The organism is Pseudomonas sp. PS01270 (assembly GCF_029959775.1).
GTDB classification, from domain to species: Bacteria; Pseudomonadota; Gammaproteobacteria; order Pseudomonadales; family Pseudomonadaceae; genus Aquipseudomonas; species Aquipseudomonas atacamensis.
The window spans coordinates 1-57,193 of the sequence record NZ_JASCPT010000014.1 but is presented as its reverse complement, the minus strand read 5'-3'; the positions used below and the strand labels follow the sequence as shown (position 1 = coordinate 57,193).

Genomic DNA, 57,193 nt, shown 5'->3' with positions numbered 1-57,193 from the left:
CACTGCGAAAACGTCGACATCTTCATCCTGCACCCGCATCAGCGCGTATCGGAAGTGCAGCGTCGGCAGATGACAACGATCTTCGGCGAGAACATCCACAACATCGCCATCGAAGGCAACTTCGACGACTGCCAGGAAATGGTCAAGAACAGCTTCGCCGACCAGAGCTTCCTCAAAGGCACGCGTCTGGTGGCGGTGAACTCGATCAACTGGGCGCGGATCATGGCCCAGATCGTTTACTACTTCCATGCGTCCCTGCAGTTGGGCGGTCCGGCGCGTTCGGTGTCGTTCTCGGTACCGACCGGTAACTTCGGCGACATCTTCGCCGGTTACCTGGCGCGCAACATGGGCCTGCCGATCAACCAGTTGATCGTCGCGACCAACCGCAACGACATCCTGCACCGCTTCATGAGCGGCAACCAGTACGTCAAGGAAACCCTGCACGCAACGCTGTCGCCGTCGATGGACATCATGGTGTCGTCGAACTTCGAGCGCCTGCTGTTCGACCTGCACGGCCGTAACGGTGCGGCGATTGCCGGCCTGATGGACTCGTTCAAAAAGGACGGCAGTTTCAGCGTCGAGCAAGAGCGCTGGACCGAAGCACGCAAGCTGTTCGATTCGCTGGCGGTGGACGATGCGCAGACCTGCGAAACCATCGCCGACATCTACGAGCAAACCGGTGAGGTGCTCGACCCGCACACTGCCATCGGTGTGAAAGCCGCGCGCGAATGCCGTCGCAGCCTGGATATTCCGATGGTCATTCTGGGTACTGCCCATCCGGTCAAGTTTCCTGAGGCAGTGGAGAAAGCGGGTGTAGGAAAAGCGCTCGAACTACCTGCACATCTTTCTGATTTGTTTGAGCGAAACGAGCGCTGCACGGTTCTGCCAAACGACCTGAAAGCCGTGCAAGCCTTTGTCAGCCTGCATGGCAACCGCGGCAAGCCGCTCTAAGCCAGTAAAAGCTGTCACATTTTGAAGCCCGTCTCCTGACGGGCTTTTTTGTTTCTGCTGCCACACTGCTCGGGTTTTCACCCACGAAGGACGGGTGAGTCGATCACGAAGGAAATGGCAATGCTGTTTTACAGAGGTTTGAAACCGGCACTGGGCTGGTTGTTTTTGTTGGCGGTGCTGGGGTGGACACACAGCGGCATGGCAGCGCAAATGGCACTCGATCAGGCCAATGCGTCAGCCAGTGTCCAGGCTATCGAGCTGGATGCGCACGAGCAGCAATGGATACGTGACAACCCCAGAGTGACGGTGGCATCGGTGCAATATCCGTTGTACCTGTTTCAGGACGAACATGGCCAGTGGAGCGGTCTGAACAACGATGTGCTCAAGCGCGTCAGCGCAATGACCGGCCTGCAATTCGAGCACCAGGAATCGTTCTCTACCGACCATATGCTCGATCGCCTGCAAAGCGGGGTCGCGGACATCAGTACGACCTTGGCCATGAGTGATGATCGCAAGGCGTTTCTCGATTTCAGTCATGCTTTTGGAGGGGCAGGCTGGGTTTTTGTCGGACATGCCAATACCCCGCGGGTGGAGTCTTTCGAGCAACTGGCCAAGCGTGTTCTGGTGCTGCCCGCCCGTCATGCCCTGGAGGATGCGATTCGGCGCGATTATCCGTCGATTGAAATACGCTCGGTGAAAACCTACGCCGAAGCGCGGGCGCTGGTCGAGAGCGGTGAAGCCTACGCAACCATCGAAAACGAAATCGGCGCGCAGCTCTATCCGTTGGGCATGCTCAAGGTCGGTGCCCTGGTAGAGGGCAAGTGGGAAGCCGATCATCTGGCTGTACGAAAAGGCATGCCGCAACTACTGAGTATTCTCAACAAGGCGCTGGAAGCGTTCCCTGCGGCGGAGTTGCGGGCGATGCGTCTCAAGTGGCTGGCAGGCGTTTCGCCGCCGCCCGTGCCCTCCGTCTGGGAACGGCTGGTCGAGTGGGCATGTTGGGCGATGGGGGTAATCGGCGTTTTCGGAATGCTGTCGCTGGTGTGGAACAGGCGTCTGGCAGCCGTAATCAAGCTGCGCTGCGCAGCGGAAAAGGAGCTGGGTGATCAACTGGCCTTTCAGCACGCCCTGATCGATTCGATGCCGGATCCGGTGTTTGTCCGTGATCTGCACGGGCGCTTGATCATCTGCAATCGCAGTTACGAGGAAGCACTGTCGGTGCGCCTGGACCAGATGCAGGGGCGCCTGCTGATCGAAGTCGATGCGTTTCCGGAAACCACTGCGCGGATGCTGCACGATGAATTCATCGCCCAGTTGCAGACCCGCAAGTCGCGCTTCAGCAAACGACAGCTGCTGTTCAAGGGCGGGTCTCGCGAGGTGTATCAGTGGACCGTGCCGTTTTACAGCGGTGACGGTAAATTGCGCGGCCTGTTGGGTGGCTGGACCGATATCACTCAGCGCAGGACCGAGAGCGGGTGTCGCTGTCTGCAGTAAAGAAGGGAAATGTCCTGCAAGACGCGGCTACTTTTCTGATGGGAGGCTTAAGACGCCTGCCCTAGAGTGAACGACAACTGCGGTGAGAGTCCGCGATGATCGCTCCAGAGGTCGCCCATGCGCTCGCTTAAAGTCCTGATTCTTGAACCCAACCCGTTCCAGCTGATGGCATTGCATCAAATGCTCAATGCCATCGGCATCTACGATGTATTGACCGCGCCTTCGCTGGCGTCAGCCTTGAGTTCACTGGGGCATCGCGGCGCGGTCGATATCGCCATTTGCGATCCGCAGCTCAAAGGTGGCGATGGGCTGGCTTTGATTCATCACCTGGCGGCGCACCATGAGGCGCGTGCCCTGATTCTGCTGGGCTCGGTCGCGCAGAGTCTGATGAGTGATCTGGAGCCGCTGCTCCGCCAGCAACGCCTGCGCCTGCTGGGACGGCTGCAAACGCCGGTTTCGGCGGTGTTGATGAGAGGTCTGCTGGACAGTTATCTGATCGCCCCGCACGAGCTCATCGAGGCCTGAAACCGGCGAATATTTTTCTGTCATCTTCGCCGTGCATGCTCTGTCAGACGCGGAGCCGCAAGGTCGGGACGCGACAGGCAGAACTTTCTTCTCGGGCCGGTGGTCATTTAATGTGAACACGCCCCAGGCACTGTGTTTTCGGACTATTGAGTGGAGATCGAGATGGAAAGTATCAGTCTATTGCTCGGTGAGGCTCTGAGCCCGTATCAGGTGACGCTGACCCCTCGCGGCAGCCATGGTGAATGTCTGGTGACGCTGAAGAACAGCAGCGGCGCCATTGTGGTGGAACGCGAATTCAATCAGGCCCAGTTGAGCGACAAGCGCTTGCTGACCGACGTGGTGGACGGCCTGCACCGTGACGTGATGATCGCCGAAGGGCGGCTGGAACCCTGCGTCATTGCGGCGTTGCGCAATGCAGCTCTGGACAAGCGTCCGGCCCTGTAAAGATGAAATATTTTTTGTGGGAACCTTCCTGCATCCCTGTCAGTCAGAGCCCATAACAGCAGGATCAAGCATTGTGCTCCGGTGCTTGTCGCTTGCTGCTACGGGTCTCGAAGCAGACCCCGTTTAACCCCGAGTCGTCTCCCCACTTCTCGGGGTTTCTTTTGCCCGGCGTTTGCGCGGTGCGCGGCTTGTTGCTTGAAAAACCGAAGCACCCGGCGCTGCTCAGATGGCCCCGTCTTCACGCAGCCGAGCGATTTGCGCCGCGTCGTAGCCCAGATCGCCAAGCACCTGCGCATTGTGTTCGCCAAGCTGCGGTCCGACCCACTCGGAGGACCCCGGCGTTTCCGACAGCTTCGGCACGATGCCGGGCATCTTGAAGTCCTTGCCGTCCGGCAGCTTGGCATGCAGGAACATCTCCCGCGCCAGGTATTGCGGATCGTTGAACATGTCCTCGGCGCTGAAGATCCGGCTGACCGGTACGTCGGCCTGATTGAGCAAGTCGAGAACGGTCTGCAGCGGTAAGGAATTGACCCAGCGATCAATCACGCCATACAACTCGTCCCGGCGACTGTCACGCCCGTCGTTACTGGCCAGCAGTGGGTCGTTGGCAAGATCTTCGCGGCCAATCACGAGCATGAAGCGTTTGAAGATTGCATCACCATTGGCGCCGATCTGTACATGCTTGCCGTCGGCGCTGGTGTGGATCGAAGAGGGCGTGATGCCCGGCATGATGTTGCCGCTGCGCTCGCGGATGAAACCGAACACGTCGAACTCCGGCACCATGCTTTCCATCATCGCGAAGATAGCTTCATACAGCGCAACGTCGACCACTTGGCCCAGCCCGCCGTTGACCTCGCGATGACGCAGCGCCATCAGCGCACCGATCACGCCCCACAGCGCGGCAATCGAATCACCGATGGAAATCCCGGTACGCACCGGTGGCCGATCTTCGAAACCGGTGATGTACCGCAGGCCGCCCATGGATTCGCCGACCGCGCCGAAACCTGGCTGGTCCTTCATCGGCCCGGTCTGACCAAAACCGGAGAGGCGCACCATCACCAGTTTCGGGTTCAGGGCGTGCAGGGTTTCCCAGCTCAGACCGAGTTTTTCCAAGACGCCGGGGCGGAAATTCTCGATGAGGATGTCGGCTTCGCCCAGCAGTTGTTTCAGGATCGCCAAACCGTCGGGGTGTTTCAGATTGAGGGTCAGCGACTTCTTGTTGCGCGCCTGGACGAACCACCACAACGAGGTGCCTTCGTACAACTTGCGCCACTTGCGCAGGGGATCGCCGCCGTCCGGCGACTCGATCTTGATCACCTCGGCGCCGAATTCGCCGCAAATGCGCGAGGCAAACGGCCCGGCGATCAGCGTACCCAATTCAATGACTTTCAGACCCGAGAGCGGTTTGCTGGTGAACGGCATGCGAAATCCTGTAGGACAAGGCTGAACGGATACAGGGTTTTAACATAGCCGGCTGTCAGACGCCGCAGCTGGATTGCCATCAATTCGATGATTGCCTGCGGCATCGGTTAGACTTGCCGACTTTCCTCGTATCAAGAAGCCCGTTCATGGCACAGCCGTCCACTACCTACAAATTCGAACTGAACCTCACCGACCTCGACCGCAGCGTCTACGAAAGCGTCAAGCAGACCATTGCCCGTCATCCTTCGGAGACCGAAGAGCGCATGACCGTGCGGCTGCTGGCCTACGCGCTCTGGTACAACGAGCAGCTGTCGTTCGGCCGTGGTCTGTCAGACGTGGATGAACCGGCCTTGTGGGAAAAGAGCCTGGACGACCGTGTCCTGCACTGGATCGAAGTCGGTCAGCCGGATGCCGATCGCCTGACCTGGTGCTCGCGCCGCACTGAACGCACCAGCCTGCTGGCCTACGGCAGCCTGCGTGTCTGGGAAACCAAGGTGATCCCGGCGATCAAGAACCTGAAAAACGTCAACATCGCAGCTGTTCCGCAGGAAGTGCTGGAGACCCTCGCCAAGGACATGCCGCGCGTTATCAAATGGGACGTGATGATCAGCGAAGGCACGATCTTCGTCACCGACGACCGCGGTCAGCACGAAGTCCAGTTGCAATGGCTGCAAGGTGAGCGCGGCTGAGGTCGTGACACCGCTGATATTTCCCACGAATCAAAGAGAAGCCTCCGTCGCCCCATGCGTATCGAACCTCGTCAACTGCCTGCCACGCTGCCTTTCCTTGGTGATCTGCCGCCACTGCTGACCCGCCTGTACGCGGCGCGGGGCGTGCAATCGGAAGCGGAGCTGGACAAAAGTCTGGCGCGCTTGATCCCGTTCCAGCAGCTCAAAGGCATTGATGCGGCGGTTGACCTGCTGGTGACGGCATTGGAGCAACGCCAGCGCATTTTGATCGTCGGCGACTTCGATGCGGACGGCGCCACCGCCAGCACCGTCGGTGTACTCGGCCTGCGCCTGCTGGGCGCTGCGCATGTCGATTATCTGGTGCCGAACCGTTTCGAATACGGCTATGGCCTGACGCCGGAAATCGTCGAAGTCGCGCTGACCCGTGAACCGCAACTATTGATCACCGTCGATAACGGCATCTCCAGCGTCGAAGGCGTCGCGGCGGCCAAGCGCGCCGGACTGAAAGTGTTGATCACCGACCACCACTTGCCCGGCGATGAACTGCCGCAGGCCGATGCGCTGGTCAATCCGAACCAGCCGGGCTGCGAGTTTCCGAGCAAGGCGCTGGCCGGCGTCGGAGTGATCTTTTACGTACTCATGGCGTTGCGTGCGCGTCTGCGCAGCCTCGGCTGGTACGAGAGCAAACCGCAACCGAACATCGGCGAACTGCTCGATCTGGTGGCGCTGGGCAGCGTCGCTGACGTGGTGCCGCTGGATGCCAACAACCGCATTCTTGTGCATCAAGGGCTGGAGCGGATTCGTGCCGGCCGGGCGCGGCCGGGGATCAAGGCGATCCTCGAAGTCGCCAAGCGAGAGGCTGCGCGGATCACTTCCACCGACTTGGGTTTTATCGTCGGCCCGCGCCTGAACGCCGCCGGACGTCTGGACGACATGAGCCTGGGCATCGAATGCCTGCTCACCGCCGACGCCAATCTGGCGCGGGAAATGGCTGCGCAACTGGACGGCATGAACCAGGATCGCAAATCCATCGAGCAGGGCATGCAGCGCGAAGCGCTGGCGCAGCTCAAGGATCTGCCGGTCGAGTCGATGCCGTTTGGTCTGTGCCTGTTCGACCCGGAGTGGCACCAGGGTGTGATCGGCATTCTCGCTTCGCGCATGAAAGAGCGCTATTTCCGCCCGACCATTGCTTTTGCCGATGCCGGTGATGGTCTGCTCAAGGGCTCCGGTCGCTCGGTGCAGGGCTTCCATATTCGCGATGCGCTGAGCGTGGTCGCGGCGCAGCATCCGAACCTGATCGCCAAGTACGGTGGCCACGCGATGGCCGCTGGTCTGACCTTGCCGCAGGAGAATTTTCCGCTGTTCGCCGAGGCATTCGACGCTGAAGTACGTAGGCAACTTCGCGAAGAAGACCTCACCGGGCGCATGTTGTCCGATGGCACGCTGGCCGTCGAAGAGTTCCACCTCGAACTGGCCCGCGCCTTGCGCCACGCCGGGCCATGGGGTCAGCACTTTCCGGAGCCGCTGTTTCATGGCGTGTTCCAGTTGGTCGAGCAGCGCGTGGTTGGCGAACGGCATTTGAAAGTGGTGCTGAAAAGCGAATGCGGTTCGGTGAAGCTCGATGGCATCGCGTTTGGCATTGATCGCGATGTGTGGCCGAACCCGACGATTCAATGGGTTGAACTGGCTTACAAGCTCGACGTCAACGAGTTTCGTGGCAACGAGACTGTGCAGCTGATGATTGCTCATATCGAACCGCGTTAAGCCATTCGCGAGCAGGCTCGCTCCCACAGGTACGGTGCTGCCTTGTGGGAGCGAGCCTGCTCGCCAAAGCGTCCTTTCACACACTGAATTACTCTGAACCCTCCGTCATCTCCGGTTGTCGACTAGGCTCTAAGCACTGCTTGATTGGCCTTGTGACGTCTTGTCGAATTTTTGCCCGCGGGGGCGGGTGCTGCACCCTTTTTCTGTCACTCGTCGACTTTTCAAACAGAACCCTGGAGCCTGCCCACTGATTCGAGAGGTGCCCCATGAGTCTGCTGCTTGAACCCTTTACCCTGCGCCAACTGACCCTGCCCAACCGCATCGCCGTGTCGCCGATGTGCCAGTACTCCAGCGTCGACGGCCTGGCCAACGACTGGCACCTGGTGCACCTGGGCAGCCGCGCGGTGGGCGGTGCCGGTCTGGTTTTCACCGAAGCCACGGCGGTGACCGCCGACGGGCGCATCACCGCCGAAGACCTTGGACTGTGGAACGACGAACAGATCGAACCGCTGCAACGCATCACTCGCTTCATCACCGCCCAGGGTGCGGTCGCCGGTATTCAACTGGCCCACGCCGGGCGCAAGGCCAGCACCCACCGGCCGTGGATCGGCAAGCATGGCAGTGTCAAACCCGAGGATGGCGGCTGGACCCCGGTCGGGCCATCGCCGATTGCTTTCGATCCGCAGCACACCCAGCCGAAACAGCTCGATGAAGGGCAGATCGCCGAAGTGATCCAGGCCTTTGTCGACGCGGCCAAGCGCGCGCTGACGGCGGGGTTCAGCGTGGTCGAGGTGCATGCCGCGCACGGCTATCTGCTGCATCAGTTTCTTTCGCCGCTGAGCAACCAACGTCGCGATCAGTACGGTGGTTCGTTCGAGAATCGCATCCGTCTGGTGCTGCAAGTCACTGAAGCGGTGAGGGCGGTATGGCCGGAGGAATTGCCAGTGTTTGTCCGCGTCTCGGCGACCGACTGGGTCGAAGACGGCTGGAATCCGGACGAAACCGTGGAGCTGGCGCGTCGCCTTCACACGCTGGGCGCCGATCTCATCGACGTGTCTTCAGGAGGGACAGCTGCAAACGCGGAAATTCCGGTCGGACCCGGTTATCAGACGCGCTTTGCCGAGCGGGTACGCAAAGAGTCAGGCATTGCCACCGGTACTGTCGGAATGATTACCGAGCCTGCCCAGGCCGAGCACATTCTGCGCACCTGTCAGGCCGATATCATTTTCCTTGCGCGCGAACTGCTGCGCGATCCGTACTGGCCGCTGCACGCCGACGATGATCTGGGCGGACGCAAAGCAGTATGGCCGGCGCAGTATCAGCGCGCGACCCATCGGGATCAGCCGATTCATGAATCGGATTTGCGCGATTGATTGAAGGCTGGAAAGCAAAAGCCCCGAGCCGGTGAGGGTCGGGGCTTTGGTTTGTCTGGTCCGGCCTCGCTGTCTGCGCTGCCGTCATCGCGGGCAAGCCCGCTCCCACAGGTTCGAGTCGACTACAGGTCTTGTGATCAACTCACCACTGTGGGAGCTGGCTTGCCAGCGATGAGGCACTGGCAGGCGCTACAAAACCTCAAGGGTATTTACGCTTGTCCGGCGCCGGCGGGAAATACTGGTACAGCCAGGTCTCGCTCAACGTGCGGTCATTGGTGCGAATGAACAGGCGCAGTTCCACCGGCTCGACGCTGTCATTGGTCGGGTACCAATCGAACAGGATCCGATAACCCTTGATGTCATCCAGCACCAGCACGCTGAAGTCCTGCACCTTGCCGTTGGAACAGGTAATCACTGGCTCGATCCCGGTGCCCTGTGGCAGGCGCTCAAGGCCGCCACCGGTGAAGTCCACGGCAAAACGGCGCGCCCAGACTGGCGGGTAGTGCTCACCCGGCGCCCAACCCTCGGTGAAGCCGCCCATGCCCGAACGCGTAGCGTGCACCCGTGCCAGTGGCGTGCCGACCGGTGGCAGCGCGCTCCAGTACAGCTTGTACCCGTAGTTCAGCGAATCACCGGCAGCCACGGGTTTCTTCGGCGTCCAGAAGGCGACGATGTTATCCAGCGTCTCGCCGGTCGTGGGAATTTCCAGCAGATCGATCGAGCCTTCGCCCCATGCGGTTGTCGGTTCTACCCACAGGCTCGGGCGCTTGCTGTACCAGTCGACAGTGTCCTGATAGTTGGCGAATTCATGGTCGGTCTGCACCAGGCCGAAACCTTTCGGGTCCTTGTCGGCAAATGCGTTGAATTGCAGCTTTGCCGGGTTGTTCAACGGACGGCAGATCCACTCGCCATTGCCGCGCCACATGGCCAGACGGTCGGAGTCGTGGATCTGCGGGTGGATGGTGTCGCACATGCGCCGTTCGTGGGTGCCGCAACTGAACATGCTGGTCATCGGCGCCACGCCGAGTTGTTCGATAGTGGTGCGTGCGTTGATGTGCGCGTCGATTTCCATGACCACGCGCTCGGCCTGGCAATCGATGTCGAAGCGATAGGCGCCGGTCGCGCTCGGCGAGTCGAGAAGGGCGTAGACCACAAAACGCGTGGCGTTCTTGTCAGGCGTCTCGAACCAGAACTTGGTGAAGTCGGGAAACTCTTCGCGTTTCTTCGCGTAAGTGTCGATGGCCAGGCCGCGCGCGGAAAGGCCATATTGGCCAGTAGCATCGACCGCACGGAAATAGCTGGCGCCCAGAAACGACACCACGTCATGCCGATCCAGCTCCGGCGCCTTGAACAGTTTGAAGCCGGCAAAACCCAGGTCGCCCTTGAGCTGCTGGGTGTCGACCGAAGTGTTCTCGTAATTGAACAGCGCCGGGCGGAAGTGCACTTCGCGCGCCATGCGCGTCTTCGGATCAACGCTGTACATGCGCACCGGCTGACGGAAACCCATGCCGACGTGGAAGAACTGCACGTCCAGCTGACCTTTGTTTTCCTTCCACAAGGAATGCTCGCCGTCGTAGCGGATCGCGTTGAAATTTTGCGGAGTCATGGTCGCCAGGGTTGGCGGCAACACCTGTTTCGTATCCTGATAGGCATTGCCGGCGAGCTGCTTGGCCTGACGCTTCAACGCCTCGAAATCGAAGGCCTGAGCCTCGCCATCGGCGGCGCCGCCATTGGCTGCCCAAGCGCGAGCGGCCAACAGGCCCGACGCGGAAAGACCGGTATAGGCCGCAATGGCCATGGACGCTTTGAGCAAATTCCTGCGGTGCATAAATACAACCTGTCGTGTGCAATCCAGCGCCGTTCCTGGCACCTGTCGGATCGGAAATTACGGTTCGGTCATGCCTTCGGCCAAACGCAACGGACTATAAACAGATGCCCGCTAGCTTAATCGGTTCGATTGGCGGGCAAAAAGGCTTGTTTGCGTTGCTTCATCTGGCAATGAAACAAGACATGTCTGTAATTTTTCTGACAGGGCTCTCTGATTTAGAGGGCATATCTGCTTTTTTCGATTAATTACTCTAAAAACCACTTTTCAACGCCGATTTAATTCCTATTCTATGGGCAAGACCGGATACAAGCCTTCGTGCCGGCGGGGCACACGACGCTGCTCGAAGAGGCAGGGCGATGTGAGGTTCAGCAGTTTCTTGACTCAATAGAGAAGGACATCGTCCATGGCAAAAATACAGGGCATCACCGAAATGTTGGGCATCTTTCCTTGCTTGGGCGGCGGGCGCAGAAGACGCCGTCTCAATTCCGAGGAATTGAAGCTGGTGGAACGTTATCGAGAGCTATCGGAAAGCGACCGGATCGCCATGCGCTATCTGGTGGATGCGATGCGGAGTGTTTCGCGGTTTTAAGGAGGAGGGGATAAGGGGGCAGGTCGAAAGGCCCGCCCCTTTTCATTGGGTAACGCTCGGAACGGGCCCTTCTGAGTGGCGAGCAACATCTCGAAGCACACTCACGGGGCGGATTGGGGCACTTTCGAACTAGGCTGAGGGCCTTAGATCCGGATAACCCTTGTTTGGAGACGGAACATGAACACCCGTGGATTGCTCGATCAACTGCTCAAGTCCGGGCAGGAAATGCTGCTGAACAAGGCCGGCGGCGCTTCCAGCAAATCGGCTGCCAGCGGGCTTGGCGGCTTGCTCGGTGGCTCGTCTGGCTCCAGCGGCCTCGGCGGCCTGCTCTCCGGCGCGGGTGGCGGCGCATTGGCCGCAGGCGCGATGGGCCTGCTGCTCGGCAATAAAAAGGTCCGCAAGGTCGGCGGCAAAGTCGCGATCTACGGCGGCCTCGCCGCGCTGGGCGTACTGGCTTACAAGGCGTACGGCAACTACAACGCCCAAAAAGGCAGCGCACCCCAACGCGAACCGCAAACCCTCGACCGCCTGTCACCCGCTCAAGTCGAGCAGCACAGCCAGGCAATCCTCAAAGCCCTGGTCGCCGCCGCCAAAGCCGACGGCCACATCGACGAGCGCGAGCGCGAACTGATCGAAGGCGAATTCACCAAACTCGACAACGACCAGGAGCTGCAACACTGGCTCCACGCCGAACTCAACAAACCCCTCGACCCCAGCGACGTCGCCCGCGCGGCCAGCACGCCGGAGATGGCGGCGGAGATGTACATCGCCAGTGTGATGCTGGTGGATGAGGAGAATTTTATGGAGAAGAGCTATCTGGATGAACTGGCACGGCAGTTGAAATTGGAGCCGGGGTTGAAGGTGGAGTTGGAGAGGCAGGTGCGGTTGGCGGCAGATTGATTCTATGGGGTGAGAAATCGCAGTGTTGTGCTGCGATTTTTCCTGTGTCGCTTATTGAGGCGTCAATACAGATTTAGCTCGGAAAGCCGTTTTTAATCTTTTTGATTCGTGAACAATGATGTAATCAAGCCTCAATCATAAAATCTTCAATTCTTTCAATGAATTCGATTTTGCTTTTGGTTCTGAATTCACCTAGAAACTTTTCGGAGTTTTTGATTGGCTCACCTCTTCTATCGTATTCGATCGTTAGCATATCAATCACAAATTCTCCGTCGGGATCCCCTTCGGGCTCGACTCTCGTGTCAAAGCAATGGCCGGTACTCTGGCGGACTCCTCCGATCAGTACCGAACTAGAGAACCAGTTGCAAGTCTCCGGTGTCAGCTCCACCTCAAACAGATTGTTGATTGTTATTGTCCAGCCGCTTGGTACTCGGATGGGTTGGAGTTTGTATTCGAGTTTTGATCTCATTGGGTCTCTCCGAATCTTTGCATTCGTGAATACTTTGCTCTGATCATTCAAACGATAATCGTGCTTACTGCAGCGTTGAATAAATGCGCTGGCAAGTATCAATTTTTTTTACTTTAGTTTGTATTCGAATTTTTCATCTAAGCCCAGGGGTATGTCCTGATTTTTTGTTCGCTCGAATATAAATATTATTTTTTTAAAAGTTTCGCCCATGCTTTGTTCAGATTCTTTCGAATTTTTCCATACTATTTCAATCGGACGCTCCACGTCCGTACTGAGCAAATCCCACAGAGAATTTAGGTTGTTTCCATAGTACTGAGCCCAAGAAAATGCAGAAGCTATACGCTTGTGGAAATCCTGCTCGGAAGAAATGGATAGGCCGTCAAGTTCAATTATCATTCAGGTTATTTCCATTTTCCTATTGAACTGACAGTTTCATAATGATCACTGGTGATATATAGCGGGTCATTCGAATAGAGCAGCCTGGTTCCAGGTTGGTTGCTCCGTGACATAGTGTTGCTTAGTCCGACGTTGGCCTCATAAGAAGTTCGGCTAGAGGCGGATGGGAGAACATTTGTATCATTGTAGAAAATATCTCCACCTATTTGTCCAACGGAAACGCTGTTGTTAACTGCCTTACCCGGCGCCCATTCGCTCTGAGCAGCCTGAGCCTTAGGAAAAGGGGACAGATTTATATTCAGTTTGAAGAAAGAAATCTGTCCTCTTTTACTCAGTCCCTTTTGCTCAGGAGACAAAGCGACCACATGATCGCTCTGTCTTCAGAGATGAATTAGACCTCCTGCCGCCAAGCGGAGAACGTGATCACTGTGCCGGCTTCTTTTCTATTGGCGATTTCTATTTTATAGGTACCACCATCGATGCGGCCTTCAACGAGCGCTTTGCGCTCGTTGCCGCTGACTTCGGCGTCCTTCGCATGCTGCTGATAGAAGTCGATAACATCCGCGTATTCGGTAAAAGTCCTGAGAATGACCTCATATTCATGCTGAGGGCGTCCGGCTATTTTGTCCCAATCACCGTCAATTGGAGTGCCCTCCATACCCGGTGTCGTAAAAACACCGTGAGCGCCAGCGCCAATCAGGTGAGCTCGCTGCGGAAGCAATGCCAGCATCGCTTTTGGAAAATCGGAAGGTAATTGAGCCGCAGTCCACGCTCCCTGTTTCGGCTGAGTCACGATGTACTCAACGTGGGCAATCTTCTGCGCAGCGGCTCGGCGTTCTGGATCGTCACTCTCCGCCCACAGCGCCATCATAGGAGGCAGTTGCTTACTCCAAGTGATCAAAGCGTCGGCGTCACCCTCACTAGCGCCTTCTGGCTGGAAAATGGTCAGCACGGTTTCCGGAGCATCGTTACAAGTCAATGGCTCGTCACGAGACTTGACGGAGCAATGGCCATTGACCAGTCCTACGGCGAGCAACTGCCCCTTGTCGTCCAGCAGCAATGCGCCGCGCTCCAATCCGTTGTTACCGTCGTCCATGGCGGTGATCATTTTTCTGCCGGGAGGCACTCCATCAACAAACGTCGCCATTTTCGAATCGAGCGCTTCAAGAACCTGCTGCACGATCATCGTATTGTCATTGGTGTAACTTCCGGTTTGGTAGCCAAGAAAATCAACGAGTGCAGAGCGAACCGCCGGGTCTTGGTTGAGCTTGTGAGCCCGTTCTGGACTGGCTTCGTTTGTAAGCAACAAGACAGTTGTGCCGTCGGGATGTTGTTCGGATCGTAGTGACAGCGCGCTTGCGCTTAGGGAGAAGGTAAAGGCTAGAAGCAAGGAGAGAGTGCGGCTCAAGTGTTTCAAGATAACAGTCCTTTGATTATTTAATCCGTGAGAGTGGTCGCAGAGATTTGATCTGGTGATTATGCGTTGAGCATAAGTTTTCTGTTTTTCATTATTCTTGAATGGAGAGTTTAAGTTGACAGTCGCCTTGAAGGTTTCAGTGACGTGTTTTTCACGCATATCAGGCGGCCCAGCAGATTTCTTCGTACAGCTAATCATTCAAGGCTTCCAGAATTCAATTCCCTCCATATGACGCTCTATGTCATTCATGTGAATCCTCACCAGGAATTGGGGCAAATTTTTTGCTGATGATTTTTTGATCTTGGATTGGTCGCTGAGTGACGTATCATCGTTAATGAGCTCGGTTGTAGTTTTTGATATTCTTTAACCGGTTTGTCGCTATAGTAACTTCCCATTTTTTATAGAGAAATCAAGGTAAATTCAATGTTTGCGAGTGCTTTCAGAGTATCTTCGATGATGAGTGTGAATATCCTGTTTTTATATTTGTTTTCTCTGATTGAATGGCGCAAATGGGGGCGGATTTATTTCAATAGAAAATCGATTTTCCCTATTTTTCTGCTATGTGTCATGTTTAAGTGGTCGCACTAAAATTGATTTCGCCCTCGCTGCTTATGCAACCTATCAAACTAAACTGCTCGGAGAAAAAATAGGTGTGTTGCGGTATTTCAGAAAATGTCATTATTATTTTTTTAAGATCGGCGGTGTGGAATCTATAAGCATTCTCTGTGAGCGAGTCGCCGATAAAGGTAATCTCAGTTATTTTGAGATCTTTTGCTTTTTCTGAAATTTCTTCAATGGCTTTGTTTATAGTGTTTTTTGAATGCGATGTGCTGTTGGGAAGTGAGCTCCAAGCGATTTTTGATCCAATAAACGGAAAATTTCTATTGATATGTGAGACGGCGTTGTCATGTGCATCATTGTCAAGTTTCATGTAGTTAATGCTGGATTCTAACAATTCTTTCTCAAGTTCTTCGTCGAAGTAGCTCATTTTTTAAATGCCTTTAGTAATTTTAATACGGTTTTTTCGCTTGCATTGAAAAGGTAATGTGGTGCTGGCTTTTTTCCTGACCAAACGTTTATATGTGCGCCGCTTCTTTCATCATATTCGATTCGATAGCCAGTCTTGCCGTCAGCGGTTTGCATGCCTACAACCTTCCCGGCATTCGTACCAAACTTCCCAATGGTTGGCTTTTCTGCTTTGAATCCATTGCTTTCAAGCCATTCAAGTGCCTTATTGCGAGCTTGCTCGAAATGCTCAAAATTAAGTGTCTCGCCAACCTCGGGCGGGGTCGTTTTTTGCGGAGGCTTTTTCGGAGTGGCACCGTTTGTCTGTTTACACACCAGCCCCAACGGATCCACCCACCCCGTAGGGTTAGGCACGTATTGGTAGCTATTCAAACCACCCGCAAGCTTGATCGGATCCGGCGTCAAAAACCGTCCAGTCCCCGGATTGTAGTAGCGGTGGCGGTTGTAATGTAAGCCTGTCTCGGCGTCGAAATACTGACCCTGGAAGCGCAACGGGTTATCAATTTCGCTGACATCCAGCGCCGCGAGGTTGCCGTAGGCGCGGTATTTTGCCGACCACATGATTTCGCCGCTGTAGTCGGTGAGTTCCTGCGGTGTGCCGAGGTGGTCGAGTTGGTAATAGAACGGGGCCGCTTTTAGCGGGCCTTCGCCGTCGAGCATTGCCAACGGGCGGAAACTGCCCGGTTCGTAGATGTAGCTGCGATAACGATTTTCTGCGCTTTCGGCGATGAGGCGTTCGCCTTGCCAGAGGAATTCAGTGGTGTGGCCGTCGACGGTTTTCTCGATGCGGCGGCCGAAGGCGTCGTATTTATAGGATGCGGTGCTGCCACCCGGCAGGCTGACGCCGATCAGGCGGTGCTGGCAGTCGTAGCGGTACTCGGTGACGAGCTTCTGGCCGGTGCCGCGACGCTCTCGGATCAGGTTGCCGTAAGCGTCGTAGTCGTAGTGGCGGTCGCCCTGCATGAGCAGGCGATTGCCTTTGACGTTGGCGAGGTTGGCTGCGGGCAGGTCATTTTGTCCGAGGAGGTTGCCTGCCGGGTCGTGAGCGAAGCTCTCTGGCATGGCGCCGCGTACGCTGATCAGTCGGTCGAGTGGATCGTAGTGATAGCTGCGGTTGCCTTTGCGGCTGTCGTTAATACCGGCGAGGTTGCCGTTGGCATCGTAGTTGTAGCGACGCTGGAACAGGTGCTTGTCCCGTTGGCTGACGCTGTGGGCCTGTAGTCGGCCCTGTTCATCGTATTGGTATTGGCTAAGCAGCAAGCCTTGTTGGCGTTGTTGCTCGCGGCCTGCATTGAATTGGTGGCTGGTCAGGCGTGAACCGTTCAGGTCGATGCTGCTCAGGCGTCCACCGGACAAATGACGGTAATCGAGCGTGCAGCCATCCGGCAGACGGCAGTAGCTGAGCTGACCGACTTTGTCGTAAGCGTAACGCGTGGTACCCCAGCCCTGATGTTCGGTGATCAAGCGATCTTGCACATCGTATTCATAAGCGAGCGGCCAATGGCCGTCGTCGACGTTGACCAATCGACCGAGCGCGTCATAGCTGTAATGAATTTCTTCCCCATCGGGCAGCTTCTTGACCAGCAAACGGCCTGCGGCATCGCGCTGGTATTCGGTAACCAGTTCGCTACCGCCGTCGCCGAACTCGGTTTTCTTCAGCAGTTGGCCGTTCAGGTCGTACTCGTACGCGGTGCGGCGGCCGTCGAAGCCGGTTTCCTGCTGGATCAGGCCGTTCGGGTAATAATCGAGTTGATAGCGTTCGCCGCGCTCGTTTTCGATCTCGGTGAGGTTGAGTTGCGAGTTGTCGTAGCGATAGCGCAGTTGGCTGCCGTCGGGATTGATCCGGCGGCTGACGAGGTGCAGGTTGTCGGCGTATTCGTAGCGGGTGACCCGCCCGAGCTCGTCGCGTTCGGCGGTGACGCGGCCATACGGGTTGTAGGTAAACGCACGTGTGGCGCCGCCGGGCAGGGTGACCTGAGTGAGGCGGTCGACGGCATCCCATTGGTATTGGGTGATCGCTCCGAATTCATTCTGGCGAGTGATTTGCCGGCCGAGCGCATCGTAGCGATACTTGCGTTGACCTCCATCCGGCAGGCGTTCTTCCAGCAATTGGCCGAGATTGTTCCAGCCCAGTTGATGACGACTGCCGTCGGGGTGGCGGATCTCAAGCAAGCGTCCCTGACGGTCATAGCTGTAGAAGGTCTCGTTGCCGTCAGGATCGGTTTGTTGGGTAATATCGCCCTGGCGGTTGCGTTCGTATTTCCAGCGGGCCTTGCCGCGCTGGACATCAATAAGTTGACCGTTGAAGTAGTTGTAACGCGTCGGAACACCTTCCGGGGGGATCACCGCAATCAAGCGTCCGGCATCGCTGTACTGATACTCGGTGATCGCTCCCATCGGGTCTTTAACGGCGATCAATCGGCCGTTATCGTCATAAGCGTTCTGCGTCTCACCACCGTCGGGTGCGGTCTCACTGACCAGGCGTGCATTTTCGTCATGCACATAGACCAGCTCACTGCCGTCAGCGTTATGAACAATGACCGAGCCTTTATCATCCCACTCGTAACGTGCTTCCATCTGCGCGTAATTGGCCCAATGACGTACGCATCGGGACAGCTTGCCTTCACGCTCCCACTCCCAGAAGAAGCTAGCCCCTCCGGCCATTTGTCGCTCAAGGATGACGTGCTGATCGTTGTAGCGGTAATGCTCGGTTTCGCCCATCGCATTGGTGGAAGACACCAGTTGATTGAGTGCGTTGTATCGGTAGGTGACGAGGGTATGAATCGTCAGCCATGGGTCTTGGCGTTCGCCGCGTTCATTGTATTCGGGGCGTTGTTGCTGTTGGTCGACAGCAACGATGTGTCTGTCTTCGTAGCGCAGAAAAAGGGCGCGCCCTGCGCCGTTATCTATGCGCTGGATACGATCAACGAAGTCATAACTGATGTGCAGACGATTTTCGTACGCATCGCTGATCGCGGTCAGTCGACCGGCACGGAAATGGTAAAAGCGTGTTTTTGCCCCGGCCTGGGTCAAAATGAGTTCGCCGGGTTCATTGCCTAGATAAATTGCTGCCTGAGCCAGACTGTTAGTGATGGCCGGCCGCTGTTCCGTGGGCATCGGGAAACGGGTTTGCCGGTTCTCGTTGTCCGTCCACAGCACACCCTCATCGTCGATCTGCAAGCGATGAGACAGTGAATGACTCCAGCCATAGCCGAGGCGGCTATCAATTTCGACTGCACTGCTTCGGTATAGGCGTGTCCACTCAAAAGGCAGCAGGCCACCCAGTTCCCCATCGGTGAGCGTCAGTAACTCTTCACCGGTCACCATCGATACTGGTTCGCCGTCTGAGCATGTGTCGTCGACGCATTGTGCTGGTTTTTTCGCTGGGTTCTTCGGCTGTTCGGGGGCGTTGTCGACGGCCTCTACCTGCTCGATCCGTGAGGCTGGCTCATCTTTTTTACGGGTTTGAATCTGCGCATCGGATTCCGCTTTTCCGCCAGTGATCGGTGGCTTGCTCTTCGGAGCTGTCGCGGTTTCGGCAGGTTTGGGAGCGGCGATCTGAACATCCGCTTTGCGTGCCGGATTGAATTTCGAATCACCATTGAGTAGCAACGGCTTCGATGCTTCGGTATGGGGCGTCGCTTTGGACTTGCTGACTTTCATCAACATGCCGGTGAAGTCTTCAATCAGCTTTATGACTTTGCCGCTGCTTTGTACCCCTTTGACGGCTTTTGTACCCACGCGTACGGCCAAGCCAAGACCACCAGTCAAGACAACGCCGATCAAAATGTTGAGCAGGAACTCTGTCGACATTTGCGCCAGCACTTCGGTACAAGTCTGCGGCGGCAGCATTTTCACCCAGGCCACGATGGCCGCGACGTATATCCACATCAACGGCTCATCGCTCGCGATCAATAAAGCAGTGTGAATAGCGTCGGCAGAGGCGTCGTAAATTTTCTTGATCTGTTCTTCAGTGAAAAAGTTTTTCAGCTTCTCGTAGTTTTCGCGAGGATGGGCGATGAGGTCGTAGAGACTTTTGATATCGCCCCACAATCCCATAATCGCTTTCATGAACCCTTCCCAAGCCGCTTCCAGCTCCTGCAAGGCGCGACCTCCAAGGGAGGCATCGGTGTGAGCTTGCCAGAGCGGGAGGAAGCTGGTGCTCCATTCGGTTTGTAGCCAGCCGCCCAACTCGCCGATCACGCCTTGGTAGGAATTGAACAAACTGTCGATCTGGGCACGCGTAGGATTCGGGAAGAAGGTGATTTTGTACTGCTGATTGGGAGTAAGGCCTGAGACTTCAAGAATCCCTGATGCGTCAATGGTTTTATTGATGGTCGGGCCAACTTCGTTTTTGCCGATGAAGCGGGCATTGACGACCGGTGTCAGTTGAACTGGCGTATTGCCGATCGGCACAAAGCGCGCGGACTCGAAACTATGGATCAGCACCAGCTTGCCGTTCGCAGGACAGTTGGCATAAAGGGTATTTTCCTTCTTGCTGTCCTTGTCAGCCGTGCCAACTTCGTCACCGACTTTGAATTGCTGCTCCGCATCCAGAATGCCGCCGTACCAGGCTTCGGCATGCTCGCGGTAATCCTTCAGGCACTTCTTGAAGTCGTTGATGATGGCCTGAGCATCGGGTTGTTTTGCTGTGAGACCGCCAACGATCCCGCCCATTAAAACGCTCATACCACCACCTCTTTTTCCAGATAGGCCTTCAACAGCCCGGTAAAGTTTTCTTCCGTGAGTGGCGTGCGTTTAACAAAGCGCGCCACTTTTTGTTTCAGGTTCGATTCGGGAAAGGAGAAATACAGATCGGCGTGTTCCTCTTGCAACCACTGCATCATGTTGCCGATAACGGTCGATGGATTTTCTGCCATTAACCCCTCCAACAACCCCTTCGGCACCTCCCACCACGGCCAGTCCCGCACCTTCGGCACAACTCGCGTGCCCACTTCCAGCGCCTGCCCATTGATCAGATACCGCTCAAACACCGGCAGCATTTCTCCAGCCTTCTCCCCAAGCCCCCGCAGAATCGGATAAATATGCCGCCCATCCCAAAACCGGAAAAACACCTCGGTGCCATCCGGCATTTTCACCTGCGTCAGGCTGCGCAGATGTTCGAACACTTCGTTCGGCTCTGAACGCGACACCGCCAGCCAGCCCCAGTCGAGGGCGTCGGTGTCGGCGATCCAGGGCAGGAAAGCGGAGTTGGCTTTGAGTTCGGTGAGGTAGGGCATCACCGGTTGCCAGGTGGAGTAGGGCGTGCCGCCCCAGATCGGGATGAGTTGGGCGGTGGGTTCGGTGAGGTACAGGGTTTTCAGGGCGTCGGCATCGCTGGCCGCGCTGACGACCAGGTACAAGCGCTCTCCGCTTTGCAGCGGCTGTTGCGCCAGCCAGTCCTTGGGGGTGATTGGTTCAGATGGCACAGGCACCTGCCTTGCATTTTTCGCATTCTTCACAGAACGGCGCGTTACGTTTGAGGGTGTTGATTTGCGCCGGGGTCAGGACCTGGCCAGCCTTGTCGGCATCCGCCTGTTTCAGCACGCCGGGCATCAATGGCGCGGCGCCCGTACCAGCGCCGGGACTACCCCCGGAGTTCATGTTGATCACCGGCCCACTCATGGTCACGCCACCAGCATCAATCTTGATGAAGCTGCCGCCGCCGATCAGCGTGAGTTCCGCACCAGCCTCCATCACCACTTTCATGCCGCTGCTCAGGTGGATTTCCTGGCCGGCGTCGATGAACTGGCCGGTGCCGATCTTGATGTGCTGGTTGACGCCGACGGTGAGGTGGTCGTTGGCGCGGGTTTCGACTTTGCGGTCGGCGTAGACGGTGTGGTGTTCTTCGGCCTTGAATTCCGTGTAGCTGTTTTGCTCGACGGTGTCGTGGCGTTCGTTGCCGACGCGGATTTTCTGGTCGTGCTCGATGTTCTCGTCCCAGTCGCGCTGGGCGTGCAGATAGATCTGTTCCTGACCTTTCTTGTCTTCGATGCGCAGTTCGTTGTAGCCGCCACCACCCATGGAACTCAGGGTCTTGAAAGTGCTGCGGGTCTTGTTCGCCGGCAGTGGATAGGGGACGGTGTTTTCCTTGTGGTACAGGCAGCCGCTGATCAGCGGTTGATCGGGGTCGCCTTCAAGGAACGTGACGAGCACTTCCATGCCAATGCGCGGGATGGCGATGCCGCCGTACTGGGCGCCGGCCCAGGCGCTGGAGACGCGCAGCCAGCAACTGGTCTTGTCGTCGGCCTGACCCTCGCGATCCCAGTGGAACTGGACTTTGACTCGGCCGTATTCGTCGCAGTGGATTTCTTCACCTTTCGGGCCGGTGACCACGGCGCTCTGGCTGCCGAGGATGCGCGGTTTCGGGTGGCGTAGCGGCGGGCGATTGGGCACGTCCCACGGCGTGGCCTGGAAGCGGTTGCGATAACCCTGATGGAAATCGTCTTTCAGCGCGGTGGTGTCGCTGGTCACCGACTCTTCGAGCACTTGCGGCTGCTTGCCTTCGTGCAGGACTTCAGTGAGCAGCCACAGGTCGTTCCATTTGGCTTTCGGGTGTTCGGTCAGGGCGAGGAAGTGGCCGCTGACCAGCAGTGGCTGATCACTCTTGCCTTCGGCCAATTGGAAGTCGCTGCGATGGCGTTCGAGGGCGCGTTTGGCCAGGTGCTTGCCGCGCTCGCGGTCGATGAAGCGGCCCGGGTAATCGTAGTCTTCGAGGTCGGGTAGGGCGTCGCCACGGTTTTCGCTTTCCAGGGTCAGGCGCGGTTTTTCGAAGTCGTAGTCGCGACGGGTGGTGCGGCTGGTGCGGGTTTCCAAGCGCAGGTCGAAACGCTTGATCACCGGGTTGCTGGCGACCATGCCGGAGTCTTGCTGATAGGGCACGGGGGCGAGTTTTGGAAACGCCGTCTGGTCATCGCCGAAAACGAGCTTGTGCGCGTTGGCGCTGTGCTGGAAGTGGAAGTGAATGCCTTCTTCCTCGCACAGGCGCTGGATGAAATGCAGGTCCGACTCGTCGTATTGCACGCAGTAGATGCGCTCGGGATAGATCGAGCCGGTCTTGAATTCGTAGGCGTTGCCTTGAATACCGTGCTCTTCCAGCACCTGGCCGATAATCTTCGGCACGCTGAGGTTCTGGAAGATGCGCTGGTTGATGCGGTGCGCCAGATACGCCAGTTGCGGGCGCAGCGTCACCGCATAACGGGTCAGACGCTTGCCGGAATCGCCTTGCGCGGCGCGGTAGATCTGGCCATGAATGCCGCTGCCGTCAGGCGACAGCTGCAGAAAGGCCGGTTTATGCAGCAGGGTTTCGAGGTCCAGCGACGGCTGCTCACTGACCAGCTCCACCTCAAAGACAAAAGGCTGGCTGATGGCTTCCCGGCCGGTGAGGGTAAACACCTGAAAGTCGGCGGAAAGCCCTTCGATGGTCAGGGCAAAGTGGGTTTCATTGGCCGGCGCGAACATCCCTTGTTCCTCGTGCTGTACAGCGGCGCTCGTCGACGACCGCAAAAAAGCGGCTCAACGTACGCGAAATTCTGGAGGGGCGTAAACAACATCGACCAGCAGAGCTGGCCGATGCGTGTAACGGTCAGCCGTAATTAAACGACTGGAGCACGCCAGTCATCGGAACCCGAAGTACCGGATACTTCGTGGGTCCAGGTGATTTTGCGGTAGGTGAACTGCACTTCTTCCAGGTGGGTGAAGTGCGCGTTGCCTGGATCCTGGCAGTTGTGCATTTTGTTGTTGATGGCGACGATGATCGCGTCTTCCAGTTTGGTGGTGTAGTAGTGCTCTTGGGTGCCTTGAGCCGAAGTGCGGTACCACTGGATAACGATTTCGCTCATGCGCTCGCCGGAAGTCAGAGCTGCTTGCAGCAGTGGCGAAGCCTTGTCGTAGACCTTGGTGATCACAACTGGCTTGTGAACGCGCTGACCGGTTGGCTGACCGGATTGCGGGTCACGCGGGATGATCACGTCGTGGGTGAAAGCCTGAACCATGACCTGGTCTTCGTGGCCTTCCTGGTAGGTGTTGCCAACGGAGTCGGCGGTGAAAGCGCCGGCAGTGATCAGGCCTTGTTTTTCGCCGGTAACCGACATGTACGCTGGTGTTGCCATGGGGTGCTCTCCTTGCGGATAAAGTTAGGGTGCCCGGAGGCGAAATCGCCCGGTGGGTGACGCAGTGTTATCAAGGAGCGTGCCAGGTTTTGCGCGGTGCCCGAATGGCGGGGGCGTCACGGTAGTCGATGATCACTCGGGGCGATTTTCAGTGGGAAAGTCGGGAGAAAGTGCGCAAGAAGTTGCGCAGTACTGCGCAACTTCTTGCGCACTTGGCTGCAGGGCTTGCACCGCTTGGGCTGCAGGGCAATTTACCCCTGAAATATTACGACCTACTGCGCAACTTCTTGCGCAGTAGGGGATTTGCCGGGACCGTGGTGTGGCCTTCGCGAGCAGGCTTGCTCCCCCAGGGACAGTGCTGCCAGCGAAAGCGTCTTATAAATGAAACACCGCGCTCGGCTATACTCCCCGCATTTCGATCAGGCACGAGGATTCACTGTGAAGAACTGGACGTTGCGCCAACGCATTTTGGCGAGCTTTGCGGTGATTATCGCCATCATGCTGTTGATGGTGGTGCTGTCCTACTCGCGGTTGTTGAAGATCGAGGCCAGTGAGAACAGCGTGCGCGACGATGCCATCCCCGGCGTCTATTACAGCTCGATGATTCGCGGCGCTTGGGTCGACAGTTATTTGCAGACCCAGGAGCTGCTCGGCCTCAAGGAAGGCCAGGGCGTTTCCAGCGAAGACGAAGCGGACTACAAGGCGTTCGAGGCGCGTCTGCAAGAGCAGATGGCCAACTATCGCAAGACCATGGCCACGGATGAAGACCGATCCGAATTCGCCTTGTTCGAGAAGTACCACGACACCTACATCCAGATTCAGGATGCCGTGCTGGATCTGCACAAGCGCAATCTGGAAGCCGATGCCATCAAGCTGTTCAACGAGAAACTGACCCCGGCGTGGTACACCGGGCGGATGAAACTCAACGACATCATTGGCGAAAACAAAGTCGTCGCTGATAACGCCATGGCCAACATCGACGATGCGGTCGCAACGGCCAAAGTCAGCATGGTCATTTCCCTGCTGGTCGCGGTACTGGTCGCCGGCCTCTGCGGTCTGCTGTTGATGCGCGCGATCATGGCGCCGATGAACCGCATCGTGACCATCCTCGACATCATGCGCACCGGTGATCTGAGCTCGCGCCTGAACCTCGATCGCAAGGACGAATTCGGCGCGGTCGAAACCGGCTTCAACGACATGATGACCGAGCTGACGTCGCTGGTATCCCAGGCTCAGCGCTCTTCGGTGCAGGTGACCACCTCGGTGACCGAGATCGCCGCCACTTCCAAGCAGCAACAGGCCACCGCCACCGAAACCGCAGCGACCACCACCGAAATAGGCGCAACCTCCCGTGAGATCGCCGCGACTTCGCGGGATCTGGTGCGCACCATGACCGAAGTGTCCACCGCTGCCGATCAGGCCTCGGTACTCGCCGGCTCCGGCCAGCAAGGCCTGGCGCGCATGGAAGACACCATGCACTCGGTCATGGGCGCGGCGGATCTGGTCAACGCCAAACTGGCGATCCTCAACGAGAAGGCCGGCAACATCAATCAGGTGGTGGTGACCATCGTCAAGGTGGCCGACCAGACCAACCTGCTGTCGCTCAACGCGGCGATCGAAGCCGAGAAGGCCGGCGAGTACGGTCGCGGTTTTGCTGTAGTCGCCACCGAAGTCCGGCGTCTGGCCGATCAGACCGCCGTGGCCACGTACGACATTGAACAGATGGTCCGCGAGATCCAGTCGGCGGTGTCGGCCGGGGTGATGGGCATGGACAAGTTTTCCGAAGAAGTACGCCGCGGCATGTCGGAAGTGCAGCAGGTCGGCGAGCAGCTGTCGCAGATCATCCATCAGGTGCAGGCGCTGGCGCCGCGCGTGCTGATGGTCAACGAAGGGATGCAGGCCCAGGCCACTGGCGCCGAGCAGATCAACCATGCGTTGGTGCAGTTGGGCGATGCCAGCAGCCAGACCGTCGAATCGCTGCGTCAGGCCAGTTTCGCCATCGACGAACTGAGCCAGGTGGCCGTCGGCCTGCGCAGCGGCGTTTCGCGATTCAAAGTCTGATGAGCGAAATCATCGCCAAGCGTGACGCCGCGCCAGTGGCGAAGCAGGCGCTGTTTCTGCTGTTTCGCATCGGCAGCGAGCGCTATGCCTTGCGCGCCACCGAAGTGGCCGAAGTGCTGCCGCGCCTGCCGTTGAAGCCGATTGCCCGGGCACCGCATTGGGTGGCCGGGGTGTTCGCCTATCGCGGGGCGGTGGTGCCGGTGATCGATCTCAGCGCGCTGACTTTCGGCCGACCCGCCGAGGCGCGGACCAGCACGCGGCTGGTGCTGGTCAATTATCAGCCGGATCAAGCGCAAGCAGCGCAGTGGCTCGGGCTGATTCTCGAGCAGGCCACCGACACGCTGCGCTGTCATCCGCAAGATTTCCAGCCCTACGGCCTCGATAACCGCGAGGCGCCGTACCTCGGCCCGGTGCGCGAAGATGCGCAGGGATTGCTGCAATGGGTGCGGGTCAATGACTTGCTCGATGACGCCGTGCGCAGTTTGCTGTTCCCCGATCCGCCGCGTGATCCGGCGCAGCTTGAGGCGCAGCCATGAGCAATGAGCAGCGCTTTTTCGATTTCCTCAAGGAACGCATCGGCCTCGATGTCGCGTCGGTGGGCGCGGCGATCATCGAGCGCGCCGTGCGCCAGCGCACCACGCTGTCCCAGGCCGCCCACGCCGACGAATACTGGCAGCTGTTGCAAGGCTCGCGGGATGAACAGCAGGCGCTGATCGAAGCGGTGATCGTTCCGGAAACGTGGTTTTTCCGTTATCCGGAATCCTTCGCCACCTTGGGCAAACTGGCCCGTCAGCGTCTCGCCGAGCTGAACAACATGCGCGCGTTGCGCATCCTCAGCCTGCCGTGCTCGACCGGTGAAGAACCCTACTCGATTGCCATGGCCTTGCTTGATGCCGGATTGCAGCCGCATCAGTTCAAGGTCGACGGCATGGACATCAGCCCGTTGTCGGTGGACAAGGCGCGCCGTGCTGTTTACGGCAAGAACTCGTTTCGCGGGCAGGATCTGCAATTTCGCGATCGGCATTTCATGCCTGAGCAGGACGGCCACCGGGTCAACGAATACGTTCGCGAGCAGGTGCGCTGGCAAGTCGGCAATGTCCTCGATCCGACACTGTTGGCGAGCGAGCCAGCCTTCGATTTCGTGTTCTGCCGCAACCTGCTGATCTACTTCGACCAGCCGACGCAAAAGCAGGTGTTCGAAGTGCTCAAGCGCCTGACCCATGCTGACGGCGTGCTGTTTATCGGCCCGGCGGAGGGCAGTCTGCTCGGGCGTTTGGGCATGCGCTCGATCGGCATCCCGCAGTCGTTCGCCTTCAGCCGTCACAGCGAGCCGCACCCCGAACCACTGCCGACGCCCAAACCGGTCGCCGTGCCGGTCAGCCAACCATTGCGCAGCGCGCCGCCAGCGCCAGTGCGCAATCGGCCGTTCGCTGCCGTGACGGCTTTGCCGGTAACGAAAAAAACTGCCAACCCCGACGCCGCGACGCTGCTGGCGCAAATCGCCGCATTGGCCAATGAAGGCAAAAGCGCCGAGGCCCGTGCCGCGTGCGAACACTATCTGCGCAGCCATGAGCCGGTGGCGCAGGTGTTCTACTGGCTCGGCCTGCTCAGCGATGTCGCCGGCCTGAGCCTCGAGGCCCAGGGTTTCTATCGCAAGGCCTTGTACCTCGAGCCGCAACACCCCGAAGCGCTGATGCACCTGGCCGCGTTGCTGCAGGCTCAGGGCGACACGGCGGGTGCCCGACGATTGCAGGAGCGCGCCGCCCGCAGCGGGCGCACCGCCGACAGTGAGCGTAAACGATGAGCGCGTCCGACACCTTGAACGTTACCCACGAAGACGCCCGCGCCATCGACGATTGCTGGAACCGCATCGGCATTCATGGCGACAAGTCCTGCCCGTTGCTGGAAGAGCACATTCATTGCCGCAACTGCTCGGTGTATTCTGCCGCCGCCACGCGCCTGCTCGACCGCTATTCGTTGCAGCAGGACCAGCGCGAAGCAGTTGTCAGCAAAGTCGAAATCGACGTCAAGACCCGCTCGCTGCTGATGTTTCGCCTCGGCGAGGAATGGCTCGGACTGGCCACGCGCACGCTTGTCGAAGTTGCGCCGTTGCAGGCGATACATTCGCTGCCGCACCAGCGCTCGCGGGCCTTGCTCGGTGTGGCCAATGTCCGTGGCGCGCTGGTCGCGTGCCTGTCGCTGGTGGAACTGCTTGACCTCGACGGCGGCGTTGCGCCGGTCAGCGGCGGGCGAGTCATGCCGCGCATGCTGATCATCGCTGCCCATGGCGGGCCGGTGGTGGTGCCGGTAGACGAGGTCGACGGCATTCATGCGATCGACGAACGCATCCTCGATGCTGCGTCTCAGTCCGGTGCGCAGGCCAGTGCCAAGTACACCCGTGGCGTTCTGCAATATCGCGGTCGCAGCCTGCGCTGGCTGGATGAAGAACAGCTGTTGTCCGCCGTGACCCGGAGCCTGACATGACCCCCGAGCAAATGCGCGACGCCTCCCTGCTCGAGCTGTTCAGCCTCGAAGCCGAAGCCCAGACCCAAGTGCTCAGCGCCGGGCTGCTGGCGCTGGAGCGCAATCCGACCCAGGCCGATCAGCTGGAGTCGTGCATGCGTGCGGCGCACTCGCTCAAAGGTGCGGCGCGCATTGTTGGCATCGACAGCGGCGTCAGCGTCGCCCACGTCATGGAGGATTGCCTGGTCAGTGCGCAGGAAGGGCGTTTGTTGCTGCGTCCCGAACACATCGACGCGTTGTTGCAGGGCACCGACCTGCTGATGCGCATCGCCACGCCGGCCAATGCGCCGCAACCTGCTGACATTGAAGCCTACGTGACGCTGATGGGGCGTTTGCTCGATCCGTCGGCGCCAGCCGCTGTGGTTGCCACGCCGCCGATGGCCGAGTTGCAGATCGAGCCCGCGCCAACAGCGACAGCGCCGATCATGGACGAGCCCGCCGAGCCGACCCCGCGTAAAAACAAACGCACCACCGAGGGCGGCGAGCGCGTCTTGCGCGTCACCGCCGAACGCCTGAACAGCCTGCTCGATCTGTCGAGCAAATCGCTGGTGGAAACCCAGCGTCTCAAGCCGCATCTGGCGACCATGCAGCGCCTCAAACGCATGCAGAACAACGGCCTGCGCGCACTGGAAAATCTCAATGTGCACCTGAAGGAGCATGCGCTGAGCCTGGAAGCGCTCGAGTCGCTGGAAGATGCGCGACGTTTGCTCGCCGAGTCGCAACAATTGCTCAGCGAGAAAAACGCCGAACTCGACGAGTTCGCCTGGCAGGCCAGCCAGCGTGCACAAGTGCTCTACGACACCGCGCTGGCCTGTCGTATGCGCCCGTTTGCCGACGTGTTGAGTGGGCAGGCGCGCATGGTTCGCGACCTCGGGCGCAGCCTTGGTAAGCAGGTGCGCCTGGAGATCGAAGGCGAGAAAACCCAGGTCGATCGCGACGTGCTGGAAAAGCTTGAAGCACCGCTGACTCATCTGCTGCGCAACGCCGTCGATCACGGCATCGAATCCCCGGAACAACGCCTGCTAAAGGGCAAGCCGGAAGAGGGCCTGATCCGCCTGCGCGCTTCCCACCAAGCCGGTTTGCTGGTGCTGGAATTGAGCGATGACGGCGGTGGCGTCGATCTGGAGAAAGTCCGCCGCAGCATCGTCGAACGGCAGTTATCCCCAGCCGAAACCGCAGCGCAATTGAGCGAAGAGGAACTGCTGACCTTCCTGTTTCTGCCGGGCTTCAGCCTGCGCGACAAAGTCACCGAAGTGTCCGGGCGTGGCGTCGGCCTGGATGCTGTTCAACACATGGTTCGCCAATTGCGTGGGGCCGTGGTGCTGGAGCAGACGGCGGGCGAGGGCAGCCGTTTCCATCTGGAAGTGCCGCTGACGCTTTCGGTGGTGCGCAGCCTCGTGGTGGAAGTCGGCGAAGAGGCTTACGCATTCCCGCTGGCGCACATCGAACGCATGTGCGATCTGGCGCCGGAAGACATTGTGCAGGTCGAGGGGCGTCAGCATTTCTGGCACGAAGGCCAGCATGTCGGGCTGGTCGCGGCCAGCCAGTTGCTCAATCGCCCGGCCAGTCAGAACGATGGCGCTACCCTGAAAGTCGTGGTGATCCGCGAGCGCGAGGCGATTTATGGGGTGGCGGTCGAGCGCTTCGTGGGTGAGCGCACGCTGGTGGTGTTGCCGCTGGACGAGCGTCTGGGCAAGGTTCAGGACATCTCCGCCGGGGCCTTGCTCGATGACGGCTCGGTGGTGCTGATCGTCGATGTCGAAGACATGCTGCGTTCGGTGGACAAGCTGCTCAATACCGGGCGCCTGGAGCGCATTGCCCGCCACGGCAATCAAGCTGCCGAAGCGGCGCGCAAACGAGTCTTGGTGGTCGACGATTCGCTGACCGTGCGCGAGCTGCAACGCAAACTGCTGCTCAATCGTGGCTACGACGTCGCGGTGGCGGTGGACGGCATGGATGGCTGGAACGCGCTGCGTTCGGAGAACTTCGATCTGCTGATCACCGACATCGACATGCCGCGCATGGACGGCATCGAGCTGGTCACGCTGCTGCGCCGCGACAACCGTCTGCAATCGCTGCCGGTGATGGTCGTGTCGTACAAGGATCGCGAAGAAGACCGCCGCCGTGGACTGGATGCCGGCGCCGACTATTATCTAGCCAAAGCCAGTTTTCATGACGACGCCCTGCTCGATGCAGTGGTCGAGCTCATCGGAGGAGCGCGGACATGAGGATCGCAATCGTCAACGACATGCCCCTGGCGGTGGAGGCTCTGCGCCGAGCGTTGGCCTTCGAGCCGGCGCATCAGGTGATCTGGGTCGCCAGCAACGGTGCCGAGGCGGTGCAACGCTGCGCCGAGTGCACTCCAGACCTGATTCTGATGGACCTGATCATGCCGATCATGGACGGTGTCGAAGCCACGCGGCGGATCATGGCCGAGACGCCGTGTGCGATCGTCATCGTCACCGTCGACCGCCAGCAGAACGTGCACCGCGTGTTCGAGGCCATGGGCCACGGCGCGCTGGACGTGGTCGACACGCCGGCGATCGGCGCCGGCAATGCCCAGGAAGCGGCGGCGCCGTTGTTGCGCAAGATCCTCAACATCGGTTGGCTGATCGGCGACAAGGCGCCACGTGCGCGTCCGGCGCCGAGTTCGCCGCGCAGTTCGCCGTCACGTCAGCGGCTGGTGGCGATCGGCTCGTCTGCTGGTGGGCCGGCGGCGCTGGAAGTGCTGCTCAAAGGCCTGCCGAAGGATTTTTCCGCCGCGATCGTGCTGGTGCAGCATGTCGATCAGGTGTTCGCCGCCGGCATGGCCGAATGGCTGGCCAGCGCCAGCGGCCTCGATGTGCGTCTGGCCCGTGAAGGCGAGCCGCCGCAAAGTGGCGCGGTGCTGCTGGCCGGGACCAATCACCATATTCGCCTGTTGAAAAACGGCACGCTGGCCTACACCGCCGAACCGGTCAACGAGATCTATCGCCCCTCGATCGACGTGTTTTTCGAGAGCGTCGCCAGTTACTGGAACGGTGACGCGGTCGGGGTTTTATTGACCGGGATGGGGCGCGATGGCGCGCAAGGGCTTAAGCTCATGCGCCAGCAGGGTTATTTGACCATCGCCCAGGATCAGCACAGCAGTGCGGTGTACGGCATGCCCAAGGCTGCCGCGGCGATCGATGCCGCGGTGGAAATCCGCCCGCTGGAAAAGATAGCGCCACGATTGCTGGAGATTTTCCCCAAATGAACAGGTTGATCGGCAATCCAGGCCCCCGCAGTACTCAGGTGACCGCTCATGAATGATTTACAGATCGACGACATTAAAACCGACGAGAACGCCGCGATGGTGTTGTTGGTGGATGATCAGGCGATGATCGGCGAAGCGGTGCGCCGTGGGCTGTCGAATCAGGAAAACATCGACTTCCACTTCTGCTCCGACCCGCAGCAGGCCATCGCCCAGGCGGTGCGGATCAAACCGACGGTGATCCTCCAGGACCTGGTGATGCCCGGCCTTGATGGTCTGAGCCTGGTGCGCGAATACCGCAATCACCCGGCGACCAAGGACATCCCGATCATCGTCCTCTCGACCAAGGAAGACCCGCTGATCAAGAGCGCGGCGTTTTCCGCTGGCGCCAACGATTATCTGGTGAAGCTGCCGGACACCATTGAACTGGTCGCACGCATTCGCTATCACTCGCGTTCCTACATGACATTGCTGCAGCGCGACGCGGCGTACCGAGCGTTGCGGGTCAGCCAGCAGCAATTGCTCGACACCAATCTGGTGCTGCAACGGCTGATGAATTCCGATGGCCTGACCGGGCTGTCCAACCGCCGGCACTTCGACGAGTACCTGGAACTGGAGTGGCGCCGTTCGCTGCGCGATCAGACGCAGCTGTCGTTGCTGATGATCGACGTCGATTACTTCAAGTCGTACAACGACAGTTTCGGTCACGTTGAAGGCGACGAAGCGTTGCGCAAGGTCGCCGCAGCCATCCGTGACGCCAGCTCGCGTCCATCGGATCTGCCGGCGCGTTACGGCGGCGAGGAGTTTGTGCTGGTCCTGCCGAACACTTCGCCGGGCGGCGCGCGGCTGTTGGCCGAAAAACTGCGCCAGACCGTGGCGGCGCTGAAAATTCCGCACAACACACCGGCCGAGGGCTCCAGTCTGACCATCAGCATTGGTCTGGCGACCATGGTGCCCCAGGCGGGGAGTGATTGCCGGCTGCTGATTTCGGCGGCGGATCGCGGGTTGTATCTGGCCAAGAACAATGGGCGCAATCAGGTCGGGATCGAGTAACGGCCGTTGCCCTCACCCCAGCCCTCTCCCGGAGGGAGAGGGGGCCGACCGAGGTGTCTCGGGCCAGACATCGACCTGAGAGATCGCAGCGATTGTGGATCTTCAGGCTTGGCGATCACGGATTCGGCGAAGCCATTCTATTTCGGCGTATGTTTCAAATATCCCCCGATCGGTCCCCTCTCCCTCCGGGAGAGGGCTAGGGTGAGGGCAGCAATCTCGGCCCATTCACCGCCAGACGGGCTGCCGCGACAGCCTGTTTACGTTATACTCGCCGGCTTTCAAAAGTTCGCCAACGAGTGCTGCCCGTCATGGAAATCAACCCGATCCTGAACACCATCAAGGACCTGTCCGAGCGCTCCGAAACTATTCGGGGGTATCTTTGACTACGATCAAAAGCATGAGCGTCTGACCGAGGTCAATCGCGAGCTTGAAGATCCGAGTGTCTGGAACAAACCTGAATACGCCCAGGAGCTGGGCCGCGAGCGTGCCGCGCTGGCGCAGATCGTCGACACCCTCGACGAACTGAACGGCGGTCTGGCCGATTGCCGCGACCTGCTGGACATGGCCGTCGAAGAGAACGACGAAGGCGCAGTGGGCGATGTCGTCGCCGAGCTGGCCCGTCTCGAGGAAAATCTGGCCAAGCTGGAATTCCGCCGCATGTTCAGCCATGAAATGGACCCGAACAACGCCTACCTGGACATCCAGGCCGGTTCCGGCGGTACCGAAGCGCAGGACTGGGCCAACATCCTGCTGCGCATGTACCTGCGCTGGGCCGACAAACGCGGTTTCGACGCGACCATCATGGAACTGTCCGCCGGTGAAGTCGCCGGGATCAAGGGCGCGACCGTGCACATCAAGGGCGAATACGCCTTTGGCTGGCTGCGTACCGAGATCGGCGTGCACCGTCTGGTGCGCAAGAGCCCGTTCGACTCCGGCAACCGTCGTCACACCTCGTTCTCCGCTGTTTTCGTCTCGCCAGAGATCGATGACAAGGTGGAAATCGAAATCAACCCGGCAGACCTGCGGATCGACACCTATCGTTCCTCCGGTGCCGGTGGTCAGCACGTAAACACCACCGACTCGGCCGTACGTATCACCCACGTACCGACCAACACCGTGGTCAGCTGCCAGAACGAGCGTTCCCAGCACGCCAACAAGGACACCGCGATGAAAATGCTGCGGGCCAAGTTGTACGAGCAGGAAATGCAGAAGCGCAACGCCGCTTCGCAGGCGCTGGAAGACACCAAGTCGGACATCGGCTGGGGTCACCAGATTCGCTCTTACGTGCTCGATGCCTCGCGGATCAAGGATCTGCGTACCAACATCGAACGCAGCGATTGCGACAAGGTGCTCGACGGCGACATCGACGAGTACCTGGAAGCGAGCCTGAAATCCGGCCTGTAACACCCTCTGTGGGAGCGGGCTCGCCCGCGATCCCCAGCCGAAGGCTGGGGGCAACGAACCTGATGGAATACTTAAAGACATGAGCGACCTACAACTCGACCCGCAAGCCCTGCAACAGGAAGAAAACTCCCTGATCGCCCTGCGCAAGGAAAAGCTTGCTGCCGAGCGCGCCAAGGGCAATGCCTTCCCGAACGACTTCCGCCGCGAAAACTACTGCGATGCCTTGCAGAAACAGTACGCGGACAAGACCAAGGAAGAGCTGGCAGAGGCTGCAATCCCGGTCAAGGTTGCCGGTCGCATCATGCTCAACCGTGGCTCGTTCATGGTGATCCAGGACATGACCGGGCGCATTCAGGTCTACGTCAACCGCAAGACGCTGTCCGAAGAAACCCTGGCCGCGGTGAAAACCTGGGACATGGGCGACATCATTGCCGCCGAAGGCACCCTGGCGCGTTCCGGCAAAGGCGACCTGTACGTTGAAATGACCAACGTGCGCCTGCTGACCAAGTCGCTGCGCCCGCTGCCGGACAAGCACCACGGCCTGACCGACACCGAACAGCGCTACCGCCAGCGTTACGTCGACCTGATCGTCAACGAAGACGTGCGCCAGACCTTCCGCGTGCGTTCGCAAGTGATCGCGCACATCCGCAGCTTCCTGATGAAGCGCGACTTCCTCGAAGTCGAAACGCCGATGCTGCAGACCATTCCCGGCGGCGCCGCAGCCAAGCCGTTCGAAACTCACCACAACGCGCTGGACATGGAAATGTTCCTGCGTATCGCGCCAGAGCTGTATCTGAAGCGTCTGGTGGTTGGCGGTTTTGAAAAGGTCTTCGAGATCAACCGCAACTTCCGTAACGAAGGCGTTTCGACTCGTCACAACCCTGAGTTCACCATGTTGGAGTTCTATCAGGCGTACGCCGATTACGAAGACAACATGGACCTGACCGAAGAACTGTTCCGCGAGCTGGCGCAGCTGGTGCTGGGCAGCACCGACGTGCCGTACGGCGACAAGGTGTTCCACTTCGGCGAGCCGTTCGTGCGTCTGTCGGTGTTCGACTCGATCCTCAAGTACAACCCTGAGCTGACTGCCGATGATCTGAACGACATCGACAAGGCTCGCGCCATCGCCAAGAAGGCCGGCGCCAAGGTGCTGGGCTTCGAGGGGCTGGGCAAATTGCAGGTGATGATTTTCGAAGAACTGGTCGAGCACAAGCTCGAGCAGCCGCACTTCATCACTCAGTACCCGTTCGAAGTGTCGCCGCTGGCCCGTCGTAACGACGAGAACCCGAACGTCACCGACCGCTTCGAGCTGTTCATCGGTGGTCGTGAAATCGCCAACGCCTACTCCGAGTTGAACGACGCCGAAGACCAGGCCGAGCGCTTCATGGCGCAGGTGGCCGACAAGGACGCCGGCGACGACGAAGCCATGCACTACGACGCCGACTTCGTCCGTGCGCTGGAGTACGGCATGCCGCCAACCGCCGGCGAAGGTATCGGCATCGATCGTCTGGTGATGTTGCTCACCAACTCGCCGTCGATCCGCGATGTGATCCTGTTCCCGCACATGCGACCGCAAGCGTAAACGTTTCAGTTAAAAAGCCGCCTAAAACAGGCGGCTTTTTATTGCCTGTCTGGTACAAATGTATCAATTGGTTAATTTGGCATTAGTAGAGGAAGTGCTGTCGTGATGGGTGCATTAGCTCAAGAAGGTGCAGCGGGTATCGCCACTGCGGTCGCTGAAAGTGTTCAGTACCAGGGCCGCAAGGCCAGCCGACAGGGCAGTGAGCAGCGTCGCCAGGACATTCTCGACGCCGCGATGCGCATTGTCGTGCGCGACGGCGTGCGTGCCGTGCGCCATCGTGCGGTCGCGGCGGAGGCCGGCGTGCCGCTGTCGGCGACCACGTATTACTTCAAGGACATCGATGATCTGCTCACCGATACCTTCGCCCAATACGTTGAACGCAGCGCGGCGTACATGGCCAAGTTGTGGATCAATAACGAAGGTCTGCTGCGCGAAATGGTGGTCAGCGCCGACGGCAGCCCGGAGTCGCGCTCACAACTGGCCGATGACATTGCGCGGCTGATGGCCGATTACGTGCACCGGCAACTGATCAACCGCCGCGAGCATCTGATGGCCGAACAGGCGTTCCGCCAGGAAGCGCTGCTCAATCCGCGTCTGGCCATTCTGGTGCGCTCCCACCAGCAGATTCTGCTGCAGGGCACCTGCCAGTTGTTCCAGGTACTGGGCTCGCGTGAACCGCAGCAGGATGCCAAGGTGTTGACGGCGATTATCGGCCGGATGGAATATCAGGGCCTGCTCAACGACGCCGAGCCTCTGGCCGAAGAGGACATGCTCGGGATCCTGACGCGGTATATGCACCTGGTGCTGGCGTCGGTCTAGCGTTTCACGCACCCTGCGGGAGCGAGCCGTTGATGATCGTTCCCTCGCTCCGCGTGGGAATGCATCCTGTGACGCTCTGCGTCACGCAGCAAAAAGGGACGCGGAGCGTTCCGGGCGACATTCCCACGCAGAGCGTGGGAACGATCAGTACTGCAATCCTGCGTCACGTTTTCTACAGGAGTTTCGGGTGGACGATTACCAGCAGACGATACGCATGTTGTCCGATCGCATTGTGCTGGCGCAGACGCCGATCCGCGTGCTCGATGCGGTCAAGTGGGACGACAACGTGCGCAAGGGCTTCCTCAAGGCCAAGGGCAAGGAAATGCCGGCGGTGGATCGCGACTACTACCTCAACCGCCCGCTGTCGTTCGATTCGAGCCAGGTCAAACTGGAATTCCAGAACATCGAGCGCGACATCACCCGCCAGCTCGGCCAGTTCAACCCGGTCGGGCAGATCATGCGGCGCATGTGCAAGGAATACCGCATGGTGGTGCGCATGCTCGAGGCGCGCGGCACCGAGGACTTCGGCCTGATCTCGCAGGAGCTGTACGGCGCGGCGTCCGATGCCTTTCACGCCGGTGATCCGACCCTCGCCGACCTCGGCCTGATGATGTCCGACTACCTGAATAACATTGACGGGCGCGGCGATCTGAAGGACGAACCGAAGATCCTTACCGCCAAAGACGCGGTGCACCTGCTGCAAACCCGACTGAACAAGGTATTCGGTGAGGCCGAAGAAACCATTCGCGTGTTCGAGTCCGACGGCATCGTCGCCGACGCCGCGGCGGGCGCCGACTACATCAAGATTCGCACCGACGCGCTGTTCAACGACCGCGACGTGCGCGCACTGGAAGTCCACGAAGGTCTGGTGCATGTCGGCACCACGCTCAATGGCTTGAACCAGCCGATCTGCACGTTCCTGTCGAAAGGCCCACCCTCGTCGACGGTGACCCAGGAAGGTCTGGCGATCCTGATGGAAATCATCACCTTCGCCTCTTACCCGAGTCGCCTGCGCAAACTGACCAACCGCACCCGTGCGATTCATATGGTCGAGGAGGGCGCCGACTTTTTGCAGATTTACGAATTCTTCCGCGAGCAGGGTTTCGAGATGGCCGAAAGCTACGGCAATGCCAGCCGGGTTTTCCGTGGCTCGACGCCGACCGGTCTGCCATTCACCAAAGACTTGTCCTACCTCAAGGGCTTCATCATGGTTTACAACTACATTCAGTTGGGCGTGCGCAAGGGCAAGCTCGAGCAGATTCCGTTGTTGTTCTGTGGCAAGACCACACTGGAAGACATGCGGACCTTGCGCCAACTGGTGGACGAAGGACTGGTGGTGCCGCCGAAATATCTGCCGGACCAGTTCCGGGATCTGAATGCGTTGTCGGCGTGGATGTGTTTCTCCAACTTCCTCAACCATTTGAGCCTGGACCGGATTGAGGCGGATTACTCCAATATCCTCTGATAGCTGATCGTTCCCACGCTCCGCGTGGGGATGCATCCCATGACGCTCCGCGTCACGGTGGACGCAGAGCGTCCATGGCGGCATTCCCACGCCGAGCGTGGGAACGATCCAACCGTATTTCAACCTGAAATTTCGCGAGGTTTCACCGGATGAGAATCCTCGGCATCCTTTGCCTGCTCTTGACCCTCAGCGGTTGCAGTTCGCTGCTGTTCTACCCGGAACCGGGCCAGATCTTCACCCCGGACAAAGCCAAACTCGAATACCGCACCGTCACCCTGATCACCGCCGATGGCTTGAAACTCAACGCCTGGTGGCTGCCGGCCAAACCTGGCGTCGAGGTCAAAGGCACGGTCCTGCATCTGCACGGAAACGGCGGCAATTTGCCGATGCATCTGGGCGGCAGCTGGTGGTTGCCGAAGAACGGCTATCAGGTGCTGCTGGTCGACTATCGCGGCTACGGTTTGTCCGAGGGCAAGCCGAGCCTGCCGGCGATCTATCAGGACATTGACGCCGCGTTCGCCTGGCTCGACAACGCGCCCGAGGTCAAAGGCAAACCGCTGGTGCTGCTCGGGCAGAGTCTGGGCGGCGCGATGTCGGTGCATTGGCTGGCGCAGCACCCGGAGCGGCAAAAACAACTCAAGGCCCTGGTGCTGGATGGCGTGCCGGCCAGTTATCGCAGTGTCGGCCAATTCGCCCTCAGCACTTCGTGGCTGACCTGGCCATTGCAAGTGCCGCTGTCGTGGCTGGTGCCGGACGGCGACAGCGCAATCAACTCGATGGCGCAGCTGACCGGCGTGCCGAAGCTGATCTTCCATAGCATCGACGATCCGCTGGTGCCGATGGCCAACGGCATTCGCCTGTATCAGGCAGCGCCGCCGCCGCGCGTGTTGCAGCTGACCCGTGGCGGTCATGTGCAAACCTTCGGCGACCCGGTGTGGCGTCAGGTCATGCTGCGCTATCTCGACGACCCCGAACACTTCGACGGCCTGCGCCGCCTCGGCGAAATCCCCAACTATCCGCCGCCCCCGAATTCCGAAGATGAGACCCCGCAATGACTGAAGAACGTAATGCCATCCCGCTGATCATCACCGGTATCTGCAGCATCCTCGGCACCGTCGGGGCGCTGTGGTACTACGGCTACCTGCACTTTGCCAAGCCGGAGGATGCGTTGCTGCTCAGCGAATTCACCATGCTCAAGACCGTGCCGGGCGAGGACTACAAAGTCTCGCTGACGCCTGCGCCGCAAGTGGCGCAGTGCATCGATGGCGTGCTGGTGCTGTTCGATACCGAACAGAAAGGCCTGACCGGGGTGCTGGTTAATGCGCAGAAGAAAGCCGTGCGGTGTATGGGTGAAGAGACCCCGCAGAAGCTGGAGGAGTGATTCTGCAGGTTCAGCTCTCACCCTAACCCTCTCCCAGAGGGAGAGGGGACTGACCGAGGTGTTTGTTTAAGCTAAGTCGACCTGATCCATTGCGCCGAACACAAGTTTTGAAAGCGACACAAATCGGCTCCCTCTCCCTTGGGAGAGGGCTGGGGTGAGGGGCTACGATGTCTGCTCCCACAAAAAAGCCCCGCCTGATCAGTTCAGGCGGGGCTTTTGCGTTACCGAGTGAAGCTTAGTTCGAGCTCACCGAAGAGCGCGGTGCTACTGGCTGGTTGTCGTTGGAAATGGTCACTTCCACACGACGGTTCATCGCACGACCCGAAACGCTGCCGTTATCCGCTACCGGGTACTCCTTGCCATAACCCTGAGCGACGATGCGCGAAGGGTCGACGCCCATCTTGATCAGGGCCATCTGCACGGAAGTCGCGCGGCGCTCGGACAGCGACTGGTTGTAGCTAGCGGTGCCGGTGCTGTCGGTGTAACCCTCGACGATCACTTTGCGATCCGGGTTTTCCTGAAGGAATTGCGCCAGTTTGTTGATGTTCACCAGGCCGCTGGATTTCAGATCAGCCTTGTTGGTGGCGAACAGCACGTCACCGAAAGTCACCAGCGTGCCGCGATCGGTCTGCTTGGCGTTGAGGCTGTCCTGCAGCTGTTTGATCTGCTGGTCACGGGCATCCAGACGAGCCTGGGCACGTTGCGCAGCGGCGTTTTTCAGGTTGTTTTCAGCGGTGCGCAGAGCGATGGTCTGCTTTGCCACTTCCACGCGCTGGTTGGTCAGGTAAGCCAGTTGGTCAACCTTGGCTGCATCTTCTTTGTCCAGATAGGCCTTGTCGGCCTTGTCCAGGTAATCGCTGGCGTCTTTGGTTTCCAGTGCCGCGACTTTGCTCGCCTGTGGATTGGCCTGCAGGCCGGCGTAGTTGGTGCGCGCCTGTTCCAGGTTCGGGTTAGGCGGGGTGGAGCAGGCAGCCAGTGCAACGCTTGCGGCCAGAAGAGCGGGAATCATCAGTTGCTTACGCATAATTTGTCGTCCTTTCTATCGGTAAGAGTTTCAGCTTTGCAGTCGGGATGCGCGCTTACTGCACAGTGCGCTGGCTTTCCTGACGCAGTTCCTGAACACCTTTCTGGGAATCCTTCACAGCCTGTTCGGCCTTGGCGGCCTGAGCCTTGCGTTCAGCGACGCGAGCGTCCCATTCAGCCTGTTCGGACAGGCGACGGGCCTCGTCATACTTCTTGTCGTGCATGGCGATTTCAGCTTGTTTCAGTTTGTCCTGAGCCTGCTTCATTTCCACCGCAGCGAACTCGGTACCGCCAGCGCTGACGGCGCTGTTGACGGCCGATTGAGTGACGGCGTACTGCTCGGTCGGAGGATTACCGGCGCAACCGGCCAGTACGAAGCTGGTGCCGATGGCCAGAGCGGCCAGTTTCAGACCGCGCAGGTGGGAAAACGAGGTTTGGGTTTTCATGGTCTTCAACTCCATTAGGCATCTCCTGAAAATACAACTGAATCCATCCTGGCAGAGGAGGCGAAAGCATCGCTTGTAGACGCGAATTGAAACGCTCGTTCCAGGCGTGGTTACCTGTTCCGACCGGCGGCATTTTTGAAAAGTTCAGAAAAGATGGCCTACCGCCAAAAATTAAATTGACCGTTTTGACAAGGCTCTGGCACGGGAACTTTAGGGTTTTGGAGCGGTACGCGCGGGGGTAAATTTGTCCGTTGATAAACCAATTTTCGAACTGGAATACAGCCTATGTGGGAGCGAGCTTGCTCGCGAATGCGATGTGTCAGCCAGCGCAAATGCTGAATGAAAATCCGCATTCGCGAGCGGGCTCGCTCCCACGGTTTAGATGTGTGTCGAATCAGTGCTTCTGCTTGTTCTCAGCCGAGGACAAATCATGCAAATGCCGGCGCGACAACGCCAGAAAACGCGGCGTCGGGCCGACATCCTCATACAACGGATCACCTTCCTCATCGGTCGCCACCACCGTCGAACCCTTCACATACGGCAGGCTCGCTTCGAACTCCTCGAGCGCGGCGCCGATCAGTTCGCCGAGCAGTTCCTCGGGATGACGTTTGGGATACATCTCGGCAATTGCCGCCAGGCGCGCGGCGGCCTCGACGTCCAGATGAATCGTGTAGCCGGTGTCGGTCAGGCGACCTTTGGCGTTTTCTTCCCAATGCTGGGCGAGTTCACGAATTTTCATGATGACCTCATTTAGCGCCTGCTGATGGCAGGCCTGGGTGAGTGTCCGGCAGCGCCGGCGGCGGGCCGTCGTACGGCTTACTGTTGAGACTAGCTTTCGCCGGCAAGGTTTAAAGTCAATTCGTCGCCTGCTTGTAAGAAGCGGCGCAGAGCGGCACTCTCTGGCAAAGCATTCGTTTCTGCGCTGTCCCCGATTACCGCTGGAGAACTGCTGATGACCGATATTGATGCACGCTTGCGCGAAGATGTTCACCTGCTCGGAGAGCTGTTGGGCAACACCATTCGAGACCAGTACGGCGAGGCGTTCCTCGACAAGATCGAGCAGATTCGCAAGGGCGCCAAGGCCGACCGGCGCGGCTCGATGGACGCTGAGTTGAGCGCCAGCCTCAATCAATTGAGTGAAGACGAATTGCTTCCGGTCGCGCGGGCCTTCAATCAGTTTCTCAACCTGGCCAACATCGCCGAGCAATATCAGCTGATCCATCGCCGCGAGGAGTCGCAACCGGCGCCGTTCGAGTCGCGGGTGTTGCCGGAACTGCTCGCGCGCCTGCGCAGCGAAGGGCACAGCGCCGAATCTCTGGCCCGGCAACTGGCGCGGCTGGAAATCGAACTGGTGCTGACCGCGCACCCGACCGAAGTGGCGCGACGCACGTTGATCCAGAAGTACGACGCGATCGCCGCGCAACTGGCCGCGCAGGACCATCGCGACCTGACCAGCGCCGAGCGCGAGCAGATCCAGAGCAAACTGCAACGGCTGATCGCCGAAGCCTGGCACACCGAAGAAATCCGCCGCACCCGCCCGACGCCGGTCGATGAAGCCAAATGGGGCTTTGCGGTGATCGAGCATTCGTTGTGGCAGGCGATCCCCAACCATATGCGCAAGGCCGATCAGGCGCTGTTCGCCGCCACGGGTCTGCGCTTGCCGCTGGAAGCCGCGCCGATCCGCTTCGCCTCATGGATGGGTGGCGACCGTGACGGCAACCCCAATGTCACCGCCGCCGTCACTCGCGAAGTCTTGCTGCTGGCGCGCTGGATGGCCGCTGACTTGTATCTGCGCGATGTCGATCACCTTGCTGCCGAACTGTCGATGCAGCAGGCCAGCGACGCGCTGAAGGCCAAGGCCGGCGACAGTGCCGAACCGTATCGCGCGGTGCTCAAGCAACTGCGCGAACGCCTGCGCGCCACACGCAACTGGGCGCATGCCGCGTTGACCGCGCCGACCCCGGCCACCGCCGATGTGCTGCACGACAATCGCGACCTGCTCGAGCCTTTGCAGTTGTGTTTCAACTCGCTGCACGAGTGCGGCATGGGCGTCATCGCCGACGGGCCGTTGCTCGACTGCCTGCGTCGGGCGGTGACGTTCGGCCTGTTCCTGGTGCGCCTCGATGTGCGTCAGGATTCGACGCGGCACAGCTCGGCAATGACCGAAATCACCGATTACCTCGGCCTCGGCCGCTACGAAGATTGGGATGAAGAACAGCGCATCAACTTCCTCACCGAGGAGCTGAGCAACCGTCGACCGTTGCTGCCCGCGCATTTCAAACCATCGGCGGATACCGCCGAAGTGCTCAACACCTGCAAGGAAATCGCCGCCGCGCCCGCTGCGTCGCTGGGTTCCTACGTGATCTCCATGGCCGGCGCCGCTTCCGACGTGCTCGCGGTGCAACTGCTGCTCAAGGAATCCGGCGTACTGCGGCCGATGCGCGTGGTGCCGCTGTTCGAGACCCTCGCCGACCTCGACAACGCCGGGCCGGTGATGGAACGTCTGCTGCTGTTGCCGGGCTATCGCGCGCGTTTGCATGGCCCGCAGGAGGTGATGATCGGCTATTCCGACTCGGCCAAGGACGCCGGCACCACCGCTGCGGCGTGGGCGCAATATCGCGCGCAGGAACGACTGGTGGAAATCTGCCGTGAGCAGCAAGTCGAACTGCTACTGTTCCACGGTCGCGGCGGCACCGTTGGCCGTGGCGGCGGACCGGCGCACGCGGCGATTCTGTCGCAACCACCGGGTTCGGTGGCCGGGCGTTTCCGTACTACCGAGCAGGGCGAAATGATTCGTTTCAAATTCGGCCTGCCGGACATAGCCGAGCAAAACCTCAATCTGTATCTGGCTGCCGTGCTCGAAGCGACCTTGCTGCCACCGCCGCCGCCGACTCCGGAATGGCGCCATCTGATGGACGAATTGGCGGCGGACGGTGTCAGCGCTTACCGCCAGGTGGTGCGGGAAAATCCGCAATTCGTTGAGTACTTCCGTCAATCGACCCCGGAGCAGGAGCTCGGACGGTTGCCGCTCGGCAGTCGCCCGGCCAAACGCCGTGCCGGCGGTATCGAAAGCCTGCGGGCAATTCCGTGGATTTTCGGCTGGACCCAAACCCGATTGATGCTGCCGGCCTGGCTGGGCTGGGAGACGGCGCTGAGCAAGGCGCTGGAGCGCGGCGAGGGCGAGTTGCTGGGGCAGATGCGCGAACAGTGGCCGTTCTTCCGCACCCGTATCGACATGCTGGAAATGGTCCTGGCCAAGGCCGATGCGGATATTGCGCAGTCCTACGACGAGCGTCTGGTTGAAGCTGATCTGCTGCCGTTGGGCGCGCAGTTACGCGACCTATTGTCGCAGGCATGCACCGTCGTGCTCGGTCTGACCGGGCAGTCGCAGCTGCTGGCGCACAGCCCGGACACCCTCGAATTCATCCGCTTGCGCAACACCTACCTCGACCCGCTGCATCTATTGCAGGCCGAGCTGTTGGCGCGTTCGCGGCAGCAGGATGTCGAGCAGGGCAGCCCGGTGGAACAGGCGCTGCTGGTGTCTGTGGCGGGGATTGCCGCCGGACTGCGCAATACCGGCTAAGGTTGCTGATCACCTCAGGCGGCATTCGCGATGAGGGTCGGATGCCGCTTCTCCTGGCGTAGGAAAGTGCCGCGAAGCGACAGTTATTGATGGGGTTGCGACTTGGGTTACCGCGTCGCGAGGTCACGGCGGGCGTCGGTTTCTCCGACTTTTGGCGTCTTGTGTGGGCGCAGCCTGCTGTGTATCTTGATCAGCCTTTGGCCGTTTGTGCGGCCACGACCCGTATTTTCAGGATCCGCCGGTTACGAGCGAATCCTTTGTTTTGTAAAGCTTTTATATAAAAAATTGAGGAGCACATCGATGCGCGTCATTCTGCTGGGAGCTCCCGGGGCCGGTAAAGGTACTCAGGCAAAGTTCATCACCGAGAAATTCGGCATTCCGCAAATCTCCACCGGCGACATGCTGCGTGCTGCGGTCAAGGCTGGCACTCCACTGGGCGTGCAAGCCAAGAGCATCATGGATGCCGGCGGCCTGGTGTCGGATGACCTGATCATCGCGCTGGTCAAGGACCGCATCGCTCAACCTGATTGCGCCAACGGTTTCCTGTTCGACGGCTTCCCGCGCACCATTCCGCAGGCTGAAGCGCTGGTCACTGCCGGCGTCGAGCTGGATGCCGTGGTCGAGATCGCTGTAGAAGACGACGAAATCGTTCAGCGCATCGCCGGTCGCCGTGTTCACGAAGCCAGCGGCCGCGTTTACCACATCGTCTACAACCCGCCGAAACTGGCTGGCAAGGACGACATCACCGGCGAAGAGCTGGTGCAGCGCAAAGACGACACCGAAGAAACCGTACGTCATCGCCTGTCGGTCTACCACTCGCAGACCAAACCGCTGGTAGAGTTCTACCAGAACCTTTCCACCAACAACGGCGGCAAGCCAAAGTGCAGCCACATTGAAGGCGTGGGTTCGGTTGATGCAATCACCACCAAGGTGCTGGCCGCGCTGAGCTGAAAAGTCTGATCGGCTGCATCATCCACGGCCCGCTTGCGGGCCGTAGTTGTTTATACTGACGCACTTTTTTCCCCACCCCTGTTTTGGAAACATCGATGAGCACCTTGCTGGCCCTGGACACCGCGACTGAAGCTTGCTCCGTTGCCTTGCTGCATGACGGCAAGGTCACGAGCCATTACGAGGTGATCCCGCGTCTGCATGCGCAGAAGCTGCTGCCGATGATCCAGCAATTGCTCGCCGATGCGGGTACCACGTTGCAAGCTGTCGACGCGATTGCCTTCGGCCGTGGCCCGGGCGCGTTCACCGGTGTGCGCATTGCCATCGGTGTGGTGCAGGGTTTGGCCTTTGCTCTGGATCGTCCGGTATTGCCGGTATCCAACCTTGCCGTGCTGGCGCAGCGTGCCTTTCGTGAGCAGGGTGTAAGCCAGGTCGCGGCTGCGATCGATGCGCGGATGGATGAAGTGTATTGGGGCTGCTACCGCGAGACGGCGGGGGAGATGCGTCTGGTTGGCGCCGAAGCGGTGCTGCCGCCGGAGGTGGCTGCGCTACCGGCCGATGCCACAGGTGACTGGTTCGGTGCCGGTACCGGTTGGGGTTATGGTGAACGCATTGCGGTCAATCTGAGCGGCTCCGACGCCGGCATGCTGCCCCACGCCGAAGACCTGTTGAGGCTGGCGCGTTTCGCCTGGGAGCGCGGTGAGGCGATCCCGGCAGATGACGCCCAGCCGGTCTACCTGCGCGATAAAGTTGCCACCCCGAAAGCCCGCTGAAACCTCCGGGCTGATTTTGTGGCGAGGGGATTTAGCGAAACGTCGCACCGCCCCGTTCGGCTGCGCAGCAGTCGCAAGTCCTGAAAATGCGGCGGCACTGAAAAAATGCAGGGGAGTGCTGCGCACTCCAACGGGGATAAATCCCCTCGCCACGGGTGCATGGGCCATTCTGCAAATCCTGCCAATCGTCAGTTTCCAGCTCCGGTTTTAAACCTTTTGCGCTTTATGTGTTCTAGTTATCACTCGGCGGTTTGCTAAGTCGGTCAAGTGCCGCTAAATTGCCATCATTGATACCGAGCATGACATTATGCGTATAGACGGCGTTTCCACTCAGTCCTACCCCATCAAGCGCAAGCCGCGTAAAGGCAATGCGGCGCTGGATGAATCCGTCGACATCATCGACGGCGAGCTGGAATTCCCGAGCGAAGAGCAGATGGCCGCTCGTGCCGCTCAAGCCACCGCGCAACGCCTGAGCAACCTGCCTGCCCGTCAACAAGACATGATCTACCACCGCGCGATGAAGAAAAGCGTAGCCATGGCCCTGGCCAGCTACCTGAGCACCGCCGGTTTTGTCGATTGGGACGCAGACGTGCTGGGCCTCGATCTGTATATCTGATGGATCTGCCTTACTACCTCGGTTGCCCGTCCTGGAGCGAAAATGCCTGGCGCGAGTATCTGTATCCGGTAGACGCAAAAACCTCCGACTTTCTCGCTCTCTACTGCCAGGTGTTCAACGCCGTCGAAGGCAACACCACCTTCTACGCCAGTCCGTCGCCAGCCACTGTGCAGCGCTGGGCCGAGATCATGCCGGCGCACTTTCGCTTCACTGCCAAATTCCCCGGCGACATCAGCCACAGCGGCGACCTGCGCGAACAGCTGACCGCTGCCGAAACCTTCCTGCAATTACTCAAGCCGTTAGGCGAACGTGTTTCGCCGCTGTGGCTGCAACTGTCGAAAAGCTTCACGCCGCAGCGTCTGCCGGAGCTCGCGGCGTTTATCGATGCGCTGGATTGCCCGCTTGCGGTCGAGGTGCGCAATGAACAGTTCTTCGCCAAGGGCGAGAGCGAACGTCTGCTCAATCGTCTGTTGCTGGATCGCGGGGTCGAGCGCATCTGTCTCGACCCGCGCGCGCTGTTCAGCTGCTTGTCGACCGAGTCCTCGGTGATCCACGCGCAGTCAAAAAAACCGCGTGTACCGACGCGTCCGGCGGCGTTCACGCAGTTTCCGCAGGTGCGTTTCATCGGCCATCCCGAGCTTGAGGCAAACGATGCGTTTCTTGTGCCGTGGGTGGCGAAAGTCGCTGAATGGATCGAAGAGGGCCGCACGCCCTACGTCTTTCTGCATACCGCCGATAACCTGTTGGCAGCGAAACTGGCGCAACGTTTTCACGCAAAACTGATGCAACGTTTGCCTGGCTTGCCCGCGCTGCCTGAGCTATACAGAGAACCCGCCGCCGAGCAGCTTGGCTTGCTCTGAGGCGGGTTTTTTCTGCCCGGGAGCCCGTCGATGAACGTCCAAGTCAGTCAACAGCAACTCCTTAAAGCCCAAGCCTTCAAGGCCCTGCATGATCGCCAGGGGATCTTCGTCATCCCCAATCCGTGGGATGCCGGCTCGGCGAAGATGCTCGCCAGTCTTGGCTATCAGGCCTTGGCCACCACCAGCGCCGGTTACGCGTTTTCTCAGGGCAAAGCTGATGGCGCGTTGAGTCTCGACGAGACCCTGGCCAATGTCCGGGCGATTGTCGCGGCGACGGATCTGCCGGTGGCGGTGGACCTGGAAAACGGCTTTGCCGATGATCCGCTCGAGTCCGCGCAGAGTCTTCTCCGTGCCGCCGAAGCGGGCGCGGTGGGCGGGTCGATCGAGGACGCTACGGGCCGTCCGGACGCGCCGATCTATTGCTTCGAACACGCCGTCGCACGGATTGAAGCTGCTGTCGCGGCGGTACGCACGCTGCCGTTTCCCTTCATTCTTACGGCTCGCGCCGAAAATTACCTGCACGGTAATCCCGATCTCGACGACACCATTCGCCGTTTGCAGGCATTTGCCGAAGCGGGTGCCGACGTGCTCTATGCACCGGGTTTACGCAGCGCCGAAGAAGTGCGCGCAGTGGTGCAAGCGGTGGCGCCGAAACCGGTCAATGTGTTGATGTCTGGCGGTTTGAAGCTGACCGTGCAACAGCTCGAGGAACTGGGCGTACGCCGCATCAGCACCGGCTCGGCACTGGCGCTGGCGGCGTTCGGCGAGTTCTTCCGAGCGGCTGAAGAAATCCAGCAATTTGGCACCTTTGGCTTCACGTCACAGTCGATGCCGTATGCCAAGGCCAATCAACTCTTCAAGGACTGAGCATGGGACGTTGGCTGTTCTGGGGGGTGTTGCTCGCGATCGCTGGTGGCGCGGTGAGTGTCTGGCGTGGCTGGCTGGACGTGCCGCCGCAGTGGAACCCGTGGGCGCCATTGGACATAAAAGCCGCGCCCAACTGGCTGACCGGTTACAAACTCATGCGCCTGCGCAGTGATTCCGAGCTTTGCGCACAGGCATTGAGCAGCTCGGATCTGCGCGTCAGTCCCCAGGCCGACAGCCCGGGCGCCAAGTGTCCGCTGATCGGTGCTCTGCGGGTGCAGGGCGGTGAAGTGGCGCTGAGCAGCAGTTTCATCGCCAGTTGCCCGCTGGCGGTGGCCTACGCAATGTTTGAACACCACACCCTGCAACCGGCGGCGCAATCGGTTTACGGCCAGAAAATCGCGCGGGTCGATCACCTCGGCAGCTTTGCCTGTCGCAATGTCTACAACCGTGAGAGCGGCGCTCTCAGCCGACATGCGAGTGCCGACGCGCTGGACATTGCCGGTTTCCGCCTGGCTGACGGGCGCACGATCAGCGTGCTCAAGGATTGGCCCAAGCAGAATCAGGACGCAGAGTTTCTGCGCCAGCTGCGTGACGGCGCCTGTGAGTCATTCAGTGTGGTGTTGAGTCCGGACTACAACGCCGCTCATCGCAATCACTTTCATGTCGATGTCGGGCGCTGGAGCGTGTGTCGCTGAGAATCAGGCGGCGAGGCGCAGGTTCTGCAGAACGATCGGGCGAGCCCAGCCATTATCGAAGTCCAGGGCCTTCTGCTGTTCGACGATCTCTTCCGGCGGGAACGGCGGGTAAGGCTTCTGCAGCAAGTCCAGGTCGAACTCGGCGATCGGCAGGTACAGCGGACGTTTCTGCGGAGCAGGGCCTGGCTCCGGCACTGGCTGGCCATTGTTGATCACAATCGGGCGTACCCAGCTGCTGTCGAAATCCTGTTGCTCTTGCTGAGCCTTGAGTTCTTCTGGCGGGAACGGTGGGAACGGCTTGTCCAGCAGCTCCATTTCGAACTCGGCGATCGGCAGGAACAGTGGCTCTGGCGGGCGAACCTGGGTTTCGACCACATCGCACTCGCGCTGGCTGACGATGTGCGCGTGCAGCTCGCTGCCAACGGTTGGTTCTTCCGGGCTGTTCAGGTCAACCGGTGGAAACGTGCCACAGGCAGGCACCACTTCACTCGTCTGTTCGGCCAGGGCCTGGGCAAAGAAATCCTGCCACAGGTGACTGACGCCGCTCAGTGCTTGAGTGTTATGACGGCTGAAGTCGCCATGGGGCGAAACGTAGCCAATCGATGTGGGAAGAATGCCTGACATTTTTTTCGGTTGACGCTCAGCTCTGGCAAAATGCGCGTTGAATGGTTTATCGGCGGTTTTTGTCGATCCTTAACTTTTTTGAGCGTTTTTTCATGATCGAGTCACCTGCGGCCTGCCGCATCCATGTCCAGGCCCTCGCCCCGACGTTTCAAGCGCAAGCCGAGCACTGGGCCGAACGTCTCGGCCTGCCGCTCGGCGAGGCGCACGGCGAGTTCGTCTTGCAGGTCGGCGAGCAGGGTTTGCAGTTGCAGCAGCTTGGCCCGGATGCGCCTGGACCGGTGCGGGTCGACTTCGTCGAAGGCGGCGCGGCGCATCGTCGTTTGTATGGCGGCGGCAGCGGGCAGATGATTGCCAAGGCTGTCGGCATCGCCCAAGGCGTGCGCCCGCGTGTGCTCGATGCCACCGCGGGGCTGGGCAAGGACGCGTTTGTGCTGGCCAGTCTCGGTTGTGAAATGAGCCTGATCGAGCGTCAGCCGCTGATCGGCGCACTGCTTGAGGACGGCCTGGCCCGGGCGGCAGAAGATTTCGATGTAGCGCCGATCGTGGCGCGGATGAAATTGCTCAAGGGCAATTCCATCGAGGTCATGCGTGATTGGGAAGGGGAGCCACCGCAGGTGATCTACCTCGACCCGATGTTCCCGCATCGTGAGAAAACCGCGCTGGTGAAAAAGGAAATGCGCCTGTTCCGCCCGCTGGTCGGTGATGATCCGGATGCCCCGGCCCTGCTTGAAGCCGCGCTGGCGCTGGCCACGCACCGGGTGGTAGTCAAACGCCCGCGCAAGGCGCCGTGCATCGAAGGGCCGAAACCGAGCCATGCGCTGGATGGCAAATCGAGCCGGTATGACATTTATCCGAAGAAAGCGCTGAAGCCCTGAGACTGCGTCGCCCCATGCGCGAGCAGGCTCGCTCCCACAGTTGAAATGCATTCCAGTGTGGGAGCGAGCCTGCTCGCGAAGCGGTCTGCACAAGCACCGCAAAACTGTCAGGGTTTGTACGCCCTCATAAACAACCCCACCACCTCCCGCACATGCCGCTCCGCTGCCTCTCCGGTCAGCGGCTCGCCGCAGCCGTACAACAAACGAAAATTTCCCGCCCCTTTGATCAGGCAGAAGAAGTGCTCGGCGGCATTTCGTGGCTGGTCAATGCTCAGCGCGCCGGTCGCATGGATTTTCGTCAGCAGACCTTCCATGCCGTTGACCACGCGCTCGGGGCCGGCCTCGAAGAAGATCAGCGACAACTTCGGGTCCTGACTGCCCAGTGCCATGATCAGACGGTGCAGGTTCACCGATTCATCGCTGTTGATCAGTTGGTGGAAGCCTCGGGCAATGTTCAGCAATACATTTTCCACCGCGATGCCGTCCGGCAGTTCGAAGAACAGCGGCGGTAATTGTTCCTCGCATTTCGCGACGACAGCAGCGGAGAACAGCGTCTCCTTGTCGTTGAAATGGCTGTAAACCGTCAGCTTCGACACGCCGGCCTCGCTGGCCACCGCGTCCATGCTGGTGTTGGCGTAGCCATGGCAGAGAAACAGGGTTTTCGCCGCATCCAGGATCGCCTGGCGTTTGGCCAGATCCTTGGGGCGGCCCGGGCCGTTTGGAGCTGAAAGATTGTTCGACATTCTTCGCTTTTAATACTGGACTGGTGAGTTTGCTATTAATACCATACCCGCCAGTATAAATATTCCAAGCCTCATTCGCGAAAGGTCCGTCACCATGTTCCGCCATGCGTTGTCCTTTGCCGTGCCAGTCAGTCTGGCGTTCCTGTTATCGGCGTGCGGTCAGGAAGAGGTGACCAAAGTCACCGTACGCCCGGCCATGGTGGTACAGCCCGAGCCTTCGGCGCAGGCGATGGAAAGTTATCCGGGCGAGGTGCGTGCCCGTTATGAGCCTGATCTGGCATTCCGCATCGGCGGCAAAGTCAGCCGACGACTGGTCGACGAAGGCCAGCGCGTCAAGGCCGATCAGCCCTTGGCCGAACTCGATCCGCAGGATGTGCGCCTGCAACTGGAAGCCACCCGCGCGCAGGTTGCCGCCGCCGAGGCCAATCTGAACCTGGTGCGCGCCGAGCGCGATCGCTACAAAACCCTGATGGATCGGCAGATGGTCAGCCGCTCGGCCTACGACAACGCCGAAAATCTATATCGCTCCGGCGAAGCCCGCCTTAAACAAATCAAAGCCGAATTCAACGTTTCGACCAACCAGGCCAGTTACGCGGTGCTGCGTGCGCCGCAGGATGGTGTGGTGGCCAAGCGTTCGGTGGAAGTCGGTCAGGTGGTCGCTGCCGGGCAAACCGTGTTCACCCTCGCCACCGATGGTGAGCGCGAAGTATTGATCAGCCTGCCGGAGCAAAGCTTCGGCCGCTTCAAGGTCGGTCAGCCGGTTACCGTGGAATTGTGGGCACAGCAGAATCAACGCTTCGCCGGGCAGATCCGCGAGTTGTCGCCGTCCGCCGATCCGCGCTCACGCACTTTTGCTGCGCGTATCTCGTTCACCAGCGGCAAAGTCCCGGCTGAACTGGGGCAGAGCGCCCGGGTGTTCGTGCAAGCGGCTGACAGTGTCTCGCTGTCGATACCGCTTTCCGCGCTGACCGCTGAAAACGGTGCGACTTACGTCTGGGTGGTCAACGGCAACAACACGTTGAAGAAAACTCCGGTACGGGTCGGTCCGTTCGGCGAGAAAAGCGTGGCGGTGCTCGAAGGCTTGAATGCGAGCGACTGGGTGGTGGCTGCCGGCGTTCACGTATTGCTCGACGGCCAGCAGGTGCGACCAGTGGATCGCTCCAATCGTGTGGTCAATCTGGCGAACAAGGAGTAAGCCCCGATGCGCTTCAACCTCTCCGAATGGGCGTTGCGTAATCGCCAGATCGTACTGTTCCTGATGCTTTTGCTCGCCGTTGTCGGCGCGTTGTCCTACACCAAACTCGGCCAGAGTGAAGACCCGCCGTTCACCTTCAAGGCGATGGTCATTCAGACCCGCTGGCCCGGTGCGACCGCGCAGGAGGTCTCGCGCCAGGTCACCGAACGGATCGAAAAGAAACTGATGGAAACCGGCGAGTACGAACGCATCATGTCGATCTCCCGCCCCGGTGAATCCCAGGTCACCTTCATCGCCCGCGACTCGATGCACTCCAAGCAGATCCCTGATCTCTGGTACCAGTTGCGCAAGAAGGTCGGCGACATTCGCCAGACTTTGCCGCCGGGAATTCAGGGGCCGTTCTTCAACGATGAGTTCGGCACCACCTTCGGCAATATCTATGCGTTGACCGGCGACGGTTTCGACTACGCCGTGCTCAAGGATTACGCCGACCGCATCCAGATTCAGCTGCAGCGGGTCAAGGACGTCGGCAAGGTCGAACTGCTTGGGTTGCAGGACGAGAAAATCTGGGTCGAGCTGTCCAACGTCAAACTCGCCACTCTTGGCTTGCCGCTGGCGGCGGTGCAGCAGGCGCTGGAGGAACAGAACGCGGTGTCCACGGCGGGGTTCTTCGAAACCGGCAGCGAGCGCTTGCAGCTACGCGTCTCGGGGAATTTTCAGACAGTCGATGAGATAAAGAACTTTCCGATCCGCGTCGCCGATCGTACGTTCCGCATCGCCGATATCGCCAATGTGCGTCGCGGTTTCAGCGACCCACCGGCGCCGCGCATGCGTTTCATGGGCGACGACGCGATCGGTCTGGCCGTGGCGATGAAGGACGGCGGCGACATTCTGGTGCTGGGCAAGGCACTGGAGGGCGAGTTCTCGCGGATCCAGAAAAACCTCCCGGCCGGCATGCAACTGCGCAAGGTGTCCGATCAGCCGGCAGCGGTAAAAACCGGCGTCGGCGAGTTCGTCCAGGTGTTGGTCGAGGCGTTGGCGATCGTCTTGCTGGTGAGCTTCTTTTCCCTCGGTGTGCGCACCGGCATGGTCGTCGCGCTGACCATTCCGCTGGTGCTGGCGATGACCTTCGCTTGCATGTATTACCTCGGCATCGGTCTGCACAAGATTTCCCTCGGTGCGCTGGTGCTGGCGCTGGGTCTGCTGGTGGACGACGCGATCATCGCCGTGGAAATGATGGCGATCAAAATGGAGCAGGGCTTCGACCGCATTCGCGCGGCGAGTTATGCCTGGACCAGCACCGCATTCCCGATGCTTACCGGCACGCTGATCACCGCCGCCGGCTTCCTGCCGATTGCCACTGCGCAGTCCGGCACCGGTGAATACACCCGCTCGATTTTCCAGGTAGTGACCATTGCCTTGCTCGCCTCATGGGTCGCGGCGGTGATGTTCGTGCCGTATCTGGGGGAAAAACTCCTGCCGGATCTGGCGAAAATTCACGCGGCAAAACACGGCACTGGCGATGGTCAACCGGATCCGTATGCCACGCCGTTTTATCAGCGCGTCCGGCGTCTGGTGGAGTGGTGCGTGGCCCATCGCAAGACGGTGATCGTGCTGACCGTGGGCCTGTTCATTGCCTCGGTGATGCTGTTCCGATTCGTCCCGCAGCAGTTCTTCCCGGCTTCGAACCGGCTGGAGTTGATGGTCGACCTGAAACTGGCCGAAGGCGTTTCGCTGGCCAACACCACCAGTGAAGTCAAACGCCTCGAGGCGCTGCTCAAGGAGCACGCCGGCATCGACAATTATGTGGCCTATGTCGGCACCGGTTCGCCACGCTTTTATCTGCCGCTGGATCAGCAACTGCCGGCGGCGAGTTTTGCCCAGTTCGTGGTGTTGGCAAAAACCATCGAAGAGCGTGAAGCGCTGCGCAGCTGGTTGATCGAAACCCTCAACGAACAGTTCCCGGCCCTGCGTTCGCGGGTCACTCGTTTGGAAAATGGCCCGCCGGTTGGCTATCCGGTGCAGTTCCGCGTCACGGGCGAGCACATCGAAGAAGTCCGTGCGTTGGCGCGCAAGGTGGCGGCAAAGGTTCGCGAGAATCCGCATGTGGTCAACGTGCATCTGGACTGGGAGGAGCCAAGCAAAGTTGTCTACCTGAATATCGACCAGGATCGCGCCCGCGCCCTCGGTGTGAGCACCGCCAATCTGGCGAAATTCCTGCAGAGTTCGCTGGTCGGCTCGACGGTCAGCCAGTACCGCGAAGACAACGAATTGATCGAGATTCTGCTGCGCGGCACCGTGCACGAGCGCACTGAATTGTCGTTGTTGCCGAGCCTGGCGGTGCCGACCGATAACGGTCGCAGTGTGGCGTTGTCGCAGATTGCCACGCTGGAATACGGCTTCGAGGAAGGCATCATCTGGCACCGCAACCGCCTGCCAAACGTGACCGTACGCGCGGACATTTATGGCAAGGAACAACCGGCGACGCTGGTCAAACAGATCATGCCGACGCTGGACCCGATTCGCGCTGAGTTGCCCGATGGTTATCTGCTGGATGTCGGCGGCACGGTGGAGGATTCCGAGCGCGGGCAGAAGTCGGTGAATGCCGGGGTGCCGATGTTCATTGTCGTGGTGTTGACCTTGCTGATGGTGCAGTTGCGCAGTTTCTCGCGCACGGCGATGGTGTTTCTGACGGCGCCGTTGGGCTTGATCGGGGTGACGTTGTTTCTGATGGTGTTCCGGCAGCCGTTCGGGTTTGTGGCGATGCTCGGGACCATCGCATTGTCCGGGATGATCATGCGCAATTCGGTGATTCTGGTCGATCAGATCGAGCAGGATATTGCTTCGGGGCTTAAGCCTTGGCAGGCGATTATCGAGGCTACGGTGCGGCGGTTCCGGCCGATTGTGTTGACGGCGCTGGCGGCGGTGCTGGCGATGATTCCGCTGTCGCGCAGTGTGTTTTTCGGGCCGATGGCGGTGGCGATCATGGGCGGGCTGATTGTGGCCACGGCGCTGACGCTGTTGTTTTTGCCGGCGTTGTATGCGGCCTGGTTCAGGGTGCGTAAGGAGGCTTGAGGTTTTTGTGTCGTGGCGGCCTTCGGGCCGACCATGACGTGGGGTTTTGGGTGTATATCCGTTGCTGTGGGTGTTGCTGATTACGGTTCCGCTCTTACGCCGTCACCTTTTTCAAACGCCGGAGTGCCGGCCCAGCAAAAAGGTAACCGAAAAGGCTTGCTCCTGCGTCCGTCCCTCGCAGGCTCGCGTTCCTTCGCTGCACTTCCTTGCGCTGTGTCTGGCTGCGCCAGACGGTCGCTGCGCTCCCACGCCGGATCAGTCCCTCCACTCAGCCTTCCGACGTCGCCGGTGGATCAAGATCAAGAGCAGGCGAGCTGACACTCGGCCTATTGAGTGGTGAAAAGCGTGGGTGTTCGGCTTTTGATTTGTGTTGTTGCTGCCCCTCACCCCAGCCCTCTCCCGAGGGAGAGGGAGCCGATTTTGGGCGTTCCAAAATCTGCATTCGACTCGGTATCGCAAGTCGGCGTATTTCGCCTAAACACCTCGGTCAGTCCCCTCTCCCTCCGGGAGAGGGCTAGGGTGAGGGGCTTTTGATCTGTTTCTTTTGCGGATACTGACTCGGTATCTCAAGCCGACGTTGCTCTGGTAATCAGCCCGACTTCCCGCTATGACTGCGCATCGGCAGAGGATTTCCCTTGCTGAACTGCGGTGAATCGTGTCCTCGGTCCGGTCGATCCACAAAGCGGATGCGCAAAAAAAACCGCTGAACCGAGGAAGTTGAGCGGGCTTTTTTTGTGGTTCGGAAATTACAACGTACCAAACACCTTCTTCGCCAGACTCGTCGCCGCAGCGGCCGGGTTCTGACGAATTGTTTCTTCCTGCTTGCCGATCATTTCAAACAAACCGTTGAGTGCCTGTTCGGTGACGTAGCTTTCAACGTTGGCGCTCTTGGCGTCGACGACACCGAAAGCCGCAGCTTGACCTGCAAAGGCGTTGTATTTCTGCGCGACGCCGACCTTGTCGGTGGCTTGCTTGACGATGGGCAGGAATTTCGCGCGGATCTGTTCGCGGCTGGATTTGTTCAGGTATTGGGTCGCCGAATCGTTGCCGCCGCTGAGGATGCCTTTGGCGTCGGCCACGCTCATTTTCTTTACTGCATCGACTAGGATTGGCTGGGCCTGGGTCACGGCGGATTCGGCGGCTTTGTTCATCGCGGTTTCCAGTTCTTCGACCTGGGCGCCCATGCCGAAGGCTTTCATCTTGCTTGCGGCTTTGCCGAGTTTGCCTGGCAGTTCGATTTTCACTTCGGGGTTATTGCTGAAGCCGCCCGGGGTGCCGAGTTGTTTCACGGCGATCTGTGCGCCTTGGGTCAGGGCGTCCTTGAGGCCGCCGGTGGCGTCTTGTTGCGACAGGTCGTTGAGCGACAAGGCCAAGGCGTTGGCGGAGATCAGCAGACCGGCGCAGGCGGCGGCGAAGCGAAGGGTAGGGCGGCGCATGGCGGCTTCCTTGTGGCGAAAAATGGATTAACGAACGGCGTCGACGCGGATTTTCAGCGGCTGCGGGTCGTTGCCGTCGAGCTGCACGGCATGGTTTTCGGTGGTGATGAACATCAACTCGCCGTTGACTTCAATACGTGCGCTGACCGAGTAACGGTGGCCGGATTTGACCTGCGCCGGATCGTAGCTCAAATGAAACGGCAGCGGCACCTGGCCTTTGATCGGGCCGTTCTGTTCAGCGAGGACGATGGCCGGTGCATCGGCCAGCGACACATCTTGCAGGCTCACGCTCAGAGTCGCGCTCGGGGGCAGGGCGATGCGTTGCAGGTAGAAGACTTCGCCGTCGAGGCTGGCCTTGCCGGCGGGGGTGGTTGATTGGCAGGCGCTGAGCAGGGTGGCGGCGGCGAGGGTCAACACTTTTTTCATGGATGAATCTCCTTTCAATGTGGGAGCGAGCCTGCTCGCGAAAGCGCTGGGTCAGTCAAACTAAATGTCGACTGACATTCCGTCTTCGCG

At 59.5% G+C, this 57,193-nt stretch carries 50 protein-coding genes (1 of these 50 cut by a window edge); 32 read left to right on the top strand and 18 right to left on the bottom strand.

What is annotated here, in order from left to right; genetic code table 11:
* From thrC to QMX86_RS07370, 4 genes are all read left to right on the top strand, one after another.
* Positions 1-951: the 3' portion of a threonine synthase gene (thrC, locus tag QMX86_RS07385; RefSeq protein WP_130929998.1), read on the top strand. 459 nt of this gene lie to the left of the window's left edge; only the last 951 of its 1,410 coding nucleotides appear in the window; the start codon falls outside the window, past its left edge; the stop codon is at positions 949-951.
* A 120-nt stretch (positions 952-1,071) separates the two neighbouring features.
* Positions 1,072-2,445, top strand: a complete 1,374-nt coding sequence (locus QMX86_RS07380) for a transporter substrate-binding domain-containing protein (protein WP_122706120.1) — start codon at positions 1,072-1,074, stop codon at positions 2,443-2,445.
* Between the two features lie 117 nt (positions 2,446-2,562).
* A complete protein-coding gene (locus QMX86_RS07375) occupies positions 2,563-2,970 on the top strand; it encodes a response regulator (protein ID WP_130929997.1) in 408 nt (135 codons plus the stop codon).
* A 162-nt stretch (positions 2,971-3,132) separates the two neighbouring features.
* Positions 3,133-3,414 carry a DUF3509 domain-containing protein gene (locus QMX86_RS07370; RefSeq protein ID WP_016771530.1) on the top strand — a complete coding sequence of 94 codons (282 nt, stop codon included), beginning with the start codon at positions 3,133-3,135 and terminating at the stop codon, positions 3,412-3,414.
* A gap of 222 nt (positions 3,415-3,636) precedes the next feature.
* Here QMX86_RS07370 and QMX86_RS07365 read toward each other — a convergent pair whose 3' ends face one another.
* Positions 3,637-4,836 (bottom strand): CaiB/BaiF CoA-transferase family protein, encoded by a 1,200-nt coding sequence (locus tag QMX86_RS07365; RefSeq protein WP_024011725.1) that lies wholly within the window; start codon positions 4,834-4,836, stop codon positions 3,637-3,639.
* Between the two features lie 146 nt (positions 4,837-4,982).
* On the opposite strand from QMX86_RS07365, the gene QMX86_RS07360 reads away from it, so the two are divergent.
* The 3 genes from QMX86_RS07360 (at position 4,983) to QMX86_RS07350 (ending at position 8,662) form a co-directional block, all read left to right on the top strand.
* Positions 4,983-5,525, top strand: coding sequence for a YaeQ family protein (locus QMX86_RS07360; RefSeq protein ID WP_007908961.1), 543 nt, complete (start codon positions 4,983-4,985; stop codon positions 5,523-5,525).
* Positions 5,526-5,579: 54 nt separating this feature from the next.
* Positions 5,580-7,289, top strand: coding sequence for a single-stranded-DNA-specific exonuclease RecJ (gene recJ, locus QMX86_RS07355; protein WP_016771527.1), 1,710 nt, complete (start codon positions 5,580-5,582; stop codon positions 7,287-7,289).
* A gap of 266 nt (positions 7,290-7,555) precedes the next feature.
* The gene (locus QMX86_RS07350) at positions 7,556-8,662 is read left to right on the top strand and encodes an NADH:flavin oxidoreductase/NADH oxidase (protein WP_039759093.1); all 1,107 of its coding nucleotides are present in this window, start codon (positions 7,556-7,558) and stop codon (positions 8,660-8,662) included.
* A 199-nt stretch (positions 8,663-8,861) separates the two neighbouring features.
* Here the strand turns inward: QMX86_RS07350 and QMX86_RS07345 are convergent, their stop codons facing one another.
* Entirely contained in the window at positions 8,862-10,490 is a 1,629-nt protein-coding gene (locus tag QMX86_RS07345; RefSeq protein WP_110646996.1) for a glucan biosynthesis protein D, read from the bottom strand.
* Positions 10,491-10,893: 403 nt separating this feature from the next.
* On the opposite strand from QMX86_RS07345, the gene QMX86_RS07340 reads away from it, so the two are divergent.
* On the top strand, positions 10,894-11,079 hold the full coding sequence (locus QMX86_RS07340) for a hypothetical protein (protein ID WP_016771524.1): 186 nt from the start codon (positions 10,894-10,896) through the stop codon (positions 11,077-11,079).
* A gap of 177 nt (positions 11,080-11,256) precedes the next feature.
* Positions 11,257-11,979, top strand: a complete 723-nt coding sequence (locus tag QMX86_RS07335; RefSeq protein ID WP_282385924.1) for a tellurite resistance TerB family protein — start codon at positions 11,257-11,259, stop codon at positions 11,977-11,979.
* Between the two features lie 124 nt (positions 11,980-12,103).
* Here QMX86_RS07335 and QMX86_RS07330 read toward each other — a convergent pair whose 3' ends face one another.
* The 9 genes from QMX86_RS07330 to QMX86_RS07290 all read right to left on the bottom strand — a co-directional run bounded on the left by QMX86_RS07330 (position 12,104) and on the right by QMX86_RS07290 (position 23,398).
* Entirely contained in the window at positions 12,104-12,448 is a 345-nt protein-coding gene (locus QMX86_RS07330) for a hypothetical protein (protein ID WP_071174496.1), read from the bottom strand.
* A gap of 108 nt (positions 12,449-12,556) precedes the next feature.
* Positions 12,557-12,844 carry a barstar family protein gene (locus tag QMX86_RS07325; protein WP_071174497.1) on the bottom strand — a complete coding sequence of 96 codons (288 nt, stop codon included), beginning with the start codon at positions 12,842-12,844 and terminating at the stop codon, positions 12,557-12,559.
* Positions 12,845-12,849: 5 nt separating this feature from the next.
* Positions 12,850-13,209, bottom strand: a complete 360-nt coding sequence (locus QMX86_RS07320; RefSeq protein WP_083387096.1) for a ribonuclease domain-containing protein — start codon at positions 13,207-13,209, stop codon at positions 12,850-12,852.
* Between the two features lie 26 nt (positions 13,210-13,235).
* Positions 13,236-14,459: a hypothetical protein gene (locus QMX86_RS07315; RefSeq protein ID WP_282385931.1), complete on the bottom strand. Its 1,224-nt coding sequence runs from the start codon at positions 14,457-14,459 to the stop codon at positions 13,236-13,238.
* Between the two features lie 373 nt (positions 14,460-14,832).
* Positions 14,833-15,249 (bottom strand): hypothetical protein, encoded by a 417-nt coding sequence (locus QMX86_RS07310; protein WP_122700361.1) that lies wholly within the window; start codon positions 15,247-15,249, stop codon positions 14,833-14,835.
* On the bottom strand, positions 15,246-19,976 hold the full coding sequence (locus QMX86_RS07305) for an RHS repeat-associated core domain-containing protein (protein WP_122751925.1): 4,731 nt from the start codon (positions 19,974-19,976) through the stop codon (positions 15,246-15,248). Before QMX86_RS07305 ends, QMX86_RS07310 begins: the two co-directional genes overlap by 4 nt.
* Entirely contained in the window at positions 19,973-20,716 is a 744-nt protein-coding gene (locus QMX86_RS07300; RefSeq protein WP_122751926.1) for a DUF4123 domain-containing protein, read from the bottom strand. Before QMX86_RS07300 ends, QMX86_RS07305 begins: the two co-directional genes overlap by 4 nt.
* Positions 20,706-22,748 carry a type VI secretion system tip protein TssI/VgrG gene (gene tssI / locus QMX86_RS07295; protein WP_282385935.1) on the bottom strand — a complete coding sequence of 681 codons (2,043 nt, stop codon included), beginning with the start codon at positions 22,746-22,748 and terminating at the stop codon, positions 20,706-20,708. Before tssI ends, QMX86_RS07300 begins: the two co-directional genes overlap by 11 nt.
* A gap of 134 nt (positions 22,749-22,882) precedes the next feature.
* Entirely contained in the window at positions 22,883-23,398 is a 516-nt protein-coding gene (locus tag QMX86_RS07290; RefSeq protein WP_007949952.1) for an Hcp family type VI secretion system effector, read from the bottom strand.
* Positions 23,399-23,836: 438 nt separating this feature from the next.
* Here QMX86_RS07290 and QMX86_RS07285 point away from each other — a divergent pair, with 438 nt between their 5' ends.
* From QMX86_RS07285 to QMX86_RS07225, 13 genes are all read left to right on the top strand, one after another.
* Positions 23,837-25,459, top strand: a complete 1,623-nt coding sequence (locus tag QMX86_RS07285; RefSeq protein WP_073476121.1) for a methyl-accepting chemotaxis protein — start codon at positions 23,837-23,839, stop codon at positions 25,457-25,459.
* The gene (locus QMX86_RS07280; RefSeq protein ID WP_282384467.1) at positions 25,459-25,995 is read left to right on the top strand and encodes a chemotaxis protein CheW; all 537 of its coding nucleotides are present in this window, start codon (positions 25,459-25,461) and stop codon (positions 25,993-25,995) included. The genes QMX86_RS07285 and QMX86_RS07280 overlap by 1 nt, the downstream gene beginning before the upstream one ends.
* Positions 25,992-27,263: a CheR family methyltransferase gene (locus QMX86_RS07275; RefSeq protein ID WP_282384468.1), complete on the top strand. Its 1,272-nt coding sequence runs from the start codon at positions 25,992-25,994 to the stop codon at positions 27,261-27,263. Before QMX86_RS07280 ends, QMX86_RS07275 begins: the two co-directional genes overlap by 4 nt.
* A complete protein-coding gene (locus tag QMX86_RS07270; protein ID WP_273528472.1) occupies positions 27,260-27,943 on the top strand; it encodes a chemotaxis protein CheW in 684 nt (227 codons plus the stop codon). Before QMX86_RS07275 ends, QMX86_RS07270 begins: the two co-directional genes overlap by 4 nt.
* On the top strand, positions 27,940-30,210 hold the full coding sequence (locus QMX86_RS07265; protein ID WP_282384469.1) for a hybrid sensor histidine kinase/response regulator: 2,271 nt from the start codon (positions 27,940-27,942) through the stop codon (positions 30,208-30,210). The genes QMX86_RS07270 and QMX86_RS07265 overlap by 4 nt, the downstream gene beginning before the upstream one ends.
* Complete coding sequence (locus tag QMX86_RS07260; RefSeq protein ID WP_122505651.1) at positions 30,207-31,217, top strand: chemotaxis response regulator protein-glutamate methylesterase; 1,011 nt, start codon at positions 30,207-30,209, stop codon at positions 31,215-31,217. The genes QMX86_RS07265 and QMX86_RS07260 overlap by 4 nt, the downstream gene beginning before the upstream one ends.
* Positions 31,218-31,265: 48 nt before the next feature.
* The gene (locus tag QMX86_RS07255; protein WP_024011741.1) at positions 31,266-32,267 is read left to right on the top strand and encodes a PleD family two-component system response regulator; all 1,002 of its coding nucleotides are present in this window, start codon (positions 31,266-31,268) and stop codon (positions 32,265-32,267) included.
* 308 nt (positions 32,268-32,575) lie between these two features.
* A protein-coding gene (gene prfB, locus QMX86_RS07250; protein ID WP_099758102.1) for a peptide chain release factor 2 occupies positions 32,576-33,671 on the top strand; the annotation gives its coding sequence in 2 pieces (ribosomal slippage) (positions 32,576-32,647 and positions 32,649-33,671; 1,095 coding nt in all).
* Between the two features lie 79 nt (positions 33,672-33,750).
* Positions 33,751-35,253, top strand: a complete 1,503-nt coding sequence (gene lysS, locus QMX86_RS07245; RefSeq protein WP_076566067.1) for a lysine--tRNA ligase — start codon at positions 33,751-33,753, stop codon at positions 35,251-35,253.
* Positions 35,254-35,358: 105 nt separating this feature from the next.
* A complete protein-coding gene (locus QMX86_RS07240; RefSeq protein WP_016771505.1) occupies positions 35,359-36,072 on the top strand; it encodes a TetR family transcriptional regulator in 714 nt (237 codons plus the stop codon).
* A 214-nt stretch (positions 36,073-36,286) separates the two neighbouring features.
* Positions 36,287-37,537 (top strand): flavohemoglobin expression-modulating QEGLA motif protein, encoded by a 1,251-nt coding sequence (locus QMX86_RS07235; protein ID WP_282384474.1) that lies wholly within the window; start codon positions 36,287-36,289, stop codon positions 37,535-37,537.
* 149 nt (positions 37,538-37,686) lie between these two features.
* Positions 37,687-38,592, top strand: coding sequence for an alpha/beta hydrolase (locus QMX86_RS07230; protein WP_282384470.1), 906 nt, complete (start codon positions 37,687-37,689; stop codon positions 38,590-38,592).
* A complete protein-coding gene (locus tag QMX86_RS07225) occupies positions 38,589-38,918 on the top strand; it encodes a hypothetical protein (protein ID WP_024011745.1) in 330 nt (109 codons plus the stop codon). The genes QMX86_RS07230 and QMX86_RS07225 overlap by 4 nt, the downstream gene beginning before the upstream one ends.
* A gap of 235 nt (positions 38,919-39,153) precedes the next feature.
* Here QMX86_RS07225 and QMX86_RS07220 read toward each other — a convergent pair whose 3' ends face one another.
* From QMX86_RS07220 to QMX86_RS07210, 3 genes are all read right to left on the bottom strand, one after another.
* On the bottom strand, positions 39,154-39,942 hold the full coding sequence (locus QMX86_RS07220) for an OmpA family protein (RefSeq protein WP_024011746.1): 789 nt from the start codon (positions 39,940-39,942) through the stop codon (positions 39,154-39,156).
* 55 nt (positions 39,943-39,997) lie between these two features.
* On the bottom strand, positions 39,998-40,402 hold the full coding sequence (locus tag QMX86_RS07215; RefSeq protein ID WP_024011747.1) for a DUF4398 domain-containing protein: 405 nt from the start codon (positions 40,400-40,402) through the stop codon (positions 39,998-40,000).
* Positions 40,403-40,781: 379 nt separating this feature from the next.
* The gene (locus tag QMX86_RS07210; protein WP_016771500.1) at positions 40,782-41,126 is read right to left on the bottom strand and encodes a hypothetical protein; all 345 of its coding nucleotides are present in this window, start codon (positions 41,124-41,126) and stop codon (positions 40,782-40,784) included.
* A 213-nt stretch (positions 41,127-41,339) separates the two neighbouring features.
* Here QMX86_RS07210 and ppc point away from each other — a divergent pair, with 213 nt between their 5' ends.
* The 7 genes from ppc to QMX86_RS07175 all read left to right on the top strand — a co-directional run bounded on the left by ppc (position 41,340) and on the right by QMX86_RS07175 (position 48,729).
* Positions 41,340-43,970 (top strand): phosphoenolpyruvate carboxylase, encoded by a 2,631-nt coding sequence (gene ppc / locus QMX86_RS07205; protein ID WP_110645880.1) that lies wholly within the window; start codon positions 41,340-41,342, stop codon positions 43,968-43,970.
* A gap of 300 nt (positions 43,971-44,270) precedes the next feature.
* A complete protein-coding gene (adk, locus tag QMX86_RS07200) occupies positions 44,271-44,921 on the top strand; it encodes an adenylate kinase (RefSeq protein WP_071174520.1) in 651 nt (216 codons plus the stop codon).
* A gap of 95 nt (positions 44,922-45,016) precedes the next feature.
* Complete coding sequence (gene tsaB, locus QMX86_RS07195) at positions 45,017-45,691, top strand: tRNA (adenosine(37)-N6)-threonylcarbamoyltransferase complex dimerization subunit type 1 TsaB (RefSeq protein WP_282384471.1); 675 nt, start codon at positions 45,017-45,019, stop codon at positions 45,689-45,691.
* A 307-nt stretch (positions 45,692-45,998) separates the two neighbouring features.
* Positions 45,999-46,307, top strand: a complete 309-nt coding sequence (locus QMX86_RS07190) for a hypothetical protein (RefSeq protein ID WP_042606956.1) — start codon at positions 45,999-46,001, stop codon at positions 46,305-46,307.
* Positions 46,307-47,167 (top strand): DUF72 domain-containing protein, encoded by an 861-nt coding sequence (locus QMX86_RS07185; protein WP_071174522.1) that lies wholly within the window; start codon positions 46,307-46,309, stop codon positions 47,165-47,167. The genes QMX86_RS07190 and QMX86_RS07185 overlap by 1 nt, the downstream gene beginning before the upstream one ends.
* Positions 47,168-47,197: 30 nt before the next feature.
* Entirely contained in the window at positions 47,198-48,034 is an 837-nt protein-coding gene (locus QMX86_RS07180) for an isocitrate lyase/phosphoenolpyruvate mutase family protein (RefSeq protein ID WP_071174523.1), read from the top strand.
* 2 nt (positions 48,035-48,036) lie between these two features.
* Positions 48,037-48,729 (top strand): extensin family protein, encoded by a 693-nt coding sequence (locus tag QMX86_RS07175; RefSeq protein ID WP_071174524.1) that lies wholly within the window; start codon positions 48,037-48,039, stop codon positions 48,727-48,729.
* A gap of 3 nt (positions 48,730-48,732) precedes the next feature.
* On the opposite strand, the gene QMX86_RS07170 is transcribed toward QMX86_RS07175, so the two are convergent.
* Entirely contained in the window at positions 48,733-49,353 is a 621-nt protein-coding gene (locus tag QMX86_RS07170; protein WP_056783179.1) for a hypothetical protein, read from the bottom strand.
* Positions 49,354-49,448: 95 nt separating this feature from the next.
* Between QMX86_RS07170 and QMX86_RS07165 the strand changes: the two genes are divergently transcribed.
* Positions 49,449-50,228, top strand: coding sequence for a class I SAM-dependent methyltransferase (locus QMX86_RS07165; protein WP_282384475.1), 780 nt, complete (start codon positions 49,449-49,451; stop codon positions 50,226-50,228).
* Between the two features lie 107 nt (positions 50,229-50,335).
* On the opposite strand, the gene QMX86_RS07160 is transcribed toward QMX86_RS07165, so the two are convergent.
* Positions 50,336-50,971 carry a TetR/AcrR family transcriptional regulator gene (locus QMX86_RS07160; RefSeq protein WP_073476091.1) on the bottom strand — a complete coding sequence of 212 codons (636 nt, stop codon included), beginning with the start codon at positions 50,969-50,971 and terminating at the stop codon, positions 50,336-50,338.
* 94 nt (positions 50,972-51,065) lie between these two features.
* On the opposite strand from QMX86_RS07160, the gene QMX86_RS07155 reads away from it, so the two are divergent.
* Positions 51,066-52,166, top strand: a complete 1,101-nt coding sequence (locus tag QMX86_RS07155; RefSeq protein ID WP_024011758.1) for an efflux RND transporter periplasmic adaptor subunit — start codon at positions 51,066-51,068, stop codon at positions 52,164-52,166.
* Between the two features lie 6 nt (positions 52,167-52,172).
* Positions 52,173-55,241, top strand: a complete 3,069-nt coding sequence (locus tag QMX86_RS07150) for an efflux RND transporter permease subunit (protein ID WP_282384472.1) — start codon at positions 52,173-52,175, stop codon at positions 55,239-55,241.
* 746 nt (positions 55,242-55,987) lie between these two features.
* On the opposite strand, the gene QMX86_RS07145 is transcribed toward QMX86_RS07150, so the two are convergent.
* Both QMX86_RS07145 and QMX86_RS07140 read right to left on the bottom strand, forming a co-directional pair.
* Complete coding sequence (locus QMX86_RS07145; protein ID WP_016771492.1) at positions 55,988-56,677, bottom strand: DUF4197 domain-containing protein; 690 nt, start codon at positions 56,675-56,677, stop codon at positions 55,988-55,990.
* Positions 56,678-56,704: 27 nt separating this feature from the next.
* A complete protein-coding gene (locus tag QMX86_RS07140) occupies positions 56,705-57,103 on the bottom strand; it encodes a YbaY family lipoprotein (protein WP_282384473.1) in 399 nt (132 codons plus the stop codon).
* Positions 57,104-57,193 lie beyond the last annotated feature (90 nt).

Bases quoted from the DNA above. Each gene is read 5' to 3' on its own strand.
- QMX86_RS07140 (WP_282384473.1), bottom strand. From the start codon at position 57,103: ATGAAAAAAGTGTTGACCCTCGCCGCCGCCACCCTGCTCAGCGCCTGC.
- QMX86_RS07230 (WP_282384470.1), top strand. From the start codon at position 37,687: ATGAGAATCCTCGGCATCCTTTGCCTGCTCTTGACCCTCAGCGGTTGC.
- QMX86_RS07370 (WP_016771530.1), top strand. From the start codon at position 3,133: ATGGAAAGTATCAGTCTATTGCTCGGTGAGGCTCTGAGCCCGTATCAG.
- QMX86_RS07350 (WP_039759093.1), top strand. From the start codon at position 7,556: ATGAGTCTGCTGCTTGAACCCTTTACCCTGCGCCAACTGACCCTGCCC.
- QMX86_RS07380 (WP_122706120.1), top strand. From the start codon at position 1,072: ATGCTGTTTTACAGAGGTTTGAAACCGGCACTGGGCTGGTTGTTTTTG.
- QMX86_RS07375 (WP_130929997.1), top strand. From the start codon at position 2,563: ATGCGCTCGCTTAAAGTCCTGATTCTTGAACCCAACCCGTTCCAGCTG.
- QMX86_RS07330 (WP_071174496.1), bottom strand. From the start codon at position 12,448: ATGAGATCAAAACTCGAATACAAACTCCAACCCATCCGAGTACCAAGC.
- adk (WP_071174520.1), top strand. From the start codon at position 44,271: ATGCGCGTCATTCTGCTGGGAGCTCCCGGGGCCGGTAAAGGTACTCAG.
- QMX86_RS07325 (WP_071174497.1), bottom strand. From the start codon at position 12,844: ATGATAATTGAACTTGACGGCCTATCCATTTCTTCCGAGCAGGATTTC.
- QMX86_RS07185 (WP_071174522.1), top strand. From the start codon at position 46,307: ATGGATCTGCCTTACTACCTCGGTTGCCCGTCCTGGAGCGAAAATGCC.
- QMX86_RS07280 (WP_282384467.1), top strand. From the start codon at position 25,459: ATGAGCGAAATCATCGCCAAGCGTGACGCCGCGCCAGTGGCGAAGCAG.
- QMX86_RS07145 (WP_016771492.1), bottom strand. From the start codon at position 56,677: ATGCGCCGCCCTACCCTTCGCTTCGCCGCCGCCTGCGCCGGTCTGCTG.
- QMX86_RS07210 (WP_016771500.1), bottom strand. From the start codon at position 41,126: ATGAAAATTCGTGAACTCGCCCAGCATTGGGAAGAAAACGCCAAAGGT.
- QMX86_RS07305 (WP_122751925.1), bottom strand. From the start codon at position 19,976: ATGAGCGTTTTAATGGGCGGGATCGTTGGCGGTCTCACAGCAAAACAA.
- QMX86_RS07235 (WP_282384474.1), top strand. From the start codon at position 36,287: ATGTTGTCCGATCGCATTGTGCTGGCGCAGACGCCGATCCGCGTGCTC.
- QMX86_RS07275 (WP_282384468.1), top strand. From the start codon at position 25,992: ATGAGCAATGAGCAGCGCTTTTTCGATTTCCTCAAGGAACGCATCGGC.
- QMX86_RS07310 (WP_122700361.1), bottom strand. From the start codon at position 15,249: ATGAGCTACTTCGACGAAGAACTTGAGAAAGAATTGTTAGAATCCAGC.
- QMX86_RS07215 (WP_024011747.1), bottom strand. From the start codon at position 40,402: ATGGAGTTGAAGACCATGAAAACCCAAACCTCGTTTTCCCACCTGCGC.
- QMX86_RS07270 (WP_273528472.1), top strand. From the start codon at position 27,260: ATGAGCGCGTCCGACACCTTGAACGTTACCCACGAAGACGCCCGCGCC.
- ppc (WP_110645880.1), top strand. From the start codon at position 41,340: ATGACCGATATTGATGCACGCTTGCGCGAAGATGTTCACCTGCTCGGA.
- recJ (WP_016771527.1), top strand. From the start codon at position 5,580: ATGCGTATCGAACCTCGTCAACTGCCTGCCACGCTGCCTTTCCTTGGT.
- QMX86_RS07360 (WP_007908961.1), top strand. From the start codon at position 4,983: ATGGCACAGCCGTCCACTACCTACAAATTCGAACTGAACCTCACCGAC.
- QMX86_RS07160 (WP_073476091.1), bottom strand. From the start codon at position 50,971: ATGTCGAACAATCTTTCAGCTCCAAACGGCCCGGGCCGCCCCAAGGAT.
- QMX86_RS07240 (WP_016771505.1), top strand. From the start codon at position 35,359: ATGGGTGCATTAGCTCAAGAAGGTGCAGCGGGTATCGCCACTGCGGTC.
- QMX86_RS07150 (WP_282384472.1), top strand. From the start codon at position 52,173: ATGCGCTTCAACCTCTCCGAATGGGCGTTGCGTAATCGCCAGATCGTA.
- tssI (WP_282385935.1), bottom strand. From the start codon at position 22,748: ATGTTCGCGCCGGCCAATGAAACCCACTTTGCCCTGACCATCGAAGGG.
- QMX86_RS07220 (WP_024011746.1), bottom strand. From the start codon at position 39,942: ATGCGTAAGCAACTGATGATTCCCGCTCTTCTGGCCGCAAGCGTTGCA.
- tsaB (WP_282384471.1), top strand. From the start codon at position 45,017: ATGAGCACCTTGCTGGCCCTGGACACCGCGACTGAAGCTTGCTCCGTT.
- QMX86_RS07365 (WP_024011725.1), bottom strand. From the start codon at position 4,836: ATGCCGTTCACCAGCAAACCGCTCTCGGGTCTGAAAGTCATTGAATTG.
- QMX86_RS07190 (WP_042606956.1), top strand. From the start codon at position 45,999: ATGCGTATAGACGGCGTTTCCACTCAGTCCTACCCCATCAAGCGCAAG.
- QMX86_RS07340 (WP_016771524.1), top strand. From the start codon at position 10,894: ATGGCAAAAATACAGGGCATCACCGAAATGTTGGGCATCTTTCCTTGC.
- QMX86_RS07175 (WP_071174524.1), top strand. From the start codon at position 48,037: ATGGGACGTTGGCTGTTCTGGGGGGTGTTGCTCGCGATCGCTGGTGGC.
- QMX86_RS07225 (WP_024011745.1), top strand. From the start codon at position 38,589: ATGACTGAAGAACGTAATGCCATCCCGCTGATCATCACCGGTATCTGC.
- QMX86_RS07315 (WP_282385931.1), bottom strand. From the start codon at position 14,459: ATGATTAGCTGTACGAAGAAATCTGCTGGGCCGCCTGATATGCGTGAA.
- QMX86_RS07335 (WP_282385924.1), top strand. From the start codon at position 11,257: ATGAACACCCGTGGATTGCTCGATCAACTGCTCAAGTCCGGGCAGGAA.
- QMX86_RS07290 (WP_007949952.1), bottom strand. From the start codon at position 23,398: ATGGCAACACCAGCGTACATGTCGGTTACCGGCGAAAAACAAGGCCTG.
- QMX86_RS07255 (WP_024011741.1), top strand. From the start codon at position 31,266: ATGAATGATTTACAGATCGACGACATTAAAACCGACGAGAACGCCGCG.
- QMX86_RS07180 (WP_071174523.1), top strand. From the start codon at position 47,198: ATGAACGTCCAAGTCAGTCAACAGCAACTCCTTAAAGCCCAAGCCTTC.
- QMX86_RS07260 (WP_122505651.1), top strand. From the start codon at position 30,207: ATGAGGATCGCAATCGTCAACGACATGCCCCTGGCGGTGGAGGCTCTG.
- QMX86_RS07170 (WP_056783179.1), bottom strand. From the start codon at position 49,353: ATGTCAGGCATTCTTCCCACATCGATTGGCTACGTTTCGCCCCATGGC.
- lysS (WP_076566067.1), top strand. From the start codon at position 33,751: ATGAGCGACCTACAACTCGACCCGCAAGCCCTGCAACAGGAAGAAAAC.
- QMX86_RS07265 (WP_282384469.1), top strand. From the start codon at position 27,940: ATGACCCCCGAGCAAATGCGCGACGCCTCCCTGCTCGAGCTGTTCAGC.
- QMX86_RS07155 (WP_024011758.1), top strand. From the start codon at position 51,066: ATGTTCCGCCATGCGTTGTCCTTTGCCGTGCCAGTCAGTCTGGCGTTC.
- QMX86_RS07345 (WP_110646996.1), bottom strand. From the start codon at position 10,490: ATGCACCGCAGGAATTTGCTCAAAGCGTCCATGGCCATTGCGGCCTAT.